Source organism: Thalassolituus alkanivorans (assembly GCF_020447205.1).
GTDB classification, from domain to species: Bacteria; Pseudomonadota; Gammaproteobacteria; order Pseudomonadales; family Oceanobacteraceae; genus Venatoribacter; species Venatoribacter alkanivorans.
The window spans coordinates 203,500-258,738 of sequence record NZ_JAJAEL010000039.1 but is presented as its reverse complement, the minus strand read 5'-3'; the positions used below and the strand labels follow the sequence as shown (position 1 = coordinate 258,738).

The following is a 55,239-nucleotide window of genomic DNA, read 5'->3' as shown; positions in this document are numbered from 1 at the left end:
CCGGCTCGCGTTCGGTACCGGCATTCAGTAATTCAATCTGCACATGACGGGCAGCAACAGATTTCATACCCGGCATTTTTTCCATAATACCCAGCGGTAAACCCAGCAGAATACCCAGGAATTTCAGCGGATTGCGGCCGGAAATCATCAGCACCTGAGTAGTCGCCTTGCTTAAGTCGGCCTGACGCGAAAGTACAAAAGATCCGGCATAATAACGGCCATTGGTAATCACCACAGAATTGGCCTGATAACGTTCACCATCAACCGTCAGCTGATAGGTTTTCTTACCGAAATGACGCAGTTGCTTAAGCATCGATAACACATAAGCCAGCTTGCCGACTTTCTTTTTTAACGCCAGGTCAACGTTATCCACCACCCAGGCGTCGTAGCCAACACCAGCCATCAACACAAAACGACGGCCGTTAATATCACCCAGATAAATCGGCTTTTCGCGGCCATTAATAATAATGTCAGCGATCTTGTCCGGCGCCTTACCGATACCCAGTTCAGCGGCCAGCACATTGGTCGTACCGGTCGGAATCAGCGCCAGACGATAGCTCTGGTTATCACGCTGGCGCAGACCATTGACCACTTCATTTACAGTACCGTCACCACCGGCCACAGCGATCACATCAAGCGGGCCAGTATATGCAGACAGGTAACGGGTGGCATCGCCAGCACTCTGTGTCGGATACAGGCTGACATCACAACCACGGTTGCTCAGCGCCTGCTGTACAGCTTCAACAATGCGGCGGTTACCGGAGCCGGAAACCGGATTAAAGACGATCAGAACCTGTGTTGCGGCCACGCGGCATACTCCCCATCGGCGCACTGGCGGCAATAAACAGAGGTGGGGCCAGCGCGGCGCGGATTATAGCGGAATGATGACAGCCAGCCTATTGATGGCACTCTGAATGCCTGCAGGAAAAACTTGCAAATGATAATTGTTATCATTAGATTGTTTTGCCAGCACCAACAAGGAGGCTGCTATGCCCACTTCTCACTGCGAATCTGCTGCCTGCAGCCCCTGTGCCCTACCCAGTGCACGGGTTATCCGTCCACAACAATTCCGCTCAGCGCAGACCCCACAGGGTGGCAGTCTGGTACCTGTGCATGAGCAGCAGCGACTTGCCCAGCTGGAGTTGCAGATACGTTCCCACCGGGGCAACGAACTGCACCCGGAATGGCTGAATGAATATCTGGATCTGGGACTGGAGCTGGCCTGCCGCGCCGGCGAACGCCAACTGCAGCCGTTGCAGGAAAGCTGGCTGACGCGGCTGTATAACACGCTGCGCGATGCCACGTTCAATAGTCAGGCGGCCAGCTGCTGGCGCTGTCAGTGCCTGGATTATCTGTACCAGCCATTCTTTGCTTTGCAGCATCTCTACCGCAGCCAGCCAGAACGCCGGAATCATCTGAGTGCCATCGTGCATGAATTTTCGCTGGCCAGCCGTTATCTGAATTAAAAACGGGCAGGAGCGCCCGTACCGAAATGGACTGAGGGTAAGCAGGGATGCACTTATCCGCATAGAATTCCCGGTAAAATGACTCAGAGATGCTTTCAGGCACACGGCACTTTCGCCGTTTATTGCTAGGCTGAGGTTATCTGTAAGGATTTCTGAAACTCATGCCTGTTATTGCCAATATTTATCTCAGCGATGCCGACAGCGAAAAGTGTCTGCAACAGATCACCCGGGCCAAAAGCGCTCACTTACGCTGGCGGGCATACGCCCAGGCTCTGCTTGCCGGTCAGGAAATAGAAGAAGGTCAACTGCCGCTGGAGCATACGGAATGCCAGTTTGGCCGCTGGTATTATGGTGCCGGTCAGGCTCTGTCCACGCTTCCGGCCTTCCGCGCCATAGAATCTCCGCACCGGCAACTGCACCAGATCAGTCTGGATTTATTCCGTTTATTAGAACACGGTGAAACACCGCCGTTCTGGCAACAGCTGCTGGGTCTTAAGAAAAAAAGCGATGCCAAGAAAACAGCGCAGATACAGCAGCAGGCAACACAGCTTACCAGGGTGTCGGCTGAACTGTTAAAGGCACTGGATACACTGGAGCAACAACTGAAATCCTCCGGATAATTCATTTCTGAACGACTTAATTACCGCCAACGGTGCAATAAAAAAGCCCCGGCGATAAACGCCGGGGCTGATTTTACATCCTGTATTTTTCTCCCTTAAGATCCCTCAGCTGCGACGACGCAGCGCTGCAATCATTGCCAGCACCAGCAGAGTCAACGGATGCAACGGGCCACCGTTGTTATCATCGTCGTTGTTATCGCCGCTGTTATTATTGTCTCCATTATCTGATCCGTTATCCGGATTTTCGGGATCCGGTTCCGGTGCGTTTTTATCGATACGCAGTGCCACCACAATAGGATCATGATCCGAAGAGCGGTAAGCATCAGCATTGGCATAGTTATCGATTGAGTCGTAATCCTGACCCGTTGCTTCAGTCTCATAATCCATCAGACTGTCTTCTACCGAATTGATATGCCAGGCATCAACACTGACCACATGGGCATAAAAATCAGCGGTCGCCAGTGCGTGATCCAGGCTGCCAAGGAAACCACCAAAGGAATAGGAATACGGCTGAGTTTCTGTCGATTTTTCGCTGTATTTCAGATTGCTGAAACCGGCATCCAGAATTGTATTAATCGGATCTTCTTTGCTGTAAGCATTCAGATCACCCAGCACCAGCTGCGCACTGCTATTAACCCCGGTTGGCTGGGTTGCCAGATATTGCACCAGTGCCTGTGCCGCACGATTACGGGTCTGATTACAGTTACCCTGACCATCGGCGCCTTCATTATCTTCATTGCAGGCGGAGCCTTTGGATTTCAGATGATTAACAGCAACCGTAAAGACCTCATCATTCATACTGAATGACTGAATCAATGCCGGACGGTTTTTAGTATCGAGGAATAATGGCTGATCATTTTCATCTTTGGCTGAATTGCTGCTGTCGAGAATGGCAGCAGTACCAACGGCAGTCACTTTTCCGGCACGGTAGATCAGCCCCACGGTAATGGCATCGCTGCCAATGGTACTGACGCCCGGATTAATCAGGCTGTATTCATTGCCCGCGGTTTGCTGTTTATTCAGTTCGTTAACCAGAGTCTGAATCGCACTGTGCTCACCGAAACCGTCATTTTCGATTTCCATCAGGCCGATAATATCGGCATTCATGGCGGTTAACGCTGCCACAATTTTATCGCTCTGCATGGTGAAGGCATCATAGGTTTTGGCGCCACGACTGGTAGGAAAGCCACCACCCTGTCCATCACCATTAAAATAATTCAGCACGTTCATACCAACAATAACCAGGTTGGCATCGGCGGCAATCGTGGGGGCGGCTGTACGCGGGTGCGTCGGATCAATGGTCAGTGCAGAAGGAATCACGGTGTAATTATTTTTATAAGCATGCATCACACCATCGAAGGTGCTGACGCTGTCACCGATACGCAGCGGGTTCAGCGCGCTGAAACCACTGTCATCAGGAAACGGAATAAACGCCGGATAGGCCGCGGATACACCATCGTCGATTAATAACACATCCAGTGCGCGGGCAGCGATGGCCGCCTGCGCTTCTGCCGATTGTGGTGCTGCAATTTCGGTACTCTGGAAATGCAGTGCCGATGACACAACAAACTGGCCGTAATTGCCAAAGCCGTAACCCGTACCAAATAAATCGCTGACGATCAGGTTCTGCGAGCTGTTAATACGCATGCCTTCCAGCGCTTCCAGCTGTTGCAGATTATCGACCGGCAGAGTGACGGTTACCGCGGCTGGCAAGACATTGGCGGAAGAACAGATCACCAGCTCCTGCACATTTTTCAGCTGGGTAACCTGCTGGTATTCAGCAACCTTGGCCATTACCCGGACTTTGTCTCCGCTGTTAACGGCATTTTTATAGTCATAAATGAAAATACCTTCAGAGGTCATGGCATCGTTATCAGCATCGGTGTCTTCTTCCTGCAGCCAGAAACCACTGTACTGGTAAGAGCTGTCACCGTTAGCCAGCAAACCGCCCTGTTTATCCAGTGTGACGATACCTTCGACAATCACAGTTTCGCCCAGCAGCGGACTGGCATCAGCACTGACATCAGCAATGTTGCCCTGTACTGCACTGATTAAACGAAATTCTGGCTGACTGGTTTCTCCGCAGTTACCCAGCACAGGTTCTACGACAACATTACAGGCCGATGCAGCCCCCGGAGTCGGAGTTGCGCTGATAAAACCGGCACTATTACGTGCACCTCCGGCACCATTTTCACAGCGCTGCAGCGACTGGTTGTCTTTATCACTATTGGCATTTTCATTTATTTGCGGCTGACCGGCATTCAGCAGTACCAGCAGACCAGAGTCATCATTATCGTCGGTGTCGTATACCAGCGCATCAATCAGGTTGGTGGTGGTGACCGCAGTATTATTCGGGAAGTCAGCGACAGCGGCCTGATATAACGCAACCGCATCGGCACCGTTCTGAATCAGGTCGCTGTCGGGGGAAATATCCAGATCACAGCCAGCAACGTTAGCGGCATCGCCACAAATAACAAAATAACCCTGAGCGTCAGTACTGTGGCCGCTGAGATCGATCGTCAGATAACTCTGATCGCTAAAGCCATTAAATAACACCACAACATGGCCATTCAGAGAGGTATTGCCAGTACCGCCATCATAAAGCTCGATAAATTCGGCAGTATCCGTACTTGTATTATCAGAATCAACTTCGTTAATCAGCAGCGTACTGTCAGCCCAGCTGCTCAGACTGAGCCCCAGCAGGCTTATGGTAAAAAGCGCTTTCATCGTATTCCCCGGCCGCAAATGAATGTATTCAGCGGGGCATTAAAGAGGAGGAGTGTTGCAGATAAGATACGGATTATTGACAGATTTATGTGCGTTATATGACAACGCGAAAATCCGGCTAGCGATCGTAAAGGCCATTCATTATGCGCTGATATTCGCCACTGCTTTTCAGCATTCTCAGACCTTCGTCCAGCATTTTGGCATAATTCTGGGCATTGGCATTCTGACGGCTAAAGGCAATATAAATATTGCTGGTATGATTTTCTTCACCGCGGCGAATCAGCGAACGGTCATAGTGGCTGTTCGCCATAGTGTAATCAAACACCTGGTCAAAAAAGATCGCGCCTTCAACCCGCTCATTCAGCAGCATGGCAATCATCTGCTGCTGTTTGGAAACCTCAATCAGTTTTAACCGGTGGCGGTGCTTTTCAAATTCGGCGCCGTATTCATAACCATTAATAACCGCCAGTTGAGTGCCGTCGGGAATATCGGCAGGGCTATGCCAGTTTTTTTCTTTACCCGCTTTAAAATAATAAGAGGCTCTGGCAGTAAATAATGGCTCGTTACCAAACAGATATTGCTCTTCAGTGCTGGGCTGACGGGTCACATTCCAGCAACCATCGGCTTTACCAGCCAGCGTGAGGTTTAATGCGCGCGCGTAAGGCACGGCCTGAATATTGAGTGTGACACCACTGTGGGCAAAAGCCGCAATGGCGAGATCCCGGGAATAGCCGTTGCCCTGTGAATCAGAAAAGGGAGGCCAGGCGTCTTCGGCTGCCAGACTCAGCGTCAGCGCATGACTGCCGGCGCTGAATAGCGGAGCCAAAAAAACAGCAAGCCGGAGGCACATTAAAAACACAGGACGCACAATCATCTCCGTCTATTCCGTACAGACCCATGCCTGTGATGTATTTATCTGCGGGTTATTGCTCAGCCTTGCAGGCCAGCAATGCCTGCTGCAGCTCCGCAGCTGTTAATGGTTGCGAGTGCAGTAATTCCAGCCGGCTTTCGTCCGGCATGCGCGTTGGCATTTCACTTAACACTCCATCACGCATATTAAGCACCAGCGGCCCTTCGTCGGTAAGTATAATACCTTTCACCCGCTGCACATCGAGGCTGTTCAGCCAGCCACGTAAAGCCCGTGCCGAAAAGACCCAGTCAGCGCTGATTAACCAGCCAACGGAGTAATACCCCTGGCCATGATTTTCCAGCAGCCGCAGCTCTTCACCGTCGGCCAGCGCGTTCTGCGGTGCCAGATCCTCGCGGGCATGCTGATGCGCATGGGCATCAGGATGCAACGCCAGGCGCTGCGGCTGAGCCCCACCCGCCAATAATTCCAGCGGTATTTCACCATTTACCACCCAGGCGCTGGCGGTTTTAGCCGGCTCAGCGCGCTGCAGTAATTGCTCAAACGCGTTGCGGTCAGCGTCTGTTGCCAGATCCGTTTTGTTTGCCACCAGCACATCGGCCAGCTGAATCTGATCGGCAAAGACGTCATTATCCAGATAGCGCGGGTCACTGAGATGACGCGGATCAAGCACACATAGACTGGCACCCGGTTGCAGAATGTCGCGGTAGTGTTCATTACGCAGGGTTTGCAGGATATTGCGCGGATGCCCCAGCCCGGTGGGCTCGATCAGCAGTACATCGGGTTTTTCCCGCGCAATCAGCATATTCAGACCAATCTGGAACGGCAGGCCGGAAACACAACACAAACAGCCGCCGGGCACTTCTTTAACCACTGCCCCCTGGCTGGCGAGAATGGCGCCGTCGACCCCGACTTCACCAAACTCGTTGACCAGCACCGCCCACTTTTCGCCGGCCGGCTTTTGTTTCAGCAGGTGCAGGATAGCCGTTGTTTTACCAACGCCAAGAAAACCGGTAATCAGGTGGGTGCGGATCATGACAGGATCTCAAAAACAGAATTGTTACATAATAACACTACTGTCCACCTACCTGTCACTCCACCAGCTCACGCAATACGGTCAGTGGTGCCACTGTCACGGTGCGCCGCATCAGCCACATACCCGGCAGCGCCAGTAACAGCGCCGCCAGCGGTGGCAGCCATAGCCACACCCAGCCCAGACCATCGTATGGCAGCGACAGCAGACCGCGGTACAGGCCAAAGCAGATCGCTTCGGCACCGATAAGCGCCAGCAACGAGGAAATAAAACCGAGCAAAGCAAATTCCGCCAGATGGCCGCGGCGCAATAACGCGGTACCGGCACCTAAGGTGCGCAACACCGCACCTTCGCGCAGGCGCTCCGGTAATGCCGCCACCAGTGACGACAGCATCACCAGCAGTGCAGCCACCAGCACAAACAGCAGAATCAGCTCCACCGCCAGACTGACCTGACTGAGCAGCGCCTGCACCTGGCCCAGCACCACCTGCATATCCAGCAGGGTAATGCCCGGATACTGACGAATCAGCGCCGTCAGCTGCGCCTGAGATGCCGGTGGCACATAAAAACTGGTGAGGTAATTGGCCGGCAGCTGCGCCAGCACATCGGCGGAGAACATCATGTAGAAGTTCGGCGTCATGGTGCCCCAGTCAACACTGCGGATACTGCTGACCACCGCACTGAATTCCACCCCGCCGGCACTGAATGCCAGAGTGTCGCCCAGACCAACGCCCAGCCGTCCGGCCAGGCGCTGCTCCAGCGATACCTGCCCGCTCTCATCCAGCAGCGTTTGCCAGCTGCCTTCTTCAATCACATTAGCAGCCGGTAGTTGCTGATCCGACGTCAGCGCCAGATCGCGGTTAATCGCCGGGTCATCGGCCACCGCCAGCTCCTGCACGCTGACATCATTAATGCGCAACAGGCGGCCGGGCACCATCGGGTACAGTTTCTGACTTTGCAGTCCGGCGTCCTGCAGTGACTGGCGGAAGTCATCCACTTCATAGGGCTGGATATTAATGGCGAACACATTGGGCGCATCGTCCGGCAGGCTTGCCTGCCAGTCGGCCAGCAGGTCGTTGCGCAGTGCGCCGATCACCAGCATCACCATCATGGTCAGGGCAAAGGCAAGAATCTGCCCGGCACTCTGGCGGCTGTTGCGGCTCAGATGCTGCCAGGCAAAACGCCACATCAGGGGTAAATCACGCTGTGCCAGCAGACGACGCAGATACTGAATCAGACCATTCAGCGCCAGCAGCATAATCACCACCAGCAGACTGCCACCGCCCATCATGCCCAGCGTCATCGGCAGATCATGGGTAAACAGGAACAGCAGCAGGGTCAGCGCGATCAACGCCAGCGAGGTAATCAGCCAGCCGGATAACGGCACCGGCTGCAAATCACGGCGCAGCACCCGCAGCGGCGTCACCCGTGCCAGCGGTAACAGATAAGGCAAGGCAAAGCCGAGCAAAGTCAGGACACCGCTGCTGGCGCCCAGCAGCCAGGCCGACCAGGGCGCCGCCGGTAACGGCTGCGGCACCAGTTCACCCAGAACCGCCAACAAGCCCGCCTGTAACCCGGCCGCCAGCGCCAGACCGGCCAGCGTCGCCACCAGCCCCAGCTGCAACAGCTGTAAGGCGTAGATATTCCACACCTGTGCCCGCGCCAGACCAAAGGTACGCATCAGCGCGCTGATATCAAAATGGCGGCTGGCATAGCGCTGGGCACTGATCGCCACCGCCACACTGGCCAGCACCACCGCCAGCATCGCCGCTAAGCCAAGATAACGCCGCGCCTTATCGAGGGCATTGGTCATCGCCTGATTGCTGTCGGCCAATGATTCAAATTTCTGATTGGGCGCCAGATCGCGGAAGGTCCGCAGCTGCGCCAGTGCCTGCTCATCGCCGAGCAACAGCAAGCGCCAGTTCAGACGGCTGCCAGCGGCGGTTAACCCACTGCTTTCCAGATCGGCCCAGTTCATCATCAGCCGCGGTGACAGATTATAAAAATTTCCGCCACGGTCACTTTCTTCAACAATGACCGCACTGAGGCGCAGGCGGGTCGTACCCAGCTCGACCTCATCGCCCAGTTGCGCATTCAGCAATGCCAGCAGACGCGGCTCCACCCAGGCCTCACCGGGCAGCGGCCCCTGTGTTGCATCCAGCGTGGTGGCGTCATCGCCTGCCTGCTCACGGATGCGCAGAATACCGCGCAGCGGATAGCCTTTATCCACCGCTTTGATCGCCGCCAGCGACATATCATCACCATGCAGCACCACCGAGGGGAAGGTCAGGGTCTGGCTGGTGCTCAGCCCTAACCTCTGCGCTTCTTCCTGCCAGGCCGGATCAATCTGGCTGGTCGACTGCAGGCGCAGATCAGCACCGAGTAAATCGTTGGAGCGGGACTGCATCGCCAGATCGAGACGGGCACTGAACAGGGCAATGGCGGTGGTGGAGGTGACGGCAATCAGCAGGGCCGCGAGAATCAGGGTCAGTTCACCACTGCGGGCCTCGCGCAACAGCAGGCGCAGCGCCAGCAGCCATTGACGGTACAGCGTCATAACGCCTCCAGCCGGCCAGCGTTCATATGCACCCGGCGCTGGCAACGTTGCGCCAGACGTTCATCGTGGGTCACCAGCACCAGCGTGGTGCCACCGGCCTGATTCAGCTCAAATAACAGATCTTCGATCTGCGCGCCGGTTTTGCTGTCGAGATTACCGGTGGGTTCATCGGCAAACAGAATCGCAGGCTTGCCGGCAAAGGCACGGGCAATAGCAACCCGTTGCTGCTCGCCGCCGGACAATTGCGCCGGGTAATGCAGCTGCCGTTCGCCCAGACCCACCTGAGTCAGCAGCTGCCTGGCTTCGTCACGGGCGTTGCGCACACCACGGATCTCCAGCGGCAGCATGACGTTCTCCTGCGCCGTCAGCCCCGGTAACAGCTGGAAGTTCTGAAACACAAAGCTGACACCCTGCGCCCGCACCGCAGCACGCTGATCTTCATCCAGCGCCCCCAGCTCATGCCCCAGCAACTCCACACTGCCCGTGGTCGGAAGATCCAGCCCGGCCATAATGCCCAGCAGGGTTGATTTACCACTGCCGGAGGCGCCGACAATGGCTACGCTCTCGCCCGACTTGATCTCAATATTCACAGCCTGCAAGATGGTCAGCCGCTGGGAGCCGGTATCCACCACTTTGCCCAGCTGCTGAATACGGAGAGAAAACCCGGTGTCTGCTTTCTTACTGTCTGTCGCTGTTCGGTCACGCCCGCTGATATCGTCTGTCGTTGCGCGATTCAGGCTGTTGCTCACACTGTCCGTCAAAGTCACTCTCCCTTTGCCGTTATTAATACTTCTGGCTCTGCCCATGAGTGTACAGGCAGAACCGCGGATTCTGGTCGTTGGTGACAGCATTAGTGCCGGATTTGGCGTGCCGGTGCAACAGGGCTGGGTCGCTTTATTACAGGAATCGCTGCAACAGCGCGTTCCCGCGGTTCAGGTGATTAACGCCAGCATCAGTGGTGACACCACCAGCGGCGGCCTGACACGCCTGCCCGCACTGCTGCAGCAGCACCAGCCGGATCTGACCATTATCGAGCTGGGCGGTAATGATGGCCTGCGCGGCACTCCGGTGCGTGTCATCGAAAAAAACCTGCAACGCATGATCATGCTTTCCAATCAGGCAAACAGCGACGTTCTCTTACTGGGCATGCAGATTCCGCCTAACTATGGTGCGCGATATGCCAGCGCCTTTCAGGCGGTGTTCGCTGAATTGGCCACACAACAAAACACCCTGCTGCTGCCATTTCTGCTGGAAGGTATCGCCACCAAAGCAGAGCTGATGCAGCCTGATGGCATCCACCCGACCAGTGCCGCACAACCTCTGATGCGCGATGCCGTTCTGTCAGTACTGAACGGTTGGTTAAGTGAGTATCTGAGCACTAACAACGACTGACTTCTATACTCCATTCCTGAGGGGCCTGCGGCATTCTGCCTGATGCTCCGGATAATCAGGGATCGATGCTATGTTCAGCCGCTATTTGAGCAGACTGCGAGCCATACAGGCACGGCAAACCTATTTGCTGCCAGGACTACTCCTACTTGCTGTATTGCTTCTGCTCTACCTGTCCGGCAGCTGGGAAACCAACCGCCAGCGCACTCTGGCTCAGCTCGAAGCTCTGGCGACTGTCGCTCAGAGCAATACCCGCCTGCTGCAACAACAGCTGACCTCTCAACTGGTTAGCCTGCAACAGAATCTGCCAGCACAGAGTCTGCAGGACTGGTCACTGTGGGTCCGCCAGCAACATAAACCGCGACCGTTATACAGCCATATCGCCCTGTATTCTGCCGACGGCCAGCTGCTGGCAAGCTCCTTTGACAGCACAGACATCCAGCAATCACCACCGGATATCCGTGCTGAGGATCTGAATCTGCTGCAACAACAGCAGAACCCCCGTTTTATCAGCACCATGCTGATTAATAAGGGCCGTTACCTGCCCTACTGTTTACCCGTGTCACAAAAGGTTGCACGGGTTATCTGCCTGCTGACCTCAACCAGTAACAACAACCTGCAGTGGCCAGCTTCCGGCAGTCTGGAACATTCAGCACAGCGTCTGCTCAGCCCTGATGGTATTTTACTGCTCGCATCCCCGTTACCTGTCAGCCGCCAGCAAATCATCGGTACCCGTATCAGTGACCGGCAACAAAAGAACCTGAATATCCCCGCGCCGGGCACTTCAGGTTTTACCTATTTTTCCAATAAGACCGAATTTGATGGCAGTAAACGCCTGGGGGTGGTCAGCTTCGATCCGCAGTCACAACTGCTGCAGATTATCTCACTGCCCATGGCCTCATTGCTCACCCTGTGGCTGGAAGACATCGCCTGGCCGCTGTTGTTTTTCGGCATACTGCTGGCAGCAGCCTGGCGCAGTTACCGCCATACCCTTAAAAATACGCAGCAAAATGAACGCCGCTACTCGCAGGAAGCCCGCGCGCTCAGCGAGAAAGGGAAAATCATCGATATGCTGATGAGTAATATTCCCGGAAGTATTTACCAGATCAGTCTGCCTGAGCATCTGCTTGATTTTATCAGCAATGGAGACCTGCAGATCTTCAGTGATACTGCCAATGAACACGCCGGACGCCACAGCCTGCTCGCGCTTATTCATCCCGATGATCAGGAAAAATACCTGCAGGAAATTGACAGCCATTGCAGCAGTGGCAAGCCCTATAAAATCATCTACCGCATTCAGACGCGGCAACATGAACTGAAATGGATTATGGATCGCGGTCAGGTTGTCTTTAGCAAACAAAATCCCTGCCAACTGGAAGGGCTGTTAATTGATATTACCGACCATACCCTGTCACAGCAGCATGTTGAGTATCTCGCTACCCGAGATCCTCTTACCGAACTGTTCAATCGTTATTATTTCAATGACGAGCTGATGAACTCAATTGAAGAGCTGACCCCAGGCAGCGGAAAAATTGCCCTGCTGTTTATTGATCTTGACCGCTTCAAAACCGTTAATGATTCGCTCGGCCATCAGGTCGGTGACCGTTTATTAAAACTCGTCGCAGATCGTTTACGTCATCTGGTTGGCCCCAAACACATGGTGGCAAGACTGGGCGGTGACGAATTTATTGTCATGATGAACGAGCCGGAAAGCTCGCTGGAAATTGAACATCTGGCGGAACGTATTATCAGTGCGGTCAGCCAGACGTATCAACTTGACCATTATAAATTATCAACCAGTTGCAGCGTCGGCATCAGTGTTTGCCCCGATGACTCCAGCGAATCTTATATTCTTCTGCGCAATGCCGACACCGCCATGTATCAGGCAAAATCCCGCGGCGGCAATTGCTATCAGTTTTATACCGAAGAAATGAATCAGAAAGTAAATTCCCGTCTGACGTTGGAAAATGAACTGCGCCGCGCAGTTAAAAATCAGGAATTCGAGCTTTATTATCAACCTCAGGTCAGCACCTTTGATAATCGTCTTCTGGGTGCCGAAGCACTGATCCGCTGGATACACCCAAGTGCCGGTATAGTGTCTCCCGCCGATTTTATTCCGATTGCTGAAGAGACTGGCCTGATCCGGGAAATTGGTGACTGGGCATTACTGGAAGCCTGTAAGCAATTCCGCGAGTGGAATAACACCTTCGCTCTGGATATGACTATTTCGGTTAACGTTTCTGTACGCCAGTTAGATGATGCCTTTGTATTACGCACACAGGAAATTCTGAACATCAGCCGGCTGGAGGCGAAATATCTGGAGCTGGAAATCACCGAGAGCTTACTGCTGGATAATGTTCAGGAAAATCTGAGGATTCTGGATAACATCAATAAGCTGGGTGTGCGCTTTGCGATGGATGATTTTGGTACAGGCTACTCATCGCTGAGTTATCTGAAGCAGTTTCCGATCAGCAAACTGAAAATTGACCGGGCTTTTATCAACGAAATTAATAATGACCCGGAAGATGAAGCGATCGTCCGGGCCATTATTGCACTGGCCAAAACCCTGCGGCTTGAACTTGTGGCCGAGGGGGTTGAAAACCACCAGCAACTGGCGCTGCTGCAGGCGCTGGCCTGTGATAGTTATCAGGGATACTATTTCAGCAAACCGGTACCAGCGGATGTTTTCCGCCAGCGTTATCTGGAACAGAAACCGCCACTGCAGAAATCATTACAGCAACAGTAGTGTTTTGTGCCGGGTAAAATATCCGGCAGCGGCAAGCGGTTTTAATTATCAATATGAGAATTCCTGAATGGATCAGTCCCAGATCGACAGTCAGACACTGTACGATACGGCCCTGCAGCTTGCGCAAAAGGCCGGCAACGCAATCGCCCAGCAACGCCACCAGCTGGATATTCAGTTTAAACAGGGAACCGAGCTGGTTACTCAGGCCGACGTTGCCGCGGATCAGATTATCCGTGATGGCATTCTTGCCCACTTTCCGGATCACCAGATTCTGTCCGAAGAACTGGCGCCGGATAATCCGACCGACTGTGAGCACCTGTGGGTAATCGACCCTATCGACGGCACGGTGAATTACGCACACCTGCATCCACAGGTGGCTATTTCCATTGCCTACTATCATCAGGGCAAAGCTCAGGTCGCGGTTGTGCATAACCCCTTTCTGAACGAGACATTCAGTGCCGTTTACGGTCGGGGGGCATGGCTGAATCAACTCCCGATTCAGTGTGCAACAACACAGGATATGCGCCGGGCACTCATTGCCACCGGCTTTCCTTATGATAAACACGATATTCCCCAGCTGATTCAGCGCCTGCAGGCGGTTCTGATGCAGAGTGCGGATATTCGCCGTCTGGGCTCAGCGGCACTGGATATCTGCTGGGTGGCCTGCGGCCGGCTGGACGCTTATTACGAAACGGTTAAGCCCTGGGATTTTGCCGCCGCACAATTAATTGCACGCGAAGCCGGCGTACAGTTCGGCCATATTCATGCCTTACCTGAGGGAGTAAATCCGCAACTGTGCGGAGAGAATATTATATTGGCAGTGCCGGCGTTATTCAGCCCGCTGCAGCAACTGCTGCAACAGGCCGATATGTTATTCGCCAGCGAGAAGCGTTAGGGCCGCGTTCAGGCGTTTTTGCTCAGTATCCGAAAAGTGACGACTACGATAGGTTCTGAGCAACATCTCACGATCCTGATTATCCAGCCCCTGCAAAGCCAGTGAATCACGGTATTGCTGGTAATCTTTTAACCGCTGCTGCCACTGCTGCTGTTGCTGATCAACACCGGCCAGTCGCTCGGCGGCCTCTTTGCCATATTGTTGTTCGCGCCATTGCTGAACGACGGCAGCCGAAGCTCCCTGCTGACGCAGCTGTTGCTCCTGCTGTTGTAAGCTCAGCACCTGTTGTGACTGCTCACGCATGTGCTGTAACTCTGGCGGCAGGCTGCTGTCGAGTGCAGCCAGCTGTGCTTCATCGGCACCCTGTGCGCGCAGCTGCTGACGCGCCAGGGTGTAGTTGTCCATAATTTCGTCGGCGTGAAAGAATGCTTCCACGACATTGGGTTCCAGCCATTCCCGGCGCAGACGCTGTTGCCAGGCAACCCGCGCGGCCAGCTCATCCATACCCGACTGGCTGACACGCTTTTCCGCATCCCGGTCGTAATCACCCAGAGCCGCCAGATATCCAAGATATTCGTCCATGATTTTTAATGCCTGCGACTGCCCGGGCTCAGGCAGACCTGCAATCTGACTGCGCATGGTCTGCAGCAGATCATCCAGCGGCACTTCACCCTGAGCCGACAGATAAAAATCCATCCAGTGACGCAGCTGTATATCAACAACCAACTGCCCACGATGGTCGGTACGCAGATAACCATCCACACTGGCACCGCGGAAGGTCATTACATTTTTGGTATCGACAGTACCTGCCTGCGGTAAAACCAGAGGGGTAGCAATAGCCTGATCGTTTTCCGCTGCAGCGGGCTGAAATTCAGCCCTCTGCACCAGATCGCCGTCCTGCATGGCGAAAACCAGCAGGACGACCGCCACTGCCGACAGTGTGATACCCAATGCACCGTGAAGTGGCTTCATGATTTACAGCCCGATGTTTTTCAGACGGTTGGCGTGAGTACGGAAAACGGTCAGCGGATCGGTTTCGGTCAGATCATGCAGACCCAGAGTCTGGTTTACTTCATCCAGATGGTTCATGCGGAAATCATCACGGATCACCATCCCCAGACGACTGGAACAGGAACCCACCAGACCATCATTTTTCTCTCCCGCCGGGAAGAACAGGCTGGTCGTACCGGTCAGCAGATCAAGCGGGTCGAGTACATTGGTCAGCGGCTTGGCACCACTCCAGGAGTAGTAGCGCACTCCATTGTACTGATAGTCCCCTTCACCACAGGCCGTGGTCGGAATGCCGCCCGGATGCTGCTGGTTAAAGGCTGCGGTTTCCGCAAAGGTCATGGAACGCATAGACATCAGGATATCCTGATCGTAATCACCGCCGGACAGGAAGTTAATGGTTTCCGCCAGAGCGTTACCCAGTGCCGAAATCAGACCTTCGAAAGCCGTCGAACCATTGGCCCAGTCATTCAGGGTTTCAGCCACAGGAGTACCGCGGTTAACACCCGCAATGGTGGTTACCGAAGCAATCAGATCCGGGCGCACAGAAGCCACATAACGGGTGGTCGGGCCACCATGACTGTGACCGATCAGGTTAACTTTTTCAGCACCGGTAATGGCCAGAATCTGCTCAATCTGCGGAATCAGCTGTTCACCGCGGATTTCCGGTGAGTTGGAGTTAGACACGGTGGTGACAAACACCCGCGCGCCATCCTTTTGCAGGGTTTCCGGGACTTTATACCAGTAATCAACGCCCAGCAGACTGTCGAAGCCATACAGGCCATGAGTCAGAACGATGGGGTATTTGGTGGCGGTGTAACCACTTTCCGGGGTTGCCGACATTGCCGACACCTGGGCCGAAAACAGCACGGCAGACAGTGCTGCCACAGAGAGTATTTTGCTTAGCATGAGCGTTCCTTGAATTTGTTATTTTTGTTGGAAACCGCACTTCTGCCCGTACTGCGCTGAACGGGAAGGTTCCCTGATACTGCAAAAGCGAACTCAGTGTAGGTCAGCACCACAAGAGCGGTAGGGCAAGACGGGTCAGCCACAACACCTGAGGCTATGGTCGAAGACGGAGAAGGCCAGCATAGACAAATCGCGCCCAGAAAATTGTTCTATCGTTCCAGACACCCTCAAAAGCAGGCAGGAAAGTCAGGTTGAGGGAAAAGTGTCAGACTGTCCGCGGATGCTGTTTGTCGTGATACATCGCCATATCCGCCACCCGCAACAGGTTGCGCAGATCATAGCCATGAATCTCGGTAAAGGCGCAGCCCAGACTGGCTGACAGAGGGTAACGTTTGCTGTGCTCGTAGTGGGTATTGGCTATCAGCCTGTGCAGCTTATCGATCACGCTGTTCAGCTGATCATTGTCAGAAATCGGGTCGACGAGTACGACAAACTCATCTCCCCCAAGGCGGGCAGCCATATCACCACGGCGTATCAGCTTGTTCAGCGCCGCACCTACGGCAGCCAGCACGCTATCTCCGGCGGCATGCCCCATCTCATCATTGATGCGTTTAAAGCCGTTAAGGTCGATAAACAGAATAGCCAGATGCGTACCGCTGCGCTCGGCACTGGAGAGCAGCCGGCTGGCATAATCTTCAAAATGGTAACGATTGGGCAGACCAGTGAGTTCATCGTAATTGGCTTTGCGGTACAGCAGCTGATGCTGATACTCCAGCCCTTCCGCCTGGCGACGATGCACCCGGTACAGCCGCCAGCACAGCAGTAATGACAACGGCAAAGCCAGCGCCAGCAAAACCAGCCAGCCCCAGTTAATATCGGTTATGCCAAGCGGACGCTCATACTCCGCCAGCAACTGAAAGCCGGTAAACGGCAGCGTCTGCTGCTGGCGTAATTGTGCCAGCGCAAGGCCGGCAGATGGCAGCGCATGGCTCAACAGCGGAAATGCATCCCCCTGATCCTGCGCGACCCGCAGGCGGAACGACATCCGGCTGTAATAAGATTGCTCCGGCGGCAGCAGGTTGGAAACTTCAACCACCAGCAGGCTCAGATAAGTAATGCCCTGTGCATTACTGACCGGCAGCATCATTACCACTACCGGGTTCTCATCAAGCAGGGTAAACGGCTCAGACAGTGTGATCCTGCTTTGCTGCTGCGCAGGAAGACGACGTGCAATAAAGTCCACCGTAAACAGATCCAGCCCCACCACCAGACTTTCGGCGTTATCCGGAAAAACCATAATCACCGGCAAAGCCTTATGTTCCGACGGGCTGATACTTTCCAGATACCGTCCGCGGCGCAGGCTTTTAACGTTATCCGGTAATTGTTGTTCCTGCATTATCTGGCGGAAGACCTGCAATGACGATCCATTCTGCAGATACAGCGCTGACTGAAACATACTGACATGGGGAAAGCGTTGCTGCATGGTCGCGGCATAGCGCTGCACTGCATTTATATCGGGCGATTGTGTGCCGGAGAAGTAGGTCGATAACGCCAGCAACAGCGTCTCATTCTGCAGCATTTTCTCACGCACAAACTGACTGACCACCGAAGTGTCAGCACTGAACTTCTGCTGCAGCCTGCGCCACTCACTCTGCCCGGCTGCCAGCAGCAACAGCAGTAAAGCCAGAGAGGTGAGTACCGCAAACAGCACATAGCTGTATTTCAGGCGCTTGTGTTCCCGGGAGAAGGAGTTAACCATAAATGCCGTAACGTAACGAAATGACTTCAGTGTAGAAGCTTCGTTACGAAACGGCACAAATCCTCACTGCCAGAAGCGTTGTTGCTGCTGATGGATTTCTTCAGCTTCACGCAGCACACGCTGCACGATCTCTTCAACGCCCGGCATATCATGAATCAGGCCCTGAGTCTGGCCGATAAACTGCACGCCCTGCTGCAGGTCACCGTCAATGGTTGCTGCTTTCAGACGCGGCACGCTGGCGCCGAAATAGGCCAGCAGCTTGACCTTATCCATCATCGCCAGCATACCAATCATCACTTTCCATACCGGCTGCTTGACCATGCGTGCAGCACGCGTCGCTTCCCAACAGGCCAGCAGGAAGTTCATCGGTTTACGGGTCGCTTTGATCGATCGTGGTGTGCGCATTACACGCGCCGGAATACCATCAAAGTTTTTCGAATAGATAGTGTCCTGCTCGCTGCGTGCAACCACGGCTTCTTTGGTTTTCTGATGCAGCGGGCTTTCTGCACTGGTGGCAAAACGTGAGCCCATGGCTACTGCCTCGGCACCCAGCGCCAGCGCCGCCAGCAGGCCGCGACCATCGGCAAAACCACCGGTAGCAATCACCGGAATACTGACTTTGGCCGCGATGGCTGGCACCAGCACCAGCGAGGTAACGTCACCACCATGGGCCGCTGCTTCATGGCCGGTCACCAGCAATGCATCGGCGCCAATCGACTGAGCCGACAGCGCATGTTTTTCACTGACGACGGTCGCAATCACCTTGCCGCCATATTCATGGGCGCGTTTAACCAGCCAGTCGCCTTTGCCCAGAGAGAAGTTGATGACCGGTACTTTTTCTTCCAGCGCGACTTCGGCGTTTTCTTTCGCGCCCGGCATCAGCAGGGTAACGCCGATACCAAAAGGCTTATCTGTCAGTTCGCGGATACGCTGAATAGCCGCACGGGTTTCACCGACCGTCAGCGGACCACTGGCAAGAATTCCCAGGCCACCGGCATTGGAGACAGCGGCCACCAGCTCAGGGGTAGAAATCCAGCTCATACCAGGCAGCAGCAATGGATGCTCAATGCCCAGCAGTTCAGTAATACGCGTTTTCATAACCAGATCCGGAAAAATAAAAACACGCATTCTACTGCCTGACCCGGCAACTGGCGACCTGTGGAAAAAATCCGTTAACAGAAAGGAAAGAAAGGAATTCAGCGACCCGGAGTGAGTTGCTGTTGCTGCACGAAGTTAAGGAATTGTTGCTGGCGCTGCTCCGGCGACATACCGCGCAGCTGTTCGATACGTTGCTGGCGTTCCATACGCTGTATGGCCTGCTCCTGCACCTGCATGTTCTGTATTGAGCGATAGAAATTATCGAGGGCCTGACGCTGTTCCGGGCGGCTGTTGTTCCATTCCAGCTGCAGTCCGGGATGTTGCACAGAAGGCTGAACAGAGGCGGGTTCTGCTGGCAATATGTGTACATCAGGCGCGGCATGAGCCGTCCAGACGCAACAACATAACAATAAGCCCGATAACCTCACAGACAAACCCCGTAACAAGAATTCATGGATTTTAACGGCAGGCTGCCGCAAATACCCAGCCCTGCAGGCGTAAAAGGGACGTAAAGTGCCATTTCAGCCATCTGCCGCTGACCTCTGCCGGAGCCTGATAGTAACCACCAACCCACCCTGCTCATGATTACTCAGGCGCAGGTCACCACCGTGGTGACGAATAACACGATCAGCAATTGCCAGGCCCAGACCAAAACCGCGGTGCCCACTGTTCAGGCTGTCGGGGCTACGTTCGCGGGCCTGTTCACTGCGAACAAAAGGTCTTAATAAATCGGCCAGCAGATGCTCCGGCACACCGGGCCCATGATCACGCACCGCAATCTGTATCTGGCCGTCCCTGCTGCTCAGATCGATATCGACCGATGTGCCGGCTGCGGTATGCAGCAATGCATTACGGACAATATTTTCAACCGCCGATGTCAGCAGGCGGGGATCACCCTGCACCCTGACGGCATCTGCCGGCACATTCAGTTGCAAGACATTCTGTGGTCGCTCAAAGCGTGCATCAGCGGCGACCTGCTGCAGCAACGCAGTACAATCGACCGTTTGCCAGTGGCTGTAATCCTGCACAGTTTCAAGCCGGGCCATACTCAGCAGGTCTTCAATCAGTTCGTTCAGGCGCTGAGTTTCCAGCTCAATACGGTCCAGATATTCCACCTGCTCTGGTAGCGCATCCAGCCGCGCCAGTTCCAGCGCCACGGCAGTGCGGGCAAGCGGCGAGCGCAGCTCATGGGAAACATCGCGCAACAGCTGGCGCTGATCGGAAATCAGGCGCTGCAGACGCTCGGCCATCTGCCCGAATTCACGCCCCAGCTCGCCGATTTCATCACGCCGCAGTAATAACTTCGGCGCAATCCGCACCGGCCACTGGCCATCGGCAAAGGCGCGCACACTGCGCTGTAAAGACAGTAATGGCCGCGCCATATAGCGCGACAGTACAAAACCCCAGATGGCAAATAACAGCAGCGATGCCAGAAAACCCCAGCCGAGATAGGCCGGCAGGTTAAACACCGCGAGCGGATGGAGGAACTCCACCACCAGCAGATAAACCCGGCCGTCATGACTCTGCAGCGGTGCTTTCACCAGGATTTCAGTTTGCCCAAGCGGGTTAACCCGCGCCTGATAAGAGTCAGAGGCAAAGGCATATTCCAGCACGTCAGCCGGCACATTGGGCAACAGGCTGATGCCCTGATCATCAAACACATAAGCGTTCACACTGGGATGACGCTCGAAGGTTAACAGCCATTCGAGCAGCAGAGGCTCACCGCCACGCTGCAGAATCAGTTCAGCTGCGGAGATATACCCGCCGGTTGGCGCAATCAGGTTAACGGAGTCGTTCGACCACTGGCGGTAATACATTGCCAGTAACAGGGTCACCAGCGTGGCCACTAGACTGGTGACCATGAAGGCGAGATAGATCCGGATAAAAATGCCGCGCACGAATCAGGCCTGAGCCATCTCCTGTTCCGGAGCGTACATGTAGCCAACGCCACGAATGGTACGGATACGGGCATCGCCGTTACGGTTGGGTCCGAGTTTTTTACGCAAATTGCTCAGATGCATATCCAGACTGCGGTCAAACAGCGTCAGAGAGCGTTGCATGGACTGCTCTGCCAGACGGTTCTTTTCCACCACTTTGCCGGCATCACGGGCCAGCACACTGAGAATGTTGAATTCTGTCACCGTTAATTCGACTGCTTCGTTATTGCGCAATACCTGATGCTGGTCGAGATCAATCACCAGCTCATCCAGCTCAATGTTGGCAGATACCACTTCGGCGGAGCGATTACGGCGTAAGACTGAACGCAGGCGGGCGGATAACTCACGCGGGTTACAGGGTTTGGGCAGATAATCATCGGCGCCGATTTCCAGCCCCTCGATACGGTCCAGTTCGTCCCCTTTGGCCGTCAGCATAATAACCGGCAGATCACTACGCTGACGGATACTGCGCAGAATCTCCAGGCCGTTACCACCCGGCAGCATAATATCCAGAATCACCGCCTGGTATTTACCGGTCAGTGCTTCGCTCAATCCTTCGTCTGCGGTGTGTACCGTTGTCACTTTAAATAATTCACGCTCAAGGTAGCGGCGCAGTAATGCGCACAGCTCCTGATCGTCATCAACTAATAACAGATTCATACGTCCCCCCGGGTCCGGGGTCCAGTGTCGGAGAAAAAGTGCTGTAGTTTCAAGCAGCTGGAGTGTTTCTTTACATTATGTAAAGAAAAGGTCACTACTCGTCTTCTTCACGCCGGTGCTTTTCAACGAAAGCGATGGCCTCTGTGACGGCCTCGATAACACGATTATTGGTTTGCACCAGCTCATCCGGGGTCATAAAAAACGCCATATCCACCTCAAAGCGGATATAGCGGGGAGGAAGTCGGTTAAGAGCAACACAGGCGATATCAGCCATATGTTCGATGCTGACCGCTGGCGACTGGCCATGTAAACGACGCAGGATCTCTTCGGCAACCAGCTGTTCATAGTAATTACGAATGTGATTATTGATGCTCATACCACCCTCCTTTGAATAGTTTCAGCATAGCACTCCGGCTATTTCCTGCTTTACTGATAAACAATACATAACCACACCGCCGTAGCGGCTGCTCCGTCCGGCGTACTTTTACAGGAACATGCTATGAAACTGGTCAGCGACCTGATGACCCGCGAACTGCTTACTCACCTGCCCGACGATACCCTGCAGGATGCTGAACAAACGATGGGGCGCCATCAGGTTCGCCACATTCCGGTAGTTGATGCAGAAGGGAAAATATTCGGCCTGCTCAGTCAGAAAGAATTTTTAACCGAAGCATTCCGTATTACCGATAAATTTGGCGCGCATAATCTGCAGACGTATCTGGCACAAACCAAACTGAGCTCCTGCATTAATACCGATGTTCAAACCATTCCGGCCGATATGCCACTGACCGTCGCCGGTCAGCAGTTACGCAACAGCCGTCAGGGTTGCTTACTGGTTACCGATAGTGAAAATCATCTGATCGGTCTGCTCAGCTCCAAAGACTTTGTCCGTCTGGCGATTGAATTGCTGGAACAGTCCTGAGCAGACTCAGGACGGATAGCGTCGCTGAATATCATCAACCTGTTGTGGATGCTTTAACACGGCATCCACACAAGCCTGATCGAGCTCGTTGTGCGCCGCCATTTGCTGTAATTCAGCGAAGACTTTGTCCTGTGGCCAGGCTTCCTTGTAGCTGCGCCGGTTTAACAAGGCATCAAGAATATCGGCCACCGCAATAATCCGCGCTTCCAGCGGTACGTCATCGCCTTCGGCCCCGAGATAACCACTGCCATTCAGTTTTTCATGGTGATACTGAACAATGTTGCGCAGCATTTCTGTGTGCTCCATATCGCCGAGCGCAAAATGCTCCAGAGCCTGGTCGACAATATCGCGCCCGACTTTCACATGGGATTTCATTCGCTCGAATTCGTCCGCCGTCAGCGGGCCGGCTTTGTGCAGAATACTGTCGGGGATGGCAATTTTACCGATGTCATGCAGAGGAGCGAACAGCGCCAGATATTCGATAAAGGCATCGCTTAACTGCAGTTTTTTCTGCAGTGCGCGGGCAATCATGCGCGCATAGGCAGCCATGCGCCGCACATGGGCATCGGTTTCTACCGAACGGCGACCGCTGACGTCGGTGGCAAATTTTACCAACGCCTGCATACGGGCAACCGCATCATGTTCGCGCACCAGCAACTGGCCAACCAGATGCGCCCACAGGTTGCAGTAGGCAATTTTCTGCTCAGAAAAATAATGCCGCTGCAGTGAGTTCAGGAACAGAAATCCCAGCAAAGCACCATCATGGAATACCGGCATGGTGAGACTCGCCCGGTAGCCCTGCGACAACAACGCTGCGGTATGAACAGATAAACTCTTATGACGGAAACAGCGCATGTCATTAACCACCCGCAAAGCCGGTTTATCGGCCAGAGCCTGCAGTGACGGCACGTCATCCAGCCGCACGCTGTAACCTAACAGCGGCGAGGTGTCATCGCTTTCATAAACAAAAGTCGACAGCAGCCCATCTTCAGGGTTGTACAGCACCAGCGCAAAACGCTGCACGCCTTCATACTGCTCGCGCAATACCCGGTAAAGACGCTCCAGTCGCTGCATAAAATGCATTTTCTGTCCCAGAGCCTGATAGGGATCATTCAGATAGAGTGGATCTTCCATAACGTGCCTCTCCGCCGTTTGGCACAGTGTAGGCTAAGCCATCCGCCCTCAGCGCAGGAAGTTGCCAGCTTCCTGATGCACATCAAGGAGAAAAACCCTCCTCTGGCCTAGCCTGAAGTAAAGCTAACAAAGGAAAGTGATATGGATACCAGCGCCATCAGACAAGTGTTAACACAGCGTAAAGCCATGCTGGAAAACCGCGCCAGTAAGGTTGAGCGTGATGCCAGTCACCGCGATGAGCCTTTGTCCGCAGATTTTGCCGAACAAGCGGTAGAGCGGGAAAATGACGATGTACTGCATGCCATTGCCGGTGAATCTTTACACGAGATCACGATGATCAATCAGGCACTGGCGCGTCTGGATGCAGGAATTTATGGCGAATGCAGCGAATGTGGGAATACGATTGACGAAAAGCGCCTGCAGGCCGTTCCTTACACAACCCAATGTATCCAGTGCGCAGAACAGACTGATTAACGCTCGCCACCATCCAGGTCGCGTCCCTGTTCACGGCGTTGCTGCTCAGCTTCCAGGGCAATGGTCAGCAGCTGATCCAGTTTGGTTTCCAGCTGCTCCATACGGCTTTCCATTTTAGCCAGACGGTCGGCATTCGCCGTTTCTTTGGCAATCAGGTCTTCTTCTTCCTGCTGCATAAAAAACGCAGAAAAGCTGGCGGTCATCATCGAAAATAAACCGATTCCCATCAGAATCAGTACCGACCCGAATAAACGCCCGGCGGTGCTGCCCGGCACAATATCACCATAGCCCACGGTGGTTACCGTTACCCAGGCCCACCAGATACCATCCATCGGTGTCTGCACATTGGGATCAATCACCGCCATTAAGGTGCCGGCCATAATGATGATGATGAAACTCACCATCAGGGTCGGCCCAAGGTGATTTCTTCCCATAATTTTCTGGAACGAGCCGGACATATTCATCAGCATGGTGAACATTGCCAGCAATCGCAGCGCACGTAAGCCACCAGCGTGGGGAAAGGCCTGCCAGAGCAACGGCATACCGGCAATCACAATCACCAGATTGCTCCAGTTATTACGTAAATAGCGCGCCTTATCGTCCACCACCGCGGTCAGCACCAGGGTTTCCAGCAAAAAGAAAGTCCACAAAAACCAGTCGGTAATGTAGGTGTACGGCAGTGGGCCATCGGCGCGGGCTTCGAGATACCACTCGAATACAATCCAGAAAGCGATCAGAATCATCGGCCATTCAAACATACGGCCAATGCGCCGGGCGCGGGCATTTTCGTTGTTATCAACGCCGGAGAGGCCGACCATTTTAGAAAAGGAGAGAATCATCAAAGCTCAGTTCAGCACCGTCAGGTAAACCACTTGATAAACATTGGTTACGTAAAAGAGTAGCTGAATCTTAACGGTAAAAGGCGACGCAGATCACCCATAAAGGCAATCGGCGCCGCTTACAGCACTCAGAACAGCGGATTAACCTGAACGTCGCTGGTAGTGGAGTTAGCAATAAAACAATGCTGGTGTGCTTTATCGTGCATGGCGATCACCGCCGCTTCATCCGGTTGTTTATCGCCGCTGAAAACCACCTTCGGATTCAGACGGATACGGGCAACCCAAAATTTTCCATCGTCGCGCTGTTCCATTTCCGCCACCGCCGAATCGTCATACGACAACACCTGCAGGCGCTTTTTCGCCGCCAGTGCCAGAAAGGTCTGCATATGGCAGCTGGCCATCGCCGCCGCCAGCATCTGTTCAGGGTCGGCACCGAAATCGTTACCGGCCCCGCCTGCGGTCAGACTGACCTGAGGTAAAAACTGAATACTATGGCGGCGCTCAAATCCCTCATGGGAAAACTCACCCTGTTTTTCCCAGCGAATATCAATACGGTGTTCCGACACGTTATTCCTCCAGTGTTTTACGCAAAGTGAAAGCACCACGCAGATCGCCGGCATTAAAGCCGCGTGCCTGATCGGCAGGATACAACTCGTCCAGCCTGGCGGTTACCGCCGGTGCCAGTTGTGAGCCATGACAGGTCAGACAGAGCGGCGCCGTTGGAATGGCTTTCATATAACGGAATTCGCCATCGGCAACGGTCGTCGCTTCAATGCCCGCCGGGTCTTCACCGGCCTGCAGCCGGCGGGAAAAATCTTCCAGCGTCTGCAGTTCCCAATCATCAGCAACATTATCCGGGTTGCGGATTTTTGTTGAGGTGCGCGCCACCTGCCAGCCATTCTGGCTCAGCCCGGCGGCAATGGCCGGAGCTTCGGTATTGCACAGCTGAATCGCCGCTTCAGGGCCGCTCGCCTGAATCCCCTGCTTCAGGGTTTTCTGCAATGCCTGAGCAAAGGCTTTGGTCTGTTGCCGGGCTTCCTGAGTCAGCTGAGCATTATCGGCAGCCACCACCCACACCGGCGCCAGACCAAGCATTGCAGTCAGCAACACACTGCGTTTTAACATTCCCATGGCCTGCAACTCCTCAGCGATACACGCTTGGGTCAACTTCCACTTTATGCACGGTGCCGCTCCAGCCATCGAAGCCACCCACCAGCATTTTCACCTGCTCAAACCCCATGCGTTTCAGGGTGTAGGCTGCCAGTGTGCTGCGGCCGCCATTTTTACAATACAGCAGAATCTCGGCCTGGGGATTGGTCAGCGCCGGGTGATCACCGACACGGAATTCCAGCACACCGCGCGGGACGTTAACCGCACCCGGCAGGTGGCCCATATCAAACTCCGCCGGCTCACGTACATCGAGTACCACAGCGCCGTTCGCCAGCAACGCCTCAGCGGCGGCGGCATCAACAGGATTCACCGCAGAGCGGGCTTCGGCCAATAAATCGTCTTTGCTTAATGCCATGTCAGTTCTCCTCTTACATTTCCGGATAAGCATACAGAAATACAGCCGGTATGGCAGCCCCGACACTCAGACAACAGCTGTCAGACGATCCACCACCAGCCACAAACCAGCATCAGTGGCCAGCCGATATAAGGGCTGAACACCAGGCGCCAGATTTTCATTTCCGGCACATAGCCAACACCATGCACAAAACCGGCGCTGATGCCCCACAGGCACAGCGACAGCAGGCCGTGGTCAATATTCATGGTTTCGCTGGCGACCACATGCGGCACCACCAGCAATAATCCCGATAAACCGAGCGCTGCCAGTAATGACAACGCCCGGGCCCAGCCCGCATACAGCGGGCCGTAAGCTTTGTAATCCACCGGTGCGTTCATGGCTTACTCTTTCAGGTCCGCATCGCGGTCGAAGTTTTCGTTCATTTCCAGCCACATGGCGTTAATCAGACCAAAAGAACAGGCCAGCAACACCCCTAAAATCCAGGCGAAATACCACATAAATCGTCTCCTTTCTCAGTAAGTGCTGTATTTATTGTCTTCAATAAAGGCGGTGGTTAAGCGACCGCGCATCTTGTAATAGCCCCAGGTGGTGTACAGCAGAATAATCGGTACAAAGAACATCGCCACCCAGAACATAATGCCCAGCGTTTTCTGACTGGAAACCACATCCCATACCGTCAGACTGAACGAAGGGTCCAGGCTTGATGGCATAATGAACGGAAACAGGCTGAAACCTGCGGTACAGATAATACCGGTTACCGCCAGCGAGCTGCCGATAAAGGCCAGAGCACCACGGTTAGCAGCAGACATCAGCACGGTAATTAACAGGCCGGTAAAAGCGATTACCGGTGCGCTGATCATGAGCGGATAACGGGAATAATTTTCCAGCCAGCCACCCGCTGCGACGTCCACGGTTTTATCCAGTGGCGTCATGGCCGCGGCAGTATTAATCGTACTGGTAATTACCAGACCGTCGATTCCCGCATAAATCCAGATGCCGGCCGTGGCAAAAAGTACGGCAACGATAATCGCCAGCAGAATAGAGATTTTCCGCGCGCGCTCGTGCAGGTCACCATCGGTACGCATCTGCAGATAGGTTGCACCGTGCATGGCCAGCATACCAAGACTGACCAAACCGGCCACCAGCGCAAACGGATTCAGCAGCGCCCAGAATGAACCGGTATAGGTGGAGCGCATAAATTCATCCAGCGTAAAGGGCACGCCGAGGAATAAATTGCCGAAGGCCACACCAAACACCAGTGCCGGAACCGCGCCGCCAATGGTCAGGCCCCAGTCCCAGGCACTGCGCCAGCGCGGATCTTCCATTTTCGAGCGGTACTCAAAACCCACCGGACGGAAAAACAGTGCAAACAACACCAGCAACAGCGCCCAGTAAAAACCGGAAAATGCGACGGCATACACCACCGGCCAGGCCGCAAAAATGGCACCACCGGCGGTAATAAACCACACCTGATTACCATCCCAGTGCGGGCCAATGGTATTCAGCATCACGCGGCGCTCGCTGTCAGTTTTACCGAGCACACGTAACAAGGCACCTACGCCCATATCGAAACCGTCGGTCACTGCAAAACCAATCAGCAGCACACCAATTAATACCCACCAGATTAATTTAAGGCTTTCGTAATCCATGTTCTGCTCCTTATGCCTGATCGGCGACAGCTTGCTGGGGCTGGGCGATAGCCGCACCGGCACCGTGATTCTGTTCAAAATGATAACGGCCGGTATGCAGACTGGATGGCCCCAGTCGGGCAAAGCGGATCATCAGGTACATTTCGACAATTAACAGCAGCGTATAAAAACCGATAAACCCTGCCAGACTCATATACAGATCTTCCACCGAACGGGTTGATACAGATAAATGCGTTGGTAACACTTCGGCAATCGACCATGGCTGGCGACCGAATTCAGCGACAAACCAGCCGACTTCACAGGCAATCCACGGCGCCGGCAACGAAATAATCAGGGCTTTTAACAACCAGGTTTTGGTTTCTACGTTGTGCTGTGTGCTGTAGTAGAACGATAGTGAAATCAGAATCAGCATCAGGAAGCCAAGGCCAACCATAAGACGAAATGCCCAGAACATAGGCGCTACTTTCGGAATGGTATCCTGTGCCGCCTGCTTGATTTGTTCTTCGGTAGCATCGACCACATTGTTGGTATATTTCTTCAGCAGCAGGCCATAACCAAGATCGTCTTTCAGTGCATCAAAGGCTGCAACCGTCGGATCGGACTTATCGCCATGACGCATTTTTTCAAGCAGAGCATAAGCTTCGATACCACGACGAATGCGCAGCTCATGTTCCTTCAGCAGATCTTTAATACCGACAATTTCCTCATCCACCGAACGGGTAGCAATTAACCCCAGTGCGCCCGGAATTTTAACCGCGTAATCGGTTTCCATGGTTTCCTGATTCGGGAAGCCAATCAGGGTGAAATCTGCCGGTGGTTCCTGGGTATGCCATTCGGCTTCAATCGCTGCCAGTTTGGTTTTCTGCACATCGCCAATTTCGTAACCGGATTCATCGCCGAGAATAATCACACTGATAATGGAGGCAAAACCGAAGCTTGCGGCAATGGCAAAAGAGCGGCGGGCAAAAGGAAGGTCGCGTTTTTTCAGCATGTAATACGCTGAAATTGCCAGCACAAACATCGCCCCGGTGACATAACCGGCAGATACGGTATGTACAAATTTAACCTGCGCTACCGGGTTAAAAATCACCTCAGCAAAGTCAGTCATTTCCATGCGCATGGTTTCGTAATTAAATTCTGCCCCCACCGGATTCTGCATCCAGCCATTGGCAATCAGAATCCACAGCGCCGACATATTGGAGCCAATCGCCACCAGCCAGGTCACCATTAAATGCTGTACGCGGGTCAGGCGGTCCCAGCCAAAAAAGAATAAACCAATAAAGGTCGATTCGAGGAAGAACGCCATCAGGCCTTCAATCGCCAGCGGTGCACCGAAGATGTCACCCACATAATGTGAGTAATACGCCCAGTTCGTACCGAACTGAAATTCCATAGTCAGGCCCGTGGTTACGCCAAGGGCAAAGTTAATACCAAATAACTTGCCCCAGAATTTCACCATATCCTGATAGACCTGTTTACCGGTCATCACGAAAGCAGATTCCATAATCGCCAGAATAAATGACAGACCCAGCGTTAATGGCACAAACAAAAAGTGATAAAGCGCGGTGATAGCAAACTGCAGCCGCGATAAATCGACGAGACTCTCACTGATCATTGCTGATCCTCCGATTGCGAGGGGGTAATAGTTGAAAGACCTAATTGTTGCGAAACAGCATCCTGCGGATTGGTCATGTCCACAGGGTCAGAAAACCAGAAAATGCGGATGGCAAAAATCAACACCAGCTTGATCAGCAGAACGACCATCAGCTCGCGCACCAGAGGTACAGAAAACAGGGATTTTTTTGCCATAAACGTTCTCTTGAAAAAGTGGCACACCGTAGGCCGGCAATGGCCGGCAGACCCTCTGCAGCGCGACAGAAACATAAAATGCCAAAATAACTTTATCAGCATAAAGCAATATATCAGTAACAGCACTGCGATGCTTTGTCGCAGGGATGCGGACTATCCATATGCCGCGCCGGGCGGCACAGAGCATAGCAAGGAGCAGGCCAATCCGGATAAACGTGCTGAAAGGCCCGCACCGCAGGATAAATCCCAGACAATGCTTTACAAATTACTGACGGACTGCCAGATTTGACACATCACCTGCCACAGGCGTCATGTTATGTTCAGCAATCCACATTACCGCTCTCTGCCTGCCATCTCTTCTTTGCTGGATGCCATTGCCGCACCTGCCGTACTGCTCAGTCCGGATTATGAAATCTGTGCCGCCAACGAAGCCTATCGCCACACATTCGCCGGTAATGATGATGTGGTCGGCCGACACTGCTATGACGTATCCCATGGCTACAAGGTGCCCTGCGATCAGGCCGGTGAAACCTGCCCGCTGCGTCAGTGCTTCGAAAGTGGCCAGCGTCAGCGCATTCTGCATATTCACAACACGGCCCGCGGACGTGAGCATGTGGATGTTGAAATCAGCCCGATCCGTGATGAGCAGGGCGAAATCCGTTTCTTCGTAGAAATTATGAATCCGGTGCAGCATGGCGACTGCCCGTTTGAACAACAGATGGTTGGTTACAGCCCGGCTTATACCCAGATGCTGGAACTGCTCAGTCGTGCATCCGCCAGCGATATCAGCGTCCTGCTGCTGGGCGAATCCGGCACCGGTAAAGAACTGGCCGCACAGTATCTGCACGGCCACAGTCCGCGGCGTAACAGCCCCTTTGTTACCGTAGAATGCTCAGGACTGACTGAAAGCCTGTTTGAAAGTGAATTATTCGGGCACGAGAAAGGCGCTTTTACCGGCGCCACTCACCGCAAACCCGGACTGGTAGAAGCAGCCCGTGGTGGCACGTTATTTCTGGATGAAATCGGCGATATTCCGCTGCCAATGCAGGTTAAGTTATTGCGTCTGATCGAATCCGGCAGTTACCGTCCGGTAGGTAGCATCACCCCGCGCCATGCCGATTTCCGTCTGATTTGCGCTACTCACCGCCAACTGGGTGATATGGTTGCCGCCGGCACCTTCCGCCAGGATCTGTATTACCGCATCAGCCCTTTCCCCGTGGTTTTGCCCTCCCTGCGCGAGCGGCCGGAAGACATCATTCCACTGGCAACTCACCTGTTGCAGCAACTCAGCCAGCACCGTGTTCTGCAGCTTTCAGAAGAAGCCTGCGACTGGCTGATACAGCAGGATTTTCCCGGCAATATCCGCGAACTGCGCAACCGCATTGAGCGCGCCATCCTGCTGTGTGACGGCTCACAGATTGAACCCGAACACCTGCGCCTGAATCTGCACCAGTTCAGCCAGCATCAGCATGCTGCAGATAACAATCCTGCAGCCCTGATTGCCCACAATGGCCTGCCGGATATCATGCCACTGGATCAGCTCGAGAGCGCTTATCTTACCCAACTGGCCGCCCGTCACCCGGGAGACAATGCCAGATTGGCTCACAAACTGGGCATCAGTGAACGCACGCTGTACCGCAAACTGAAGCAGGCGCGGGCAGATAATCACCGCAATACGGGATCTGCTGACAGCGATTAAACGGGTGTCTGTACGCCGTAACCTTCTGATACTTTGGCCGTAATAACAGTAGGCGCAGCCATGGATTCAGATAAAATATGCGTTTACAGATATATTCCTGACGGCCCCCTATACTGCCACTGCACTGGCTGGTATTTGTGCGCCCGAACGCAGGTAATGCCGGGATATAACAGCATTACTGCACAGAACAGGAAGGGATGGAGCGACGGACTATACTGATAATCCGGGCTCCAAAACCGGGGTCAGTTCAAGCTGCCCCGCATAAATGGACTGAAACATGGCTGTCGAACTGAGAGAACACCCGCGATTTTCCACCTACGTTAACGCACGCCTGTTATTTGCCGACGGCACCGCGCTCGACTGTCAGGTGCTGGACTATTCGCAAAGCGGCATGCACCTGCTCTGGCCACACGGCCAGCCACAGAATACCAATGGCACCCTGACACTGGAGCTGTCACTGGATCAGCAAAAAACCAATGTCAAAGTAGAATGGGTATTCTGTAACGAGCAGCACGCCGGAGTACGCCTGCATCAAGCAGACGACCGTCTGTTTCTGCAGCTGCAGGAGTTCAACCAGAATCACCGCAATGTAAAGAAGCTCAGCCCCGAGCAGCGCAAAAAATATCTGGAGCTGTTCCATCAGGAAGCCAACGCCCTGATAGACCGTCTGCCCAAACTCTGGCTGCCGGAATTTCTTGAAGGCACCTTTACCAAAGCCAACATGGCGCGCAACACCACTGAGCAGCAACAGTGGCTGCGACTGGAAAAACAGTCGAAAGACAAAGCTGCGGCACTGCATCAGAAATTTACCCAGAACCTGAAACGTCAGCTTGAACTCTGGTCCGAAGGCAAGCCGGAATACAGCGCTGAAAATCAGCAGGCCAGCGGCGATATGCGTCTGTCGCTGGTACAGCAGGCAGAATTTGAAGACTGGTTACTGGCCAAAGTGACCTCCTCCCACCTGCAGTCACGGCTGGCCCACATGACCTTCGAGCTGCGTCAGCTGCTCGACACACTGTCCGACGCCAGCATCGAAAACTGCTTTAACCCGATTGGCCCGGGCACGGTTACCGAAGCCTTCCGCGATGCGCTGGAAAAACTACAGCTGCCACAGGAAGCACGGGCACTGGCCTTTGAAACCTTTGAACAGATTGCCGGTGGCAACCTGCAAACCACGTATCAGAATCTGGTTAAACAGATCGATATTCCACTGACCTTCCGCTACCGGAGACCCACTCCGGAAAAGCAGGAAAACGCCCCGCAACAGAACCAGAATAACGGCGGAGGAAGTGGTTCCGGCAACAACGGCTCCGGTAACAACGGTTCTGGTAACAACAGCGGTTCCAGTAACAGCGGCGCAGGAAATATCTCTCCCATCAGCAGCTCCGCTGGTTCAGGTTCAGCTGCGCGTAATATGCAGCCGGCTCACTATAACGAACAGACCCTGCAGAACTTCCAGCGCCACCAGGAAGAAGCCCGCCAGGCCTATTCCAATATTCAGAATCTGCTGCAATTGCGCTACCAACGGTTTGAACAGGCGGCTCTGGCACAGGATGCCTTACCGGCAGCGGAGCCTGAACTGATCAGCAATGTTCTGAGCCATGTCGCCCAACAGCAGAGCCTGGCTCAGGGGCATGTACGCGAGCACGTTGAAAAAGCCCTGGCCGAGAAAGACGTCAGCCTGCCAGCCGAATCCCGTGACGCCATCGACACACTGGAACACGTCACCCAGCACCTGCTGTCGAGCGATCAGGTTGCCGAATTTATCAAACCCTTTATTGAACGTCTGGGCTGGCCATTACTGCAGCTGATGCTGAAAGACGCCAGCCTGCTGTTCAACCCTGACCATCCCGGCCGGCAGGTACTGAACCAACTGGCCAAGCTGGGTCAGCTCACCACCAGCGGCGAAGCTCAGATAACAGCCCGTTTGCAAAGCCTGGTTGACCCGGTTGTGCACAACATCAGCAATGATGAAAGCTCACTCGATGAATTGCTCGAAAGCTTGCAGGGTCTGGTCAGCGGCGCAGAACGCAAAGCCCGGCAAAATGCCGAACGCGTAGCTCAGGCTGCTGAGGGCGAGCATAAATTACAGAAGGTCCGCCGCCAGATTGAACATCTGGTCGGTAAAGACAGCTCCGACCGGACGCTACCATCCTGTGTCGTTGAATGGCTGCAGCAGGGCTGGCAACAGATACTGGCATTGCTGCTGTTGCGCGAAGGTCCGGACAGCAAGCGCTTTAAAGGTGCGGTTAAGCTCTACCGTCAGGTGCTTGCGCTGTTTAATCCCGACAACAGTGGCCGGCGGGAATTACTGCAGCGCTTTCAGCCAATGATGGAGCTGGCCCGCGCCGAACTTGATCGGCTGAATGGCAGCCTGCCGGAGCACCAGCGCTGGTACGACGAAATTATGGCCGCCGCCGAAAGCCATCTGAATCAGGGCGAAATCCGTGAAGCCATCGACCTGCCAACCTTCGTCGCCAAGCCCGCCGAAGTGGTGCCCGAAGGTCGCGGTGTACGCCGTGCCATGAATCTGCAGATTGGCGACTGGCTGTTACTGGTGGAACAGGATCAGGCGGTGTCTGTGGTGTGGATTGCGCAGGATGCTTCCAAGTTTGCCTGCGTCAATCACAGCGGTATGAAAGTGGTCGACTTTACTCTGGCCGAACTGGCCCGCGCCTTTGATGAAGGCCGGGTGAAACGGATGTACGAACAGGACGAATCAGCGGTCGATCAGGGCGTTGATAAACTGGTGCAACAGATTTACCGCGATCTGTCTGAGCAGGCCAATATCGACGCTCTTACCGGTCTCACCAATCGTCAGCATTTCCTGCGTCAGTTACAGGAACGCTTCCAGGCCAGCTTGCGCAACCCGGCACCCTGCACTCTGGCCATGATCGATATCGACCAGTTCAAACTGATCAACAAAAACTACGGCGTCGATGGCGGGGATACCTGCCTGCAGGCCGTGGCGACCATGCTGGAAGAAGAGTGCAAAGACGCGTTGTGCGCCCGTATCGGCAGTAACGAGTTTGCCGTACTGCTCAATCACGCGGATATGGAGCAGGCCGAAGCCAGCATCAAACTACTGAAGAAAAATATAGAAGGCACTGCCATCAGCAGTGGCTCAGACAGTTTCCATATTCATATCAGTGTCGGCCTGGCCGCCATGAATGCCGATATCACCGACGCTTCCGATCTGGTTGAGCAGGCCGAATCTGCCTGCCTGATTGCCAAGGAAAAAGGTGGCTCACGTATCGTTCAGTACGAATTCGATGACGCCGGCCGCCTGCGTCACGATGAGTTTATGGCCTGGGGCAACAAACTCAATCAGGCGCTGGCCAACAACCAGTTACAGGTGCTGTGCGTACCGATCACCGCCATTCAGGAACGCCACAAAGGAACCCGTCAGTACGAAATCATTATCAGCATCCGGGATAAAAATGGTGCTCAGATTCCGCCACTGGAATATCTGCAGGCCGCTGAAAACTACAACCGTATGTATATGCTCGACCGCTGGACGCTGGAGCAACTGGTGCAGTGGCTGCATGATCACCCCAATGCCGCCCAGAGTATCAGCCGTTTTGTGCTGCGCCTGTCGGGTCATGCCATCAATGATGAAAGCCTGCTGGCCTATATTTTTGAGCAGGCGCGCGAAAAAGATGTTCCGGTGAAGAAACTCTGTTTTGAGCTGAACGAGACATCCGCTATCCGCAATCTGGAGGATGCTGCCGACTTTATGCATGAAATGCGCAGTCTCGGCTGCCAGTTTGTGCTGTCGGATTTCGGTACCGGACAATCGTCATTCGAATACCTCAAAGCCCTGCCGGTTGACTATGTGAAGATCGATCACAGCTTTATTGACGGGCTGCATACCAGTTCAGCCGATTATGCGCTGGTGAAATCCATCCAGGAAATCACGCATTTTATGGCCAAAAAAACCATCGCCGAATACAGCGCCAACAATAACGTCTGGGAAATTCTGCGTTCCATTGGTATCGATTTTGTCGTCGGCGCACCGGCTGAATATCAGCCGCTGGAGAAGCTTGGCTGACACACCCGGGGTTTATGGCCTGAGCAGGTAATGAAACCGCAAGGATAACCAGTGTACAATCCGCGCTCCTGAAAGCAGCGCTCTGGTTCTGAAAGCGGTATGAAAACACTAGTCTGTCTTATGTTATTCGGGTTACTCAGCGCCTGCTCGGTGAGTAACCTGCCCGGCAACCTCTCCCGTTCAATGATGAACCAGGATGACCCGGCCATCGTCGCCGCCGGTGCTCCGGCCTATCTGTTGTTACTTGATGCCCTGATTCTTACTTACCCCGAAAACGAAGACTTCCTGCTCGCCGGCTCCCGTCTGTACGGCGCTTATGCCGGCGTCTTTGCTCAGGACCCGGATCAGGCCAAACGCATGGCCGACAAGGCCATCGGCTACGCCCGCCGCGCCCTGTGCGAATACGATGAAGATGCCTGCACCTTAATCGACGGCCCACAGAACGATCTTCTGGCCGGTCTGGAAGAAGACTACGACGCCGACGATATCGCCGTGTTCTACGCCATGGCTGCCGCCTGGGCCGGCTGGATTCAGGCCAACAGCGACGACTGGAATGCCATCGCCCAGCTCGGCAAGGTCAAAATTCTGATGCAGTGGGTCGCAACCCAGGACCCCGCCTACGATCACGCGACCGTGCAGGTTTACCTCGGTGTACTGGAAACCCAGCTCCCTCCGTCACTGGGCGGTAAACCGGAACTGGGACGGGAATATTTTGAACGCGCCATCGACATGACCCGGGGCGAAAACCTGATGGCCAAGGTGCTGTACGCCAAGCAATACGCCCGCCTGATGTTTGAACAGGAATTGCACGACCGCTTATTACAGGAAGCTCTGGATGCCGACCCGCACAGCGAGGGGCTCACCCTGATTAACCGTCTGGCCCAGCGCCAGGCAGCCGTTCTGTTAGCCGAATCCTCTGAATACTTTGAGTGAGATCCTATGAAACTGATCACCGCCCTGGCGCTGACCCTGAGTCTGCTGAGTCCTCTGGCTCAGGCTGCCACCACCCTGAAAATTGCCACTCTGGTTCCTGATGGCACCAACTGGATGAAGCTGATGCGTCAGGCTGCTGATGACATCAAGCAGGAAACCGACAGCCGGGTAAAAATCAAATATTTCCCCGGTGGCGTACAGGGCAGCGATAAAAGCGTGCTGCGTAAAATGCAGATCCGTCAGCTGCAGGGTGGTGCCGTTTCTACCGGTGCAATGTCACACATTACCAACGTGACGCAGTTGTACAGCCTGCCATTTACGTTCCGCAATCTCGATGAAGTGCGTGCTGTACGCGCCGAGTACGACCAGTACATCGCTGCAGCGCTGCAGGAAAAAGGCTACATCCTGCTGGGCCTGTCAGAAGGCGGTTTTGCTTATCTGATGTCCAACAAGCCACTGAAATCATCGGTGGATGTTCGCAGCCAGAAAGTCTGGGTGCCGGAAGGCGACATCATCAGCCAGACCACCTTCGAGAATGGTCAGGTAGAGCCGATCTCCCTGCCGGTATCCGATGTTTATACCAGCCTGCAGACTGGCCTGATTGATACCGTTGCTGTCAATGCCACCTCGGCGATTGCCCTGCAATGGCACACCAAACTGAGCTATGCCACCGATTTTCCACTGGCCTTTATCTTCGGCATGCTGGTCGTTGACGAACGCGCCTTCAGCAAAATCGACGCTGCTGATCAGGCCGTTGTGAAACGCATTATGGCAGCAACCTTCCGCGCGATGGATGTACAGAACGAAAAAGACGAGCAGGGTGCACGTGCGGCACTGGCACAGAATGGCATGCAGTTTGTCGAGCTGACCGAAGAAGATAAGCTGGCCTGGCGCAAGATGGCGCAGGACAGCATTAACACCCTGCGCGAGAAATCGGTTTACCCGGTTGAGCTGTACAACAAGCTGAAGCAGAGCCTGAACAACAACCGTCAGGCGGCTGCGCAGTAATGAAGAAATGGCTGTCTACCCTGCACCGCATCGAAGATGCTGTACTGGTGCTGTTACTGCTGGCGATGATTGTTCTCGCCGGCGTCGATATTCTCGCCCGCACACTGTTTGGTGGCGGGGTGGTCTGGGTGCAGCCATTGCTGCGGGTTATGGTACTTTGGCTTGGCCTGCTTGGCGCCCTGCTTGCCACCCGCTCACGCGAACATATCGCCATTGATCTGATCAACCGCCTCGCTGGTCCGCAAACCAAATGCTGGCTGGCGGTACTGACCTCGGCCTTTGCGGCCTTTATCTGTCTGGTTGTAGCCTGGAATGCTCAGGCCTTTGTGCGCTTTGCTTTCGAGTTTGGCGATATCGCATTCGGACGTGTGCCAGCCTGGCCTCTGCAACTGGTGATTCCGTTAAGCTTCGCGCTGATGGGATTACGTTTCAGCCTGCAGGCCATGCAGGAACTGCTCGGGCAGACCCGGGAGGCTGAAGCATGAGCATTCTGGTTCCGTTGTTACTGTTATTTCTGGCATTGGCCGGTGCGCCACTCTTTACCGTGATCGCGGCCAGCGCGATGTGGGGCTTCTGGCAAACGGATGTTGATCTGCAGACCATGGCCATCAGCATCTATCAGATTGCTGAAATGCCGGTGCTGATTGCAATTCCGCTGTTTACCTTCGCAGGTTATTTATTGGGCGAAAGCAAGGCTCCACAACGCCTGGTACGCATTACCGATGCCTTCCTTGGCTGGATGCCCGGCGGTCTGGCGATTGTGGCTCTGGCAGCCTGTGCACTGTTTACCGCCTTTACCGGCGCCTCCGGGGTGACCATCGTCGCTCTTGGCGCCCTGCTGGTACCGGCGCTGCAGAAAGCAGGCTACAAAGAGTCGTTTAATCTCGGTCTGGTTACCACTTCCGGTAGTCTGGGTCTGTTATTCGCACCATCACTGCCACTGATTCTGTACGGTGTGGTTGCTCAGCAAATGGCGCTGGACACCCCGGTCAGCATCGATGACCTGTTCCTCGCCGGTCTGCTGCCAGGCCTGCTGATGTTGTTTGCCCTGTCGCTCTACAGCGCCTGGCAGTCACGTGGCATTGAGCGCGATCATCATCCTTTTGATAAAGCAGAAGCCTGTGCGGCGATTAAAGACAGCGCATGGGAAATTCCGCTGCCTTTTGTAGTATTGGGCGGTATTTACAGCGGCTTTTTCGCGGTATCAGAGGCGGCTGCGCTGACTGCCTTTTATGTACTGATCGTCAGTGTGGTTATCCGCCGTGAAATCAGCCTGACCCGGCTGCCGCTGGTGATGCGCGACTCGATGAAACTGGTGGGCGCGATTCTGCTGATTCTGGCGGTCTCCATGGCTTCAACCAATTACATGATTGACGCCGGCATTCCGGAGCAGATCTTTGCTTTTATCCAGCAACACGTCAGTGATTCGTTCACCTTTTTGCTGCTGCTGACGATCTTCCTGCTGATTCTGGGCATGATGCTCGATATTTTCTCAGCCATCGTCATTATGATTCCGATCATTCTGCCGATTGCCATTGAGTACGGCATTCATCCGATTCATCTGGGCATTCTGTTCCTCGCGAATATGCAGCTGGGCTACTTTACGCCGCCGGTTGGGATGAACCTGTTTATTGCCAGCTTCCGCTTTAATAAGCCGGTTATGACCCTGTACCGCGCCACCATCCCGTTCTTCTTTATTCTGCTCGCCTGTGTGCTGATTATTACCTATTGGCCTGGCCTGAGCCTCGCGCTGCTGTAAAACACGATCACAGACGCTCTGCGGAGCGTCTGATCCTTCTTTACAGCTGCTTGCCCAATCTGACATGGCCCCGGGTTATGGTAGTAACTCATGATCGTGCTCATGGATGAGTATCCTTCCTAAGACGTTGTTTGCGGGTTAATCTTGACCCGCTTTTTTTTATCCCCATCAGTAAAATCAATAAAAAATCACAGGAAGGCTTATGGCCAGTCTGACCGCCCGTCTGACACGCACTCTTCTGCGTGCTTTGGTGCAACCGACATTCACACCCGAATTCGGCCTTAAACGCCAGCGCCAGCGTTTAAATGCCCTGCAACAACTAATGCCCATGCCTTTTGGCGTACGCAAACAGATTACTCCCTGTGGCGGCGTTCCCGCCTGGCGTCTGACACCGGCGACCGTACATGACGCCGGCAGCGCACAAAATACCGGTGCGAGCGTGATGCTGTATCTGCATGGCGGAGGCTATGTCGTCGGTTCTCCGACCAGTCATGGTGAAATGGTCGCCCGTATCGCCCGCCAGTGCAGTATTGATACCTGGCTTATTGATTACCGCCTTGCTCCTGAACATCCGGCACCAGCCGCCCTTGAGGACGCACTCAGTGCCTACCGTACCCTCAGTGCTCAGGGGCCGGTGATAATTGCCGGAGATTCTGCCGGCGGCGGTCTGAGTCTGGCCCTGACTGCGGCTGCTCTGGAACAGCAGCTGCCACGCCCACAGGCTCTGGTTTTATTCTCGCCCTGGTGTGATCTGAGCTGCAGCGGAGCTTCCATCAGTGAAAGGAAAGAACGGGAGGTATTACTGCAGACAGACTGGATTCTCTTTGCGGCGGAGCAGTATGCCGGGCAGCAGGATCTGGACAATCCGCATATATCGCCACTGCATGCCGACTTCAGCGATTTTCCACCTACCCTGATTCAGGTTGGCAGCGAAGAAATTCTGTACGATGACAGCGTGCGCCTCGCTCAGCGTATGCGCCATGCAGGCGCTGAGGTAACCCTGAGTGAATATCCTCAGATGTGGCACGTATTTCAGCTGCACGCCGGTTATATGCCTGAAGCGCGCCAGGCACTGAATGAAATTGCGGCCTTTACCAGACAGCAGCAAAAGCGCGAATAACGGCCAATAAAAAGGCCCGCAGTCTTACGACGGCGGGCCTTTTTATTTAACTGCCGAAATTACTCAGCGGCTTCATCCTGAACTTCAACAACATCCGCTTCTGCTACTGCAACCGGACGGTCTACCAGTTCAACATATGCCATTGGAGCGTTATCACCAGCACGGAAGCCACATTTCAGAATACGAATGTAACCACCTGGGCGGGTTTGATAACGAGGACCCAAATCGCTGAACAACTTACCTACTGCTTCTTTGCTACGGGTACGAGCAAAGGCCAGACGACGGTTAGCAACTGAATCTTCTTTTGCAAGAGTAATCAGTGGCTCAGCTACGCGACGCAGCTCTTTCGCCTTTGGCAGGGTAGTCTTGATAATTTCATGCTCGAACAGGCTCACCGCCATGTTTTTAAACATGGCTTGACGGTGTGCGCTGGTACGATTGAAGTGACGACCACTTTTACGATGACGCATGGTTTTATTCCTTAACTAACTGAACGCTCTGCTCAGGCTAATACTTTGTCGTCGTTACGGAGGCTGGCAGGTGGCCAGTTCTCCAGATGCATTCCCAACGACAGTCCGCGTGAGGCCAGAACGTCTTTGATTTCAGTCAGAGACTTCTTACCTAAATTAGGAGTCTTCAACAGCTCTACTTCTGTACGCTGGATCAGATCACCGATGTAGTAAATGTTTTCTGCTTTCAGACAGTTGGCAGAACGAACAGTCAGCTCCAGGTCGTCCACAGGACGCAGGAGAATCGGATCGATCTCTTCTTCTTCGCGGATCTGTTCAACGACTTCGTCGTTCTCCAGATTTACGAAGATAGCCAGCTGTTGCTGCAAGATGGTCGCGGAACGACGGATCGCTTCTTCCGGATCGATGGTACCATTGGTTTCGAGATCGATAACCAGTTTGTCCAGATCGGTACGCTGTTCCACACGAGCGCTTTCAACGCTGTAAGAAACACGCTTAACCGGGCTGTAGGTAGCATCAAGCTGCAGTTTGCCAATGGCCTTGGTTTCTTCATCGTTCTGGTTACGGGACTCAACAGTCTCGTAGCCACGACCGGAAGCAACTTTCAGGGTCATTTTCAGTTCAGCGCCTTCACCCAGATGGGCGATAACGTGAGCTGGGTTAGCAACCTCAACACCATGATCCAGTTGAATATCGGCAGCTGTTACTGTTGCCGGGCCAACTTTCGCCAGGCTCAGAATCGCTTCGTCACGTTCATGTAATTTGACCGCAACACCTTTCAGGTTCAGCAGGATTTCAATTACGTCTTCCTGTACACCTTCGATCGCGCTGTACTCATGCAGAACGCCATCGATTTCGCATTCAACGATTGCAGCACCCGGCATAGAGGAAAGCAGGATACGACGCAATGCGTTGCCTAAAGTGTGGCCGAAACCGCGCTCAAGCGGCTCCAGAGTCACTTTAGCGTGGGTATTGTTTACCTCATCCACCTGGATGTGACGAGGTGTCAAAAATTCATTAACTGCACGCTGCATAGCTGCCCCTTAAGTTCCTCTATTACTTAGAGTAAAGTTCCACGATCAGGTTTTCGTTGATCTCTGCTGGGAGATCAGCGCGCTCAGGAACTGCTTTGAAAGTCCCTTCCATCTTACCTGCATTGACATCAATCCACGCACAATCAGTGCGCTGTGCTGCCAGCTCAAGAGCAGTTTTGATACGATCCTGATTTTTCGCTTTCTCACGAATCGTAACCACATCGCCGCTCTTAACGTTGAACGAAGGAACGTTCACAGTCTGACCATTCACAGCTACTGCTTTGTGAGTGACCAGCTGACGTGATTCAGCGCGGGTAGAGCCGAAGCCCATGCGGTATACAACGTTATCCAGACGAGATTCCAGCAGTTGCAGCAGGTTTTCACCGGTTGCGCCTTTACGACGCGCTGCTTCTTTGTAGTAGCTGCGGAATTGCTTTTCCAGGATACCGTACAAGCGACGTACTTTTTGCTTTTCGCGCAGCTGCAGACCGTAGTCAGACAGACGACCGCGACCAGCACCGTGTACGCCAGGCTTGGTTTCCATTTTGCATTTAGTGTCTAATGCACGAACGCCGCTCTTCAGGAACAGGTCAGTTCCTTCACGACGAGACAGCTTACACTTAGGACCAATATAACGTGCCATATTTCTGCCTCCTTATACGCGACGCTTCTTAGGTGGACGACAGCCGTTATGTGGGATCGGAGTAACATCAGTGATGTTAGCGATCTTGTATCCACATGCGTTCAGAGCGCGGACTGCTGATTCACGACCAGGACCTGGACCTTTAACTTCCACGTCGAGGTTTTTCAGACCGTACTCTTTTGCTGCTTCACCAGCACGCTCTGCTGCTACCTGAGCGGCGAAAGGAGTGCTCTTACGAGAACCACGGAAACCTGAACCACCGGCGGTTGCCCACGACAGAGCATTACCCTGACGGTCGGTGATGGTTACGATGGTGTTGTTAAAAGAGGCGTGGATGTGCGCAATGCCATCGACTACCGTCTTTTTAACCTTTTTCTTGGTTGATCTTTGTGGCTTAGCCATTTTTAAATCCTGCTTTTAATATCAACACTGCAACAAGTCGAATGCAGCTACACTAAAAGACCGACCGTAAGATTACTTACGGATCGGTTTGCGCGGGCCCTTACGGGTACGAGCATTCGTTTTAGTACGCTGACCACGAAGTGGCAGGCTGCGACGGTGGCGGATACCACGATAGCAAGCCATATCCATCAGACGCTTGATGTTCATTTGCACTTCACGGCGCAAATCACCTTCAACCGTATGTTTAGCTACTTCGTTACGAACAACATCCAGCAACTCTTCGCTCAGATCACCGATTTTGGTGGTCTCTGCAATGCCAGTAGCGGCACAGATCTGCTGGGCAGTAGTACGACCAATGCCATAGACATAGGTCAGAGAAATCACTGCATGCTTGTTGTCAGGAATATTGACACCGGCAATACGGGCCATGTCTAACTCCGTTACACTTTACTTGATGAAAGGGCGCGAGATACTACAGTCAGCTCAAAAATAAATCAAGCCATCTGTAATATTCACACCCGACCTTGTCCGGGGATTAACCCTGACGTTGCTTGTGCTTTGGATCTGAACAGATCACGCGCACACTACCGTTACGGCGAATAATTTTGCATTCACGGCAGATTTTTTTAACAGACGCACGTACTTTCATGACAGTCTCCTAAATCTGGCTCAGCGGGCTGAGCCAAAATTCTTCAGATTTGCTTTCTTCATCAGCGATTCGTACTGGTGTGACATCAGGTGCGATTGAACCTGAGCCATGAAATCCATTACGACCACAACCACGATCAATAACGATGTGCCACCGAAGTAGAAAGGTACATCTGCAGCGACTACCAGGAACTGAGGCATCAGACACACCGCGGCAATGTACAGCGAACCGAACAGAGTCAGGCGTCCTAAGACAGCATCAATATACTTGGCAGTCTGAATGCCCGGGCGGATACCCGGAATGAAAGCACCAGACTTCTTCAGGTTTTCGGCAACATCTTTCGGGTTGAACATCAACGCCGTATAGAAGTAGCAGAAGAAAATAATACCGGCAGCGAACAGTACGATGTACAGCGGCTGGCTTGGCGCCAGAGCCATACTGATGTCCTGCAGCCACTCCATCCCCTCACCCTGGCCAAACCACGTTCCCAGAGACGCTGGGAACAACAGCAGGCTTGAAGCAAAGATCGCAGGAATTACACCGGCCATATTAAGTTTCAGCGGTAAATGACTTGTCTGTGCCGCAAACATCTGACGACCCTGCTGACGTTTTGCGTAGTTAATGGTGATGCGACGCTGGCCGCGCTCAACAAAGACTACGAAACCGATCACCACGACTGCCAGGGCAGCAATAACCAGCAATACCAGAATATTCAGGTCACCCTGACGCGCAGACTCGAAAGCCTGACCAATTGCACTCGGCAGGCCAGCAACAATACCGGCGAAGATCAGGATAGAGATGCCATTACCGATACCACGCTCGGTAACCTGCTCACCCAGCCACATCATGAACACTGCACCTGCCACAAAGGAAGGTACGGCTGCGATGTAGAAATCAATGCCCGAAGAGAAAGTAACGCCTTGGCCGGCAAGACCGGCCGAGACGCCGAAGGCCTGAATCGTTGCAAGCAGTACAGTACCGTAACGGGTGTACTGGGTAATCTTGCGACGACCGGCTTCGCCTTCTTTCTTCAACTGTTCCAGCTGCGGACTCACCGCCGTCAGCAATTGCATGATAATGGAAGCAGAGATATAGGGCATGATGCCCAGCGCCAGAATACTCATGCGCTCCAGTGCACCACCGGAGAACATATTGAACATTTCCAGGATTGTGCCCTGGTTCTGCTCGAATAAACGTGCCAATGCTTCCGGATTAATACCTGGCACCGGGATATGGGTGCCAATCCGATATACTACAATCGCCAGGAGCACGAAGCGGATGCGTGACCAGAGTTCAGTCAGTCCGCCTTGCATGCCCTGTGGGAGTCCTTGCCTAGCCATTAGTCTTCGACCTTTCCACCGGCTGCTTCAATAGCAGCTTTTGCGCCTTGAGTGACTTTCAGACCTTTGATGGTCAAAGCCTTCTTGACTTCACCAGACAGAATCACGCGAGCTTCTTTGATCTTCTCGCCGATAACGTCTGCAGCTTTCAGTGCTGCCAGATCTACAACATCGCCTTCAACCAGAGCCAGTTCGTTCAGACGGATCTCTGCAACGTACTGTGCTTTGCGTGAAGTAAAGCCAAATTTTGGCAGACGACGGTGGATTGGCATCTGACCGCCTTCAAAGCCCGGAGCCACTTTACCGCCTGAGCGTGATTTCTGACCTTTGTGACCACGGCCACCAGTCTTACCCAGACCGGAACCGATACCACGGCCAACACGCTTAGGAGCAGGCTTCGAACCAGGAGCTGGGCTCAATTCGTTGAGACGCATATTACTCCCCTTCTACCTTAACCATGTATTGAACTTGGTTGATCATGCCGCGTACAGATGGAGTATCTTCCAGCTCAACGGTATGACCAATACGACGCAGACCCAGGCCTTGCATGGTTGCACGGTGCTTTGGCAGCTTGCCAATGGTGCTCCGTGTCTGGGTCACTTTTACGGTTTTCTTAGCCATAACGTATTACCCCAGGATCTCTTCTACGGACTTACCGCGCTTGGCAGCTACTTCTTCCGGAGACTTCATTTGTGCCAGACCATTGAAGGTTGCACGAACAACGTTTACCGGGTTGGTAGAGCCATAGCACTTAGCCAATACGTTTTTAACACCAACCATCTCCAGAACGGCGCGCATTGCACCGCCGGCGATGATACCGGTACCTTCAGAGGCCGGCTGCATGTAAATCTGTGCGCCAGAGTGACGGGCACGGACAGGATACTGCAGAGTGTTGCCGTCCAGCTGAACATTGACCATGTTGCGCTTAGCCTGTTCCATCGCCTTTTGAATTGCCAGAGGCACTTCACGGGACTTACCACGACCAAAACCAACACGACCATTGCCGTCGCCAACCACGGTCAGAGCGGTAAAGGCGAAAATACGACCACCTTTTACCACTTTGGCTACGCGGTTTACCTGAACCAGCTTCTCTTGCAGTTCACTTTCGTTACGTTCTACACGTTCATTATTTGCCATGATCTTTACCCTTAGAATTCCAGGCCGCTTTCACGAGCCGCGTCAGCCAGAGCTTTAACACGACCATGGTATTTAAAACCAGAACGATCGAACGCAACTTTGGTGATGCCAGCGGCTTTCGCACGCTCAGCAATCAACTGACCAACTTTGGTCGCTGCATTAACGTTACCAGTAGTGTCACTACGCAGATCCGCTTCAACGGTTGAAGCTGTCGCCAAGACGGTAGCGCCATTGGCAGAGATGATCTGAGCGTAAATGTGTCTGGGCGTACGATGAACGCACAGACGAACCGCGCTTTTCTCACGGATGTTCATCCGTGTTTTGGTGGCACGGCGCAAACGAGCTTTTTTCTTCTCATTCATGGCCTAGACCTTACTTTTTCTTGGCTTCTTTACGACGCACATTTTCATCAGCATAGCGAACACCCTTACCTTTATAAGGTTCTGGTGGACGGTAGCCACGGATCTCAGCAGCAACCTGACCTACTTTCTGCTTATCAATACCTTTGATAACCACTTCGGTCTGGCTTGGCGTCTCGACAGAAATGCCTTCCGGCAGTTCATAGTCGATTGGGTGAGAGAAGCCCAGAGTCAAATTTAATGACTTGCCGGATGCTTTGGCACGATAACCAACACCCTGCAGAATCAGTTTCTTTTCGAAACCAACGTTAACACCGGTAACCATATTGTTTACCAGGGCGCGGAAAGTACCGGCCAGAGCGTTGGCTTGCTTGTCGCCAGTTTTAGGAGCGAAGGTCAGTACATTTTCTTCCTGTTTGATTTCAACAGAAGAATGCACATCCAGTTCTAACTGGCCTTGCTTGCCTTTGATGGCGATTTTGTCTGCAGCCAGTTTAACTTCTACGCCGGCTGGGATTTGTACAGGAGCTTTTGCTACGCGAGACATCGTAATTCCCCTTAGAATACGGTCGCAATAACTTCACCGCCCACGCCCGCAGCACGAGCAGCGCGATCAGTCATAACGCCTTTAGAGGTGGATACGATAGCCACACCCAGACCTGCTTCAACTTTAGGCAGCTCTGTGGTGCCACGGTACTGACGCAGACCAGGGCGGCTAACGCGCTGGATACGTTCAATAACTGGCTTACCTTCGTAGTATTTCAGATCGATGGTCATGGTCGGCTTGACCGCTTCATCGATAGAAAAACTGTTGATGTAACCTTCAGCTTCGAGAACCTGGGCTACAGACTTCTTAATTTTTGAAGACGGCATGCTTACATTCTTATGACCAGCTTGCTGGGCATTACGAATGCGGGTGAACATGTCCGCCAACGTATCTTGCATACTCATTAATAGTTACCTCTGTTGTACAGCGCCCCCCCTTCGGTTCTACCCGAAAGGGGGAATTGCTTACCAACTAGCTTTTTTCAGGCCTGGCACATTACCCTTCATGCCTTCTTCGCGCAACTTAATACGTGAAAGCTTGAATTTACGGTATACGCCGTGTGGACGACCTGTCATTTGACAACGACGCTGCAGACGGCTCGCGGATGAATCGCGTGGCAGTTTCTGCAGAGCTTGTTGTGCATTCCAACGCTCTTCGTCAGAAGAGTTAACGTTGCTCACGATCGCTTTCAGTTCAGCGCGCTTGGCGGCAAACTTGGCAACCAGTGCTTCACGCTTCAGTTCACGATTCTTCATGCTAATCTTAGCCATGCTTAACTCCTTAGTTACGGAACGGGAACTGCAGCGCTTTCAGCAGAGCGCGGCCTTCTTCGTTGGTTTTTGCGGTAGTTGTGATGGTCACATCCATACCACGGACCTTGTCTACTTTATCGTATTCAATTTCCGGGAAAATGATCTGTTCCTTCACACCCATGCTGTAGTTACCACGACCATCGAAAGACTTAGGGTTGATACCACGGAAGTCACGAACACGTGGCAGAGCCACGTCGATCAGACGATCCATGAATTCCCACATACGCTCACGACGCAGGGTAACTTTACAGCCAATTGGCCAGCCTTCGCGCAGTTTAAAAGCTGCGACAGACTTACGTGCCTTGGTGACAACAACTTTCTGACCGCTGATGGCTTCCATTTCGGCCACAGCGTTGTCCAGCAGTTTCTTGTCTCCCAGTGCTTCACCAACACCCATGTTCAGGGTGATTTTGGTGACTTTAGGCACTTCCATAATGTTTTTGTAACCAAACTCTTCTTGCAGCTTGGCTACTACTTCGTTTTTATACAGTTCTTGTAAACGTGACATAGTAGTATCCAACTCCAATTAGGCGTCGACTTGTTCGCCTGTGGATTTGAAGATACGTACCTTGCTTTCGCCTTCAACTTTGAAGCCAACGCGGTCAGCTTTCTCAGTTTTCGGGTTCCAGATGGCTACGTTGGAAACCTGAATACCGGTTTCTTTTTCAACGATGCCGCCTGGCTGCTGCAGGTACGGGTTTGGTTTCTGGTGTTTTTTCACCACGTTAATGCCAGATACCAGCACACGGCCATCCTGCAGAACTTTCTGCACTTTGCCACGCTTGCCTTTATCTTTACCGGCAATAACAACTACTTCGTCATTTTTGCGAATCTTTAACATATCTCGTCCCCCTCCCTTAGAGCACTTCTGGTGCCAGGGAAATGATTTTCATGAACTGCTCAGAGCGCAGCTCACGAGTCACAGGGCCAAAGATACGGGTACCGATTGGCGCCAATGAAGCATTCAGCAGAACGGCAGAGTTTACATCAAAACGGATAATAGATCCGTCCGGACGACGTACACCTTTACGGGTACGTACTACCACGGCGTTCATTACCTGACCTTTTTTCACTTTACCGCGAGGAATTGCTTCCTTAACGGATACTTTAATCAAATCACCGATGCCGGCATAACGACGATGAGAACCGCCCAGTACTTTGATGCACTGTACGCGCTTCGCGCCGCTGTTGTCGGCAACGTCAAGCATTGATTGAGTTTGAATCATGCCTCTCGCTCCTAACTAACTGCGCCCGGTCCTCAGACCTTGGCGGCGCGCTCGTCGATATTTACCAGCGCCCAGGTCTTATTTTTAGACATTGGGCGTGACTCTTTTACTGTAACGATATCGCCAATCTGGCATTCGTTATTTTCATCGTGGGCCATCACTTTAGTAGAGCGTTTCACGAACTTTTTATAGATCGGATGCTTAACAAAGCGTTCAACCAGAACAGTGACGGACTTGTCCATCTTGTTGCTCACGACACGACCACTCAGGGTACGAACGGTTTTTGTGTTCTCAGTCATGATTATTCACCTGCCTTGCTAGCCAGCACGGTTTTTACGCGAGCGATATCACGACGGGTCTGGCCGATCAGATGAGTCTGACCCAGCTGACCTGTCGCTTTCTGCATACGCAGTTTAAATTGATCGCTCAACAGTTCTTCCAGCTGAGATTGCAGCTCAGCCACTGATTTATTTTTCAGTTCACTTGCTTTCATCACAGCACCGTCCGTTTAACAAATGCGGTTTCAAAAGGCAGTTTCGCAGCAGCCAGAGCAAAGGCTTCACGAGCCAGCTCTTCTGGTACGCCTTCGATTTCGTAAAGAACGCGACCTGGCTGAATCTGGCAAACCCAGTACTCAACGTTACCCTTACCTTTACCCATACGAACCTCAAGAGGCTTCTCGGTAATTGGCTTATCCGGGAAAACGCGGATCCAGATTTTACCACCACGCTTAACTTTACGAGTCATCGCACGACGTGCTGCCTCAATCTGACGAGAAGTCAGACGACCACGTCCAGTAGCCTTCAGAGCGTACTCACCGAAGCTCACTTTAGAGCCACGGATCGCCAAACCGCGGTTGCGGCCGGTCTGAACTTTACGGAACTTTGTACGTTTTGGTAACAACATAACTAATTCCCCTTATGAACGACCGGTTTTCTTTTTGCCCTGGTTCTTAGCGCGGTCACGTACCTCTTGGATACCACCGAGGATCTCGCCTTTGAAGATCCATACTTTTACGCCAATAACACCATAGGTAGTGTGTGCTTCATAAGTTGCGTAGTCGATGTCTGCACGCAGTGTGTGCAGAGGAACACGACCTTCGCGGTACCACTCGGAACGAGCGATTTCAGCACCACCCAGACGGCCACTCACTTGGATCTTGATACCTTCGGCACCACCACGCATTGCATTCTGTACAGCACGCTTCATAGCGCGACGGAACATCACACGACGCTCCAGCTGACTTGCAACGCTCTGGGCTACCAGCTTGGCATCCAGATCCGGTTTACGAACTTCTTCGATGTTGATGTGTACCGGGATACCCATCAGATCGCTGAGATCTTTACGCAGAACTTCTACGTCTTCACCTTTTTTACCGATCACGATGCCTGGACGGGCAGTGTGAATGGTTACTTTGGCGTTTTGCGCTGGACGCTCGATGACGACCTTGCTCACTGAAGCCTTTTCCAGGCGCTTTTCGATCAGAGATCGAACAGCAATGTCAGTCAGCAGGTTGTCGGCGTACTTATCCTTACCGGCATACCAGATCGAGTTATGATCTTTAGTGATACCTAAACGGATACCGGTTGGATGAACTTTCTGACCCATCTGACCAACTCCTATTTTTCTGAAACTTTCACAGTGATGTGACAAGTGCGCTTCATGATGCGATCGGCACGACCTTTCGCACGTGGACGAATACGCTTCATTGTCATACCTTCGTCAACGAACACGGTAGAAACCTTGAGTTCGTCTACGTCGGCACCGTCGTTGTGCTCAGCGTTGGCGATGGCAGATTCCAGTACTTTCTTGATGATGTCTGCGCCTTTCTTACCTGAGAAGGAAAGAATGTTCAGAGCTTCATCAATCTTCTTGCCGCGGATCTGATCCGCAACCAGACGTGCTTTCTGTGCAGACAAGCGAGCACCACGTAATACAGCGGCTACTTCAGACATATTTCACCCCTTATTAACGTTTGGCTTTCTTATCCGCCACATGACCCTTGTAAGTACGGGTCAGCGCGAATTCGCCGAGTTTATGTCCTACCATGTCTTCAGTTACGAAAACTGGCATGTGTTGTTTGCCGTTATGAACAGCGATTGTCAGCCCCACGAAATCTGGAAAGATTGTGGAGCGGCGAGACCAGGTCTTGATCGGACGTTTGTCGTTCTTCTCAAGAGCAGCCTCTACCTTCTTCATCAAGTGATGGTCAATAAATGGACCTTTTTTCAATGAACGTGGCACAGTTCTATCCTCTCTAATTATTTCGCAGAACGACGACGTACGATAAGTTTATCGGTACGCTTATTCTTACGAGTCTTGTAGCCCTTGGTTGGAACGCCCCATGGAGTAACAGGATGACGACCACCAGAGGTACGACCTTCACCACCACCGTGTGGGTGATCAACAGGGTTCATTACCACACCGCGAACGGTAGGACGAACACCGCGCCAGCGCGAAGCACCAGCCTTACCCAGTTCACGCAGAGCGTGCTCATTGTTGCCAACTTCACCGATAGTGGCACGACAATCAGACAGAACCTTGCGCATTTCGCCAGAGCGCAGACGCAGAGTGCAGTATGCACCTTCACGCGCTACCAGCTGAGCAGAGGTACCTGCAGAACGTGCGATCTGACCACCTTTGCCAGGCTTCAGTTCTACGTTGTGAATTACGCTACCAACCGGTACGTTGCGCAGAGACATCGCGCTACCTACTTTGATCGGTGCATCTTCACCAGACACAATCGCATCGCCAGCACTCAGGCCTTTAGGAGCCAGAATGTAACGACGTTCGCCGTCGGCGTACTTCAGCAGTGCAATGTTTGCGCTGCGGTTAGGATCGTATTCCAGACGTTCTACAACTGCCGGGATACCGTCCTTGTCACGTTTGAAGTCGATCAGGCGATAATGCTGCTTATGACCACCACCAATGTGACGGGTAGTAATGTGACCGTTGTTGTTACGACCACCGCTTTTTGACTTCTTCTCAACCAGAGCTGCGAAAGGCTTACCTTTGTGCAGTTCGTTGTTGACGACTTTCACCAGATGGCGACGGCCAGGAGAAGTCGGTTTAGTTTTCACCAATGCCATGACTTAAACCCCTTATTCCGCGTCTGCGAAGTCGATGTCCTGACCTTCAGCCAGGCGAACGTATGCTTTACGCACATCATTACGTTTGCCTGTACCGCGAGCAGTACGCTTGGTTTTACCTTTGATGTTGACGGTCTGTACGGAATCAACTTTCACTTCGAACAGAGCTTCAACAGCCTTTTTGATTTCAGGCTTGGTGGCATCCGGAGCAACACGGAATACATACTGGCCGTGCTTTTCAGCAACCAGAGTTGCCTTCTCGGAAATATGCGGAGCTACCAGCACTTTATAGATACGTTCACGGTTCATGCGTAGGCCTCCTCAAGTTTCTTCAGGGCGGGCACAGTCACCAGTACCTTTTCAAAAGCAATCAGGCTTACAGGATCGATAGCTGAAGCTTCGGTAATACCAACATGAGGAACGTTACGGGCAGCCAGATACAGCTTTTCGTCGATCTCATCGGCAACGATCAGGACATTGCTCAGTTCCATCTCTTTCAGCTTGGCAACGAATTCTTTGGTCTTGTGGGATTCCACAGCAAAAGAATCAGCAACAACCAGGCGTTCCTGACGGACCAGCTCAGACAAGATGGACTGCATCGCCGCGCGATACATTTTCTTGTTTACTTTCTGCTCGTAGTTACGTGGTTTGGCGGCGAAAGTTACACCACCTGAACGCCAGATAGGGCTGTTAGAAGTACCGGAACGGGCACGGCCTGTTCCCTTCTGACGCCATGGCTTAATACCACCACCGCTAACTTCAGAGCGGGATTTCTGTGCTTTGGTACCCTGACGGCCACCGGCCATGTAGGCGGTAACGATCTGGTGAACCAGAGCTTCATTAAATTCACGACCAAATGCAGCTTCAGAAACAGCTACTGCGGTACCAGTGTTAGTTTTCAGTTCCATTGCTTACCCCTTAGCCTTAACAGCTGGTTTAACAATCACATCGGAACCAGTAGCACCTGGCACAGCACCTTTGATCAGCAGCAGATTGTTTTCTGCGTCCACACGAACAACTTCCAGGTTCTGAGTAGTAACCTGTTCAGCGCCCATGTGACCTGCCATCTTCTTGCCCTTCCAAACACGACCAGGAGTCTGACACTGACCGATAGAACCAGGAGCACGATGAGACAGGGAGTTACCGTGGGTAGCATCCTGGGTACGGAAGTTCCAGCGCTTAACGCCACCCTGGAAGCCTTTACCTTTAGATGAACCAGTCACGTCAACTTTCTGACCAGCTTCGAATTGCGCAACGGTCAGCTCATCGCCATTGGCCAGAGCTTCTTCGGTACGGAATTCCATAACGCCACGACCTGCCTGAACGTTTGCTTTCGCAAAGTGGCCTGCCTCAGCTTTAGTTGTGCGAGAAGCTTTCTTCTCACCAAATGTAACCTGCAGAGCACTGTAGCCGTCAGTTTCAACGGTTTTCACTTGTGCAACACGGTTAGGTGTTACGTGAACTACAGTAACAGCAACAGATTGACCTTCTTCGGTAAAGACACGAGTCATGCCCGCTTTCTTACCGACAATACCAATTGCCATTTTCCAATTACCTCTCGTGTACGGGGCTTAACCCACTATGGCCGCCCTCTTCTCCGACATGGACAAGGGCGTTACACAGAGCCTTACGGATAAATCCTGACGGATTAACCCAGGCTGATCTGAACTTCCACGCCGGCAGCCAGATCCAGTTTCATCAGCGCATCAACTGTTTTTTCAGTTGGCTCAACAATGTCGAGCATGCGCTTGTGTGTACGGATTTCGTACTGATCGCGCGCGTCTTTATTAACGTGCGGGGAGATCAGAACGGTATAACGCTCTTTACGAGTAGGCAGTGGGATAGGACCACGTACCTGAGCGCCCGTACGTTTGGCAGTATCAACAATTTCCTGAGTCGAGGTATCGATCAGTCGATGGTCAAATGCCTTCAAACGGATACGGATTCGTTGGTTTTGCATTACCAAACTCCAAGTTTATGTGCAAGAGCTCACTTTCCCCTGATTAAGGGGACGCGAATTGTATGCGGCTGTACAAAAAGTGTCAACCACGGAATAACAGACGACTTCCGAAGCCGACAAAGCAGGCCGACACCGGAATCAAACTGACAAAAAAGCCCGCACGGAGCGGGCTTTTCAGCACAGGCCCTAAGGCCTGTAATTTGTATTCAGATCACTCGATGATCTTGGCTACAACACCAGCACCAACAGTACGACCGCCTTCACGGATCGCAAAACGCAGACCTTCATCCATCGCGATCGGAGCGATCAGAGTGATGGTCAGCTTAACGTTGTCACCTGGCATTACCATCTCAACGCCTTCTGGCAGCTCACAAGCACCAGTTACGTCAGTGGTACGGAAGTAGAACTGTGGACGGTAACCTTTGAAGAATGGAGTGTGACGACCACCTTCATCTTTACCCAGTACGTATACTTCAGATTCGAACTTGGTGTGAGGAGTGATAGAACCTGGCTTCGCCAGAACCTGACCACGCTCAACTTCGTCACGCTTGGTACCACGCAGCAGAACACCTACGTTCTCACCGGCACGGCCTTCGTCCAGGATCTTACGGAACATCTCAACACCGGTACAGGTGGTTTTGATGGTCTCTTTGATACCGATGATGGACAGTTCTTCACCAGTGCGAACGATACCACGTTCAACACGGCCGGTAACAACAGTACCACGACCCTGGATAGAGAATACGTCTTCGATTGGCATCAGGAAGGCGCCGTCGATAGCACGCTCTGGCTCAGGGATGTAAGAATCCAGAGTTTCTACCAGCTTCTTAACAGCGGTAGTACCCATTTCGTTCTCATCTTCGCCGTTCAGGGCCATCAGAGCAGAACCCGGGATGATTGGAGTGTCGTCGCCTGGGAAGTCGTATTCAGACAGCAGGTCACGCAGTTCCATTTCAACCAGTTCCAGCATCTCTGCA

67 protein-coding genes (1 of these 67 only partly in view) are annotated in these 55,239 nt (G+C 53.2%); 14 read left to right on the top strand and 53 right to left on the bottom strand.

From position 1 onward, the window contains the following. Positions 1-808, bottom strand: partial view of a diacylglycerol/lipid kinase family protein gene (locus LGT44_RS16600; RefSeq protein WP_225692843.1) — the 5' portion only. The gene continues 92 nt to the left of window position 1, outside the view; only the first 808 of its 900 coding nucleotides appear in the window; the start codon lies at positions 806-808; its stop codon lies off the left edge, out of view. 181 nt (positions 809-989) lie between these two features. On the opposite strand from LGT44_RS16600, the gene LGT44_RS16595 reads away from it, so the two are divergent. Both LGT44_RS16595 and LGT44_RS16590 read left to right on the top strand, forming a co-directional pair. Then, a complete protein-coding gene (locus tag LGT44_RS16595) occupies positions 990-1,466 on the top strand; it encodes a hypothetical protein (RefSeq protein WP_145466664.1) in 477 nt (158 codons plus the stop codon). A gap of 161 nt (positions 1,467-1,627) precedes the next feature. Then, positions 1,628-2,086, top strand: a complete 459-nt coding sequence (locus LGT44_RS16590; protein ID WP_230332402.1) for a CZB domain-containing protein — start codon at positions 1,628-1,630, stop codon at positions 2,084-2,086. A 105-nt stretch (positions 2,087-2,191) separates the two neighbouring features. Here LGT44_RS16590 and LGT44_RS16585 read toward each other — a convergent pair whose 3' ends face one another. From LGT44_RS16585 to LGT44_RS16565, 5 genes are all read right to left on the bottom strand, one after another. Next, positions 2,192-4,813 carry an ExeM/NucH family extracellular endonuclease gene (locus LGT44_RS16585; protein ID WP_230332401.1) on the bottom strand — a complete coding sequence of 874 codons (2,622 nt, stop codon included), beginning with the start codon at positions 4,811-4,813 and terminating at the stop codon, positions 2,192-2,194. A 118-nt stretch (positions 4,814-4,931) separates the two neighbouring features. Next, positions 4,932-5,639 (bottom strand): substrate-binding periplasmic protein, encoded by a 708-nt coding sequence (locus tag LGT44_RS16580; protein ID WP_230332400.1) that lies wholly within the window; start codon positions 5,637-5,639, stop codon positions 4,932-4,934. Positions 5,640-5,736: 97 nt separating this feature from the next. Further along, entirely contained in the window at positions 5,737-6,717 is a 981-nt protein-coding gene (locus tag LGT44_RS16575) for a CobW family GTP-binding protein (protein WP_230332399.1), read from the bottom strand. 55 nt (positions 6,718-6,772) lie between these two features. Beyond that, positions 6,773-9,271 carry an ABC transporter permease gene (locus LGT44_RS16570; RefSeq protein ID WP_230332398.1) on the bottom strand — a complete coding sequence of 833 codons (2,499 nt, stop codon included), beginning with the start codon at positions 9,269-9,271 and terminating at the stop codon, positions 6,773-6,775. Beyond that, complete coding sequence (locus LGT44_RS16565) at positions 9,268-9,984, bottom strand: ABC transporter ATP-binding protein (protein WP_408033937.1); 717 nt, start codon at positions 9,982-9,984, stop codon at positions 9,268-9,270. The genes LGT44_RS16570 and LGT44_RS16565 overlap by 4 nt, the downstream gene beginning before the upstream one ends. 91 nt (positions 9,985-10,075) lie before the next feature. Between LGT44_RS16565 and LGT44_RS16560 the strand changes: the two genes are divergently transcribed. The 3 genes from LGT44_RS16560 to LGT44_RS16550 all read left to right on the top strand — a co-directional run bounded on the left by LGT44_RS16560 (position 10,076) and on the right by LGT44_RS16550 (position 14,301). Further along, positions 10,076-10,663, top strand: coding sequence for an arylesterase (locus LGT44_RS16560; RefSeq protein WP_230332397.1), 588 nt, complete (start codon positions 10,076-10,078; stop codon positions 10,661-10,663). Positions 10,664-10,733: 70 nt separating this feature from the next. Beyond that, entirely contained in the window at positions 10,734-13,406 is a 2,673-nt protein-coding gene (locus LGT44_RS16555) for a putative bifunctional diguanylate cyclase/phosphodiesterase (protein WP_230332396.1), read from the top strand. Positions 13,407-13,473: 67 nt separating this feature from the next. Then, entirely contained in the window at positions 13,474-14,301 is an 828-nt protein-coding gene (locus LGT44_RS16550) for an inositol monophosphatase family protein (RefSeq protein WP_230332395.1), read from the top strand. Here LGT44_RS16550 and LGT44_RS16545 read toward each other — a convergent pair. From LGT44_RS16545 to LGT44_RS16510, 8 genes are all read right to left on the bottom strand, one after another. Then, the gene (locus LGT44_RS16545; RefSeq protein WP_230332394.1) at positions 14,278-15,273 is read right to left on the bottom strand and encodes a lipase secretion chaperone; all 996 of its coding nucleotides are present in this window, start codon (positions 15,271-15,273) and stop codon (positions 14,278-14,280) included. The genes LGT44_RS16550 and LGT44_RS16545 overlap by 24 nt on opposite strands. 3 nt (positions 15,274-15,276) lie before the next feature. After that, the gene (locus LGT44_RS16540) at positions 15,277-16,218 is read right to left on the bottom strand and encodes a lipase family alpha/beta hydrolase (protein ID WP_225692833.1); all 942 of its coding nucleotides are present in this window, start codon (positions 16,216-16,218) and stop codon (positions 15,277-15,279) included. Between the two features lie 265 nt (positions 16,219-16,483). Continuing rightward, the gene (locus tag LGT44_RS16535) at positions 16,484-18,034 is read right to left on the bottom strand and encodes a GGDEF domain-containing protein (RefSeq protein ID WP_230332393.1); all 1,551 of its coding nucleotides are present in this window, start codon (positions 18,032-18,034) and stop codon (positions 16,484-16,486) included. A gap of 6 nt (positions 18,035-18,040) precedes the next feature. After that, on the bottom strand, positions 18,041-19,075 hold the full coding sequence (locus LGT44_RS16530) for an NAD(P)H-dependent flavin oxidoreductase (protein WP_225692831.1): 1,035 nt from the start codon (positions 19,073-19,075) through the stop codon (positions 18,041-18,043). Positions 19,076-19,173: 98 nt separating this feature from the next. Then, on the bottom strand, positions 19,174-19,434 hold the full coding sequence (locus tag LGT44_RS16525; protein ID WP_230332392.1) for a DUF3106 domain-containing protein: 261 nt from the start codon (positions 19,432-19,434) through the stop codon (positions 19,174-19,176). 162 nt (positions 19,435-19,596) lie between these two features. After that, positions 19,597-20,937, bottom strand: a complete 1,341-nt coding sequence (locus tag LGT44_RS16520; protein ID WP_230332391.1) for a sensor histidine kinase — start codon at positions 20,935-20,937, stop codon at positions 19,597-19,599. Positions 20,938-20,976: 39 nt separating this feature from the next. Then, positions 20,977-21,672 carry a response regulator transcription factor gene (locus LGT44_RS16515; RefSeq protein WP_145466680.1) on the bottom strand — a complete coding sequence of 232 codons (696 nt, stop codon included), beginning with the start codon at positions 21,670-21,672 and terminating at the stop codon, positions 20,977-20,979. A gap of 94 nt (positions 21,673-21,766) precedes the next feature. Beyond that, positions 21,767-22,048 (bottom strand): late competence development ComFB family protein, encoded by a 282-nt coding sequence (locus LGT44_RS16510; protein WP_230332390.1) that lies wholly within the window; start codon positions 22,046-22,048, stop codon positions 21,767-21,769. Between the two features lie 123 nt (positions 22,049-22,171). Between LGT44_RS16510 and LGT44_RS16505 the strand changes: the two genes are divergently transcribed. Beyond that, entirely contained in the window at positions 22,172-22,594 is a 423-nt protein-coding gene (locus LGT44_RS16505; RefSeq protein WP_145466682.1) for a CBS domain-containing protein, read from the top strand. Positions 22,595-22,600: 6 nt separating this feature from the next. Here LGT44_RS16505 and LGT44_RS16500 read toward each other — a convergent pair whose 3' ends face one another. Then, positions 22,601-23,728, bottom strand: a complete 1,128-nt coding sequence (locus LGT44_RS16500; RefSeq protein ID WP_145466683.1) for an HD domain-containing phosphohydrolase — start codon at positions 23,726-23,728, stop codon at positions 22,601-22,603. A 141-nt stretch (positions 23,729-23,869) separates the two neighbouring features. Between LGT44_RS16500 and LGT44_RS16495 the strand changes: the two genes are divergently transcribed. Continuing rightward, positions 23,870-24,202 carry a TraR/DksA family transcriptional regulator gene (locus tag LGT44_RS16495; RefSeq protein WP_145466684.1) on the top strand — a complete coding sequence of 111 codons (333 nt, stop codon included), beginning with the start codon at positions 23,870-23,872 and terminating at the stop codon, positions 24,200-24,202. Here the strand turns inward: LGT44_RS16495 and LGT44_RS16490 are convergent. From LGT44_RS16490 to cydP, 9 genes are all read right to left on the bottom strand, one after another. Continuing rightward, positions 24,199-25,041 carry a potassium channel family protein gene (locus tag LGT44_RS16490; RefSeq protein WP_225693558.1) on the bottom strand — a complete coding sequence of 281 codons (843 nt, stop codon included), beginning with the start codon at positions 25,039-25,041 and terminating at the stop codon, positions 24,199-24,201. The genes LGT44_RS16495 and LGT44_RS16490 overlap by 4 nt on opposite strands. A gap of 128 nt (positions 25,042-25,169) precedes the next feature. Next, a complete protein-coding gene (locus LGT44_RS16485; protein WP_230332389.1) occupies positions 25,170-25,607 on the bottom strand; it encodes an OsmC family protein in 438 nt (145 codons plus the stop codon). A gap of 1 nt (position 25,608) precedes the next feature. Further along, positions 25,609-26,172 carry a Tll0287-like domain-containing protein gene (locus LGT44_RS16480; protein WP_230332388.1) on the bottom strand — a complete coding sequence of 188 codons (564 nt, stop codon included), beginning with the start codon at positions 26,170-26,172 and terminating at the stop codon, positions 25,609-25,611. Positions 26,173-26,185: 13 nt separating this feature from the next. Next, positions 26,186-26,566, bottom strand: a complete 381-nt coding sequence (locus LGT44_RS16475) for a rhodanese-like domain-containing protein (RefSeq protein WP_145466687.1) — start codon at positions 26,564-26,566, stop codon at positions 26,186-26,188. Positions 26,567-26,646: 80 nt separating this feature from the next. Further along, positions 26,647-26,943 (bottom strand): cyd operon YbgE family protein, encoded by a 297-nt coding sequence (locus tag LGT44_RS16470; RefSeq protein WP_230332387.1) that lies wholly within the window; start codon positions 26,941-26,943, stop codon positions 26,647-26,649. Positions 26,944-26,946: 3 nt separating this feature from the next. After that, a complete protein-coding gene (gene cydX / locus LGT44_RS16465) occupies positions 26,947-27,063 on the bottom strand; it encodes a cytochrome bd-I oxidase subunit CydX (protein ID WP_145466689.1) in 117 nt (38 codons plus the stop codon). Between the two features lie 15 nt (positions 27,064-27,078). Then, the gene (gene cydB / locus LGT44_RS16460; protein WP_230332386.1) at positions 27,079-28,215 is read right to left on the bottom strand and encodes a cytochrome d ubiquinol oxidase subunit II; all 1,137 of its coding nucleotides are present in this window, start codon (positions 28,213-28,215) and stop codon (positions 27,079-27,081) included. A gap of 10 nt (positions 28,216-28,225) precedes the next feature. Continuing rightward, a complete protein-coding gene (locus tag LGT44_RS16455; protein ID WP_145466691.1) occupies positions 28,226-29,830 on the bottom strand; it encodes a cytochrome ubiquinol oxidase subunit I in 1,605 nt (534 codons plus the stop codon). After that, the gene (cydP, locus tag LGT44_RS16450) at positions 29,827-30,024 is read right to left on the bottom strand and encodes a cytochrome oxidase putative small subunit CydP (protein ID WP_230332385.1); all 198 of its coding nucleotides are present in this window, start codon (positions 30,022-30,024) and stop codon (positions 29,827-29,829) included. The genes LGT44_RS16455 and cydP overlap by 4 nt, the downstream gene beginning before the upstream one ends. 316 nt (positions 30,025-30,340) lie before the next feature. Between cydP and LGT44_RS16445 the strand changes: the two genes are divergently transcribed. From LGT44_RS16445 to LGT44_RS16415, 7 genes are all read left to right on the top strand, one after another. Next, positions 30,341-31,723 carry a sigma-54 interaction domain-containing protein gene (locus LGT44_RS16445; protein ID WP_145466693.1) on the top strand — a complete coding sequence of 461 codons (1,383 nt, stop codon included), beginning with the start codon at positions 30,341-30,343 and terminating at the stop codon, positions 31,721-31,723. Between the two features lie 277 nt (positions 31,724-32,000). Then, positions 32,001-35,774 (top strand): DUF1631 family protein, encoded by a 3,774-nt coding sequence (locus tag LGT44_RS16440; protein ID WP_230332384.1) that lies wholly within the window; start codon positions 32,001-32,003, stop codon positions 35,772-35,774. 99 nt (positions 35,775-35,873) lie between these two features. Then, a complete protein-coding gene (locus LGT44_RS16435) occupies positions 35,874-36,707 on the top strand; it encodes a TRAP transporter TatT component family protein (RefSeq protein WP_230332383.1) in 834 nt (277 codons plus the stop codon). A gap of 6 nt (positions 36,708-36,713) precedes the next feature. Then, the gene (locus tag LGT44_RS16430; RefSeq protein WP_145466695.1) at positions 36,714-37,715 is read left to right on the top strand and encodes a TRAP transporter substrate-binding protein; all 1,002 of its coding nucleotides are present in this window, start codon (positions 36,714-36,716) and stop codon (positions 37,713-37,715) included. Continuing rightward, on the top strand, positions 37,715-38,200 hold the full coding sequence (locus tag LGT44_RS16425; protein ID WP_230332382.1) for a TRAP transporter small permease: 486 nt from the start codon (positions 37,715-37,717) through the stop codon (positions 38,198-38,200). The genes LGT44_RS16430 and LGT44_RS16425 overlap by 1 nt, the downstream gene beginning before the upstream one ends. Beyond that, positions 38,197-39,474, top strand: coding sequence for a TRAP transporter large permease (locus tag LGT44_RS16420; protein ID WP_230332381.1), 1,278 nt, complete (start codon positions 38,197-38,199; stop codon positions 39,472-39,474). Before LGT44_RS16425 ends, LGT44_RS16420 begins: the two co-directional genes overlap by 4 nt. Positions 39,475-39,676: 202 nt before the next feature. Then, positions 39,677-40,594, top strand: coding sequence for an alpha/beta hydrolase (locus LGT44_RS16415; RefSeq protein WP_230332380.1), 918 nt, complete (start codon positions 39,677-39,679; stop codon positions 40,592-40,594). A 59-nt stretch (positions 40,595-40,653) separates the two neighbouring features. Here the strand turns inward: LGT44_RS16415 and rplQ are convergent, their stop codons facing one another. From rplQ to LGT44_RS16270, 29 genes are all read right to left on the bottom strand, one after another. Further along, positions 40,654-41,064: a 50S ribosomal protein L17 gene (rplQ, locus tag LGT44_RS16410; RefSeq protein ID WP_145466699.1), complete on the bottom strand. Its 411-nt coding sequence runs from the start codon at positions 41,062-41,064 to the stop codon at positions 40,654-40,656. Positions 41,065-41,096: 32 nt separating this feature from the next. Then, positions 41,097-42,098: a DNA-directed RNA polymerase subunit alpha gene (locus tag LGT44_RS16405; RefSeq protein WP_145466700.1), complete on the bottom strand. Its 1,002-nt coding sequence runs from the start codon at positions 42,096-42,098 to the stop codon at positions 41,097-41,099. A 22-nt stretch (positions 42,099-42,120) separates the two neighbouring features. Next, positions 42,121-42,741 (bottom strand): 30S ribosomal protein S4, encoded by a 621-nt coding sequence (rpsD, locus tag LGT44_RS16400; protein ID WP_145466701.1) that lies wholly within the window; start codon positions 42,739-42,741, stop codon positions 42,121-42,123. A 12-nt stretch (positions 42,742-42,753) separates the two neighbouring features. After that, on the bottom strand, positions 42,754-43,143 hold the full coding sequence (rpsK, locus tag LGT44_RS16395) for a 30S ribosomal protein S11 (protein ID WP_145466702.1): 390 nt from the start codon (positions 43,141-43,143) through the stop codon (positions 42,754-42,756). 72 nt (positions 43,144-43,215) lie between these two features. Then, a complete protein-coding gene (gene rpsM / locus LGT44_RS16390) occupies positions 43,216-43,572 on the bottom strand; it encodes a 30S ribosomal protein S13 (RefSeq protein WP_145466703.1) in 357 nt (118 codons plus the stop codon). A gap of 106 nt (positions 43,573-43,678) precedes the next feature. After that, entirely contained in the window at positions 43,679-43,792 is a 114-nt protein-coding gene (rpmJ, locus tag LGT44_RS16385) for a 50S ribosomal protein L36 (protein WP_145466704.1), read from the bottom strand. 20 nt (positions 43,793-43,812) lie between these two features. Continuing rightward, on the bottom strand, positions 43,813-45,132 hold the full coding sequence (secY, locus tag LGT44_RS16380; protein ID WP_145466705.1) for a preprotein translocase subunit SecY: 1,320 nt from the start codon (positions 45,130-45,132) through the stop codon (positions 43,813-43,815). After that, a complete protein-coding gene (gene rplO / locus LGT44_RS16375) occupies positions 45,132-45,566 on the bottom strand; it encodes a 50S ribosomal protein L15 (protein WP_145466706.1) in 435 nt (144 codons plus the stop codon). The genes secY and rplO overlap by 1 nt, the downstream gene beginning before the upstream one ends. Position 45,567: 1 nt before the next feature. After that, positions 45,568-45,753 carry a 50S ribosomal protein L30 gene (rpmD, locus tag LGT44_RS16370; RefSeq protein ID WP_145466707.1) on the bottom strand — a complete coding sequence of 62 codons (186 nt, stop codon included), beginning with the start codon at positions 45,751-45,753 and terminating at the stop codon, positions 45,568-45,570. 6 nt (positions 45,754-45,759) lie between these two features. Beyond that, positions 45,760-46,269, bottom strand: a complete 510-nt coding sequence (rpsE, locus tag LGT44_RS16365) for a 30S ribosomal protein S5 (RefSeq protein WP_145466708.1) — start codon at positions 46,267-46,269, stop codon at positions 45,760-45,762. Positions 46,270-46,280: 11 nt separating this feature from the next. Next, positions 46,281-46,631 carry a 50S ribosomal protein L18 gene (gene rplR / locus LGT44_RS16360; RefSeq protein WP_145466709.1) on the bottom strand — a complete coding sequence of 117 codons (351 nt, stop codon included), beginning with the start codon at positions 46,629-46,631 and terminating at the stop codon, positions 46,281-46,283. Between the two features lie 10 nt (positions 46,632-46,641). Further along, complete coding sequence (gene rplF / locus LGT44_RS16355; RefSeq protein WP_145466710.1) at positions 46,642-47,175, bottom strand: 50S ribosomal protein L6; 534 nt, start codon at positions 47,173-47,175, stop codon at positions 46,642-46,644. Between the two features lie 11 nt (positions 47,176-47,186). After that, complete coding sequence (gene rpsH, locus LGT44_RS16350) at positions 47,187-47,579, bottom strand: 30S ribosomal protein S8 (protein ID WP_145466711.1); 393 nt, start codon at positions 47,577-47,579, stop codon at positions 47,187-47,189. 60 nt (positions 47,580-47,639) lie between these two features. After that, positions 47,640-47,945 (bottom strand): 30S ribosomal protein S14, encoded by a 306-nt coding sequence (gene rpsN, locus LGT44_RS16345; protein WP_145466712.1) that lies wholly within the window; start codon positions 47,943-47,945, stop codon positions 47,640-47,642. Between the two features lie 10 nt (positions 47,946-47,955). Beyond that, positions 47,956-48,495: a 50S ribosomal protein L5 gene (rplE, locus tag LGT44_RS16340; protein ID WP_145466713.1), complete on the bottom strand. Its 540-nt coding sequence runs from the start codon at positions 48,493-48,495 to the stop codon at positions 47,956-47,958. A gap of 18 nt (positions 48,496-48,513) precedes the next feature. Then, positions 48,514-48,828, bottom strand: coding sequence for a 50S ribosomal protein L24 (rplX, locus tag LGT44_RS16335; RefSeq protein WP_145466714.1), 315 nt, complete (start codon positions 48,826-48,828; stop codon positions 48,514-48,516). A 16-nt stretch (positions 48,829-48,844) separates the two neighbouring features. Next, positions 48,845-49,213, bottom strand: a complete 369-nt coding sequence (gene rplN / locus LGT44_RS16330; protein ID WP_145466715.1) for a 50S ribosomal protein L14 — start codon at positions 49,211-49,213, stop codon at positions 48,845-48,847. 32 nt (positions 49,214-49,245) lie between these two features. Beyond that, entirely contained in the window at positions 49,246-49,512 is a 267-nt protein-coding gene (gene rpsQ, locus LGT44_RS16325; RefSeq protein ID WP_145466716.1) for a 30S ribosomal protein S17, read from the bottom strand. A 2-nt stretch (positions 49,513-49,514) separates the two neighbouring features. Next, positions 49,515-49,706, bottom strand: coding sequence for a 50S ribosomal protein L29 (gene rpmC / locus LGT44_RS16320; protein ID WP_145466803.1), 192 nt, complete (start codon positions 49,704-49,706; stop codon positions 49,515-49,517). Further along, the gene (gene rplP, locus LGT44_RS16315) at positions 49,706-50,119 is read right to left on the bottom strand and encodes a 50S ribosomal protein L16 (RefSeq protein WP_145466717.1); all 414 of its coding nucleotides are present in this window, start codon (positions 50,117-50,119) and stop codon (positions 49,706-49,708) included. Before rplP ends, rpmC begins: the two co-directional genes overlap by 1 nt. A 12-nt stretch (positions 50,120-50,131) precedes the next feature. Continuing rightward, on the bottom strand, positions 50,132-50,821 hold the full coding sequence (gene rpsC / locus LGT44_RS16310; RefSeq protein WP_145466718.1) for a 30S ribosomal protein S3: 690 nt from the start codon (positions 50,819-50,821) through the stop codon (positions 50,132-50,134). Between the two features lie 11 nt (positions 50,822-50,832). After that, a complete protein-coding gene (gene rplV, locus LGT44_RS16305) occupies positions 50,833-51,168 on the bottom strand; it encodes a 50S ribosomal protein L22 (protein ID WP_145466719.1) in 336 nt (111 codons plus the stop codon). 13 nt (positions 51,169-51,181) lie between these two features. Next, positions 51,182-51,457: a 30S ribosomal protein S19 gene (rpsS, locus tag LGT44_RS16300; RefSeq protein ID WP_145466720.1), complete on the bottom strand. Its 276-nt coding sequence runs from the start codon at positions 51,455-51,457 to the stop codon at positions 51,182-51,184. A gap of 17 nt (positions 51,458-51,474) precedes the next feature. After that, a complete protein-coding gene (rplB, locus tag LGT44_RS16295; RefSeq protein ID WP_145466721.1) occupies positions 51,475-52,302 on the bottom strand; it encodes a 50S ribosomal protein L2 in 828 nt (275 codons plus the stop codon). A gap of 12 nt (positions 52,303-52,314) precedes the next feature. Further along, a complete protein-coding gene (rplW, locus tag LGT44_RS16290; RefSeq protein ID WP_145466722.1) occupies positions 52,315-52,611 on the bottom strand; it encodes a 50S ribosomal protein L23 in 297 nt (98 codons plus the stop codon). After that, on the bottom strand, positions 52,608-53,210 hold the full coding sequence (rplD, locus tag LGT44_RS16285; RefSeq protein WP_145466723.1) for a 50S ribosomal protein L4: 603 nt from the start codon (positions 53,208-53,210) through the stop codon (positions 52,608-52,610). Before rplD ends, rplW begins: the two co-directional genes overlap by 4 nt. Positions 53,211-53,213: 3 nt before the next feature. Continuing rightward, positions 53,214-53,846: a 50S ribosomal protein L3 gene (rplC, locus tag LGT44_RS16280; RefSeq protein WP_145466724.1), complete on the bottom strand. Its 633-nt coding sequence runs from the start codon at positions 53,844-53,846 to the stop codon at positions 53,214-53,216. Between the two features lie 104 nt (positions 53,847-53,950). Continuing rightward, on the bottom strand, positions 53,951-54,262 hold the full coding sequence (rpsJ, locus tag LGT44_RS16275; protein WP_145466725.1) for a 30S ribosomal protein S10: 312 nt from the start codon (positions 54,260-54,262) through the stop codon (positions 53,951-53,953). Between the two features lie 211 nt (positions 54,263-54,473). Then, the coding region (locus LGT44_RS16270; RefSeq protein ID WP_268866500.1) for an EF-Tu C-terminal domain-related protein at positions 54,474-55,239 on the bottom strand (766 nt) is incomplete at its 5' end.

Coding starts and splice junctions, on each gene's coding strand:
- LGT44_RS16595 (WP_145466664.1), top strand. CDS start 990: ATGCCCACTTCTCACTGCGAATCTGCTGCCTGCAGCCCCTGTGCCCTA.
- LGT44_RS16590 (WP_230332402.1), top strand. CDS start 1,628: ATGCCTGTTATTGCCAATATTTATCTCAGCGATGCCGACAGCGAAAAG.
- LGT44_RS16585 (WP_230332401.1), bottom strand. CDS start 4,813: ATGAAAGCGCTTTTTACCATAAGCCTGCTGGGGCTCAGTCTGAGCAGC.
- LGT44_RS16575 (WP_230332399.1), bottom strand. CDS start 6,717: ATGATCCGCACCCACCTGATTACCGGTTTTCTTGGCGTTGGTAAAACA.
- LGT44_RS16570 (WP_230332398.1), bottom strand. CDS start 9,271: ATGACGCTGTACCGTCAATGGCTGCTGGCGCTGCGCCTGCTGTTGCGC.
- LGT44_RS16560 (WP_230332397.1), top strand. CDS start 10,076: ATGAGTGTACAGGCAGAACCGCGGATTCTGGTCGTTGGTGACAGCATT.
- LGT44_RS16555 (WP_230332396.1), top strand. CDS start 10,734: ATGTTCAGCCGCTATTTGAGCAGACTGCGAGCCATACAGGCACGGCAA.
- LGT44_RS16550 (WP_230332395.1), top strand. CDS start 13,474: ATGGATCAGTCCCAGATCGACAGTCAGACACTGTACGATACGGCCCTG.
- LGT44_RS16545 (WP_230332394.1), bottom strand. CDS start 15,273: ATGAAGCCACTTCACGGTGCATTGGGTATCACACTGTCGGCAGTGGCG.
- LGT44_RS16540 (WP_225692833.1), bottom strand. CDS start 16,218: ATGCTAAGCAAAATACTCTCTGTGGCAGCACTGTCTGCCGTGCTGTTT.
- LGT44_RS16530 (WP_225692831.1), bottom strand. CDS start 19,075: ATGAAAACGCGTATTACTGAACTGCTGGGCATTGAGCATCCATTGCTG.
- LGT44_RS16520 (WP_230332391.1), bottom strand. CDS start 20,937: ATGGTCACCAGTCTAGTGGCCACGCTGGTGACCCTGTTACTGGCAATG.
- LGT44_RS16515 (WP_145466680.1), bottom strand. CDS start 21,672: ATGAATCTGTTATTAGTTGATGACGATCAGGAGCTGTGCGCATTACTG.
- LGT44_RS16510 (WP_230332390.1), bottom strand. CDS start 22,048: ATGAGCATCAATAATCACATTCGTAATTACTATGAACAGCTGGTTGCC.
- LGT44_RS16505 (WP_145466682.1), top strand. CDS start 22,172: ATGAAACTGGTCAGCGACCTGATGACCCGCGAACTGCTTACTCACCTG.
- LGT44_RS16500 (WP_145466683.1), bottom strand. CDS start 23,728: ATGGAAGATCCACTCTATCTGAATGATCCCTATCAGGCTCTGGGACAG.
- LGT44_RS16495 (WP_145466684.1), top strand. CDS start 23,870: ATGGATACCAGCGCCATCAGACAAGTGTTAACACAGCGTAAAGCCATG.
- LGT44_RS16490 (WP_225693558.1), bottom strand. CDS start 25,041: ATGATTCTCTCCTTTTCTAAAATGGTCGGCCTCTCCGGCGTTGATAAC.
- LGT44_RS16480 (WP_230332388.1), bottom strand. CDS start 26,172: ATGGGAATGTTAAAACGCAGTGTGTTGCTGACTGCAATGCTTGGTCTG.
- LGT44_RS16475 (WP_145466687.1), bottom strand. CDS start 26,566: ATGGCATTAAGCAAAGACGATTTATTGGCCGAAGCCCGCTCTGCGGTG.
- LGT44_RS16470 (WP_230332387.1), bottom strand. CDS start 26,943: ATGAACGCACCGGTGGATTACAAAGCTTACGGCCCGCTGTATGCGGGC.
- cydX (WP_145466689.1), bottom strand. CDS start 27,063: ATGTGGTATTTCGCCTGGATTTTAGGGGTGTTGCTGGCCTGTTCTTTT.
- cydB (WP_230332386.1), bottom strand. CDS start 28,215: ATGGATTACGAAAGCCTTAAATTAATCTGGTGGGTATTAATTGGTGTG.
- LGT44_RS16455 (WP_145466691.1), bottom strand. CDS start 29,830: ATGATCAGTGAGAGTCTCGTCGATTTATCGCGGCTGCAGTTTGCTATC.
- cydP (WP_230332385.1), bottom strand. CDS start 30,024: ATGGCAAAAAAATCCCTGTTTTCTGTACCTCTGGTGCGCGAGCTGATG.
- LGT44_RS16445 (WP_145466693.1), top strand. CDS start 30,341: ATGTTCAGCAATCCACATTACCGCTCTCTGCCTGCCATCTCTTCTTTG.
- LGT44_RS16440 (WP_230332384.1), top strand. CDS start 32,001: ATGGCTGTCGAACTGAGAGAACACCCGCGATTTTCCACCTACGTTAAC.
- LGT44_RS16435 (WP_230332383.1), top strand. CDS start 35,874: ATGAAAACACTAGTCTGTCTTATGTTATTCGGGTTACTCAGCGCCTGC.
- LGT44_RS16430 (WP_145466695.1), top strand. CDS start 36,714: ATGAAACTGATCACCGCCCTGGCGCTGACCCTGAGTCTGCTGAGTCCT.
- LGT44_RS16425 (WP_230332382.1), top strand. CDS start 37,715: ATGAAGAAATGGCTGTCTACCCTGCACCGCATCGAAGATGCTGTACTG.
- LGT44_RS16420 (WP_230332381.1), top strand. CDS start 38,197: ATGAGCATTCTGGTTCCGTTGTTACTGTTATTTCTGGCATTGGCCGGT.
- LGT44_RS16415 (WP_230332380.1), top strand. CDS start 39,677: ATGGCCAGTCTGACCGCCCGTCTGACACGCACTCTTCTGCGTGCTTTG.
- rplQ (WP_145466699.1), bottom strand. CDS start 41,064: ATGCGTCATCGTAAAAGTGGTCGTCACTTCAATCGTACCAGCGCACAC.
- LGT44_RS16405 (WP_145466700.1), bottom strand. CDS start 42,098: ATGCAGCGTGCAGTTAATGAATTTTTGACACCTCGTCACATCCAGGTG.
- rpsD (WP_145466701.1), bottom strand. CDS start 42,741: ATGGCACGTTATATTGGTCCTAAGTGTAAGCTGTCTCGTCGTGAAGGA.
- rpsK (WP_145466702.1), bottom strand. CDS start 43,143: ATGGCTAAGCCACAAAGATCAACCAAGAAAAAGGTTAAAAAGACGGTA.
- rpsM (WP_145466703.1), bottom strand. CDS start 43,572: ATGGCCCGTATTGCCGGTGTCAATATTCCTGACAACAAGCATGCAGTG.
- rpmJ (WP_145466704.1), bottom strand. CDS start 43,792: ATGAAAGTACGTGCGTCTGTTAAAAAAATCTGCCGTGAATGCAAAATT.
- secY (WP_145466705.1), bottom strand. CDS start 45,132: ATGGCTAGGCAAGGACTCCCACAGGGCATGCAAGGCGGACTGACTGAA.
- rplO (WP_145466706.1), bottom strand. CDS start 45,566: ATGCGTCTCAACGAATTGAGCCCAGCTCCTGGTTCGAAGCCTGCTCCT.
- rpmD (WP_145466707.1), bottom strand. CDS start 45,753: ATGGCTAAGAAAACCGTAAAAGTGACCCAGACACGGAGCACCATTGGC.
- rpsE (WP_145466708.1), bottom strand. CDS start 46,269: ATGGCAAATAATGAACGTGTAGAACGTAACGAAAGTGAACTGCAAGAG.
- rplR (WP_145466709.1), bottom strand. CDS start 46,631: ATGAATGAGAAGAAAAAAGCTCGTTTGCGCCGTGCCACCAAAACACGG.
- rplF (WP_145466710.1), bottom strand. CDS start 47,175: ATGTCTCGCGTAGCAAAAGCTCCTGTACAAATCCCAGCCGGCGTAGAA.
- rpsH (WP_145466711.1), bottom strand. CDS start 47,579: ATGAGTATGCAAGATACGTTGGCGGACATGTTCACCCGCATTCGTAAT.
- rpsN (WP_145466712.1), bottom strand. CDS start 47,945: ATGGCTAAGATTAGCATGAAGAATCGTGAACTGAAGCGTGAAGCACTG.
- rplE (WP_145466713.1), bottom strand. CDS start 48,495: ATGTCACGTTTACAAGAACTGTATAAAAACGAAGTAGTAGCCAAGCTG.
- rplX (WP_145466714.1), bottom strand. CDS start 48,828: ATGTTAAAGATTCGCAAAAATGACGAAGTAGTTGTTATTGCCGGTAAA.
- rplN (WP_145466715.1), bottom strand. CDS start 49,213: ATGATTCAAACTCAATCAATGCTTGACGTTGCCGACAACAGCGGCGCG.
- rpsQ (WP_145466716.1), bottom strand. CDS start 49,512: ATGACTGAGAACACAAAAACCGTTCGTACCCTGAGTGGTCGTGTCGTG.
- rpmC (WP_145466803.1), bottom strand. CDS start 49,706: ATGAAAGCAAGTGAACTGAAAAATAAATCAGTGGCTGAGCTGCAATCT.
- rplP (WP_145466717.1), bottom strand. CDS start 50,119: ATGTTGTTACCAAAACGTACAAAGTTCCGTAAAGTTCAGACCGGCCGC.
- rpsC (WP_145466718.1), bottom strand. CDS start 50,821: ATGGGTCAGAAAGTTCATCCAACCGGTATCCGTTTAGGTATCACTAAA.
- rplV (WP_145466719.1), bottom strand. CDS start 51,168: ATGTCTGAAGTAGCCGCTGTATTACGTGGTGCTCGCTTGTCTGCACAG.
- rplB (WP_145466721.1), bottom strand. CDS start 52,302: ATGGCATTGGTGAAAACTAAACCGACTTCTCCTGGCCGTCGCCATCTG.
- rplW (WP_145466722.1), bottom strand. CDS start 52,611: ATGAACCGTGAACGTATCTATAAAGTGCTGGTAGCTCCGCATATTTCC.
- rplD (WP_145466723.1), bottom strand. CDS start 53,210: ATGGAACTGAAAACTAACACTGGTACCGCAGTAGCTGTTTCTGAAGCT.
- rplC (WP_145466724.1), bottom strand. CDS start 53,846: ATGGCAATTGGTATTGTCGGTAAGAAAGCGGGCATGACTCGTGTCTTT.
- rpsJ (WP_145466725.1), bottom strand. CDS start 54,262: ATGCAAAACCAACGAATCCGTATCCGTTTGAAGGCATTTGACCATCGA.